This is a genomic window from Amnibacterium soli (genome assembly GCF_039544415.1).
Lineage (GTDB): Bacteria > Actinomycetota > Actinomycetes > Actinomycetales > Microbacteriaceae > Amnibacterium > Amnibacterium soli.
Map to the genome: position 1 here is coordinate 226,139 of NZ_BAABLP010000006.1, position 57,671 is coordinate 283,809.

Annotated in this window: 45 protein-coding genes (2 of these 45 running past the window's edge); 17 read left to right on the plus strand and 28 right to left on the minus strand. The window is 70.6% G+C overall.

From position 1 onward, the window contains the following. Window positions 1–1,180, plus strand: the 3' portion of a protein-coding gene (locus tag ABEA53_RS14255; protein WP_345481938.1) for a right-handed parallel beta-helix repeat-containing protein. Its footprint begins 224 nt before the window's first position; only the last 1,180 of its 1,404 coding nucleotides appear in the window; the start codon falls outside the window, past its left edge; it ends in the stop codon at window positions 1,178–1,180. Between the two features lie 7 nt (window positions 1,181–1,187). On the opposite strand, the gene ABEA53_RS14260 is transcribed toward ABEA53_RS14255, so the two are convergent. The 10 genes from ABEA53_RS14260 to manA form a co-directional block, all read right to left on the minus strand. Continuing rightward, window positions 1,188–2,099 (minus strand): glycosyltransferase, encoded by a 912-nt coding sequence (locus ABEA53_RS14260; protein ID WP_345481939.1) that lies wholly within the window; start codon window positions 2,097–2,099, stop codon window positions 1,188–1,190. Further along, a complete protein-coding gene (locus ABEA53_RS14265) occupies window positions 2,096–3,574 on the minus strand; it encodes a lipopolysaccharide biosynthesis protein (protein WP_345481941.1) in 1,479 nt (492 codons plus the stop codon). The genes ABEA53_RS14260 and ABEA53_RS14265 overlap by 4 nt, the downstream gene beginning before the upstream one ends. 8 nt (window positions 3,575–3,582) lie before the next feature. Beyond that, the gene (locus ABEA53_RS14270) at window positions 3,583–4,890 is read right to left on the minus strand and encodes a hypothetical protein (protein WP_345481942.1); all 1,308 of its coding nucleotides are present in this window, start codon (window positions 4,888–4,890) and stop codon (window positions 3,583–3,585) included. Further along, on the minus strand, window positions 4,887–6,272 hold the full coding sequence (locus tag ABEA53_RS14275; protein WP_345481943.1) for a tyrosine-protein kinase domain-containing protein: 1,386 nt from the start codon (window positions 6,270–6,272) through the stop codon (window positions 4,887–4,889). The genes ABEA53_RS14270 and ABEA53_RS14275 overlap by 4 nt, the downstream gene beginning before the upstream one ends. A 119-nt stretch (window positions 6,273–6,391) precedes the next feature. After that, window positions 6,392–10,282 carry a PKD domain-containing protein gene (locus ABEA53_RS14280; protein ID WP_345481944.1) on the minus strand — a complete coding sequence of 1,297 codons (3,891 nt, stop codon included), beginning with the start codon at window positions 10,280–10,282 and terminating at the stop codon, window positions 6,392–6,394. Next, window positions 10,237–11,064, minus strand: a complete 828-nt coding sequence (locus ABEA53_RS14285) for an NHL repeat-containing protein (protein ID WP_345481945.1) — start codon at window positions 11,062–11,064, stop codon at window positions 10,237–10,239. The genes ABEA53_RS14280 and ABEA53_RS14285 overlap by 46 nt, the downstream gene beginning before the upstream one ends. 103 nt (window positions 11,065–11,167) lie before the next feature. Further along, window positions 11,168–12,460, minus strand: coding sequence for a WD40 repeat domain-containing protein (locus tag ABEA53_RS14290; protein ID WP_345481946.1), 1,293 nt, complete (start codon window positions 12,458–12,460; stop codon window positions 11,168–11,170). A 70-nt stretch (window positions 12,461–12,530) separates the two neighbouring features. Next, window positions 12,531–13,214, minus strand: a complete 684-nt coding sequence (locus ABEA53_RS14295) for a hypothetical protein (protein ID WP_345481947.1) — start codon at window positions 13,212–13,214, stop codon at window positions 12,531–12,533. A gap of 24 nt (window positions 13,215–13,238) precedes the next feature. Further along, window positions 13,239–14,021, minus strand: a complete 783-nt coding sequence (locus ABEA53_RS14300) for a CDP-alcohol phosphatidyltransferase family protein (protein WP_345481948.1) — start codon at window positions 14,019–14,021, stop codon at window positions 13,239–13,241. A gap of 113 nt (window positions 14,022–14,134) precedes the next feature. Then, complete coding sequence (gene manA, locus ABEA53_RS14305) at window positions 14,135–15,466, minus strand: mannose-6-phosphate isomerase, class I (RefSeq protein ID WP_345481949.1); 1,332 nt, start codon at window positions 15,464–15,466, stop codon at window positions 14,135–14,137. 107 nt (window positions 15,467–15,573) lie between these two features. Here manA and ABEA53_RS14310 point away from each other — a divergent pair, with 107 nt between their 5' ends. From ABEA53_RS14310 to ABEA53_RS14325, 4 genes are all read left to right on the plus strand, one after another. Further along, window positions 15,574–16,878 (plus strand): O-antigen ligase family protein, encoded by a 1,305-nt coding sequence (locus tag ABEA53_RS14310; protein WP_345481950.1) that lies wholly within the window; start codon window positions 15,574–15,576, stop codon window positions 16,876–16,878. A gap of 219 nt (window positions 16,879–17,097) precedes the next feature. Beyond that, window positions 17,098–18,336 (plus strand): DUF1972 domain-containing protein, encoded by a 1,239-nt coding sequence (locus ABEA53_RS14315; protein WP_345481951.1) that lies wholly within the window; start codon window positions 17,098–17,100, stop codon window positions 18,334–18,336. Then, window positions 18,329–19,504, plus strand: a complete 1,176-nt coding sequence (locus ABEA53_RS14320) for a glycosyltransferase (RefSeq protein WP_345481952.1) — start codon at window positions 18,329–18,331, stop codon at window positions 19,502–19,504. The genes ABEA53_RS14315 and ABEA53_RS14320 overlap by 8 nt, the downstream gene beginning before the upstream one ends. 19 nt (window positions 19,505–19,523) lie before the next feature. After that, window positions 19,524–20,015, plus strand: a complete 492-nt coding sequence (locus ABEA53_RS14325; protein ID WP_345481953.1) for an FAD synthase family protein — start codon at window positions 19,524–19,526, stop codon at window positions 20,013–20,015. A gap of 6 nt (window positions 20,016–20,021) precedes the next feature. Here ABEA53_RS14325 and ABEA53_RS14330 read toward each other — a convergent pair whose 3' ends face one another. From ABEA53_RS14330 to ABEA53_RS14340, 3 genes are all read right to left on the minus strand, one after another. Further along, window positions 20,022–21,908, minus strand: a complete 1,887-nt coding sequence (locus ABEA53_RS14330) for a DUF4012 domain-containing protein (RefSeq protein ID WP_345481954.1) — start codon at window positions 21,906–21,908, stop codon at window positions 20,022–20,024. Window positions 21,909–22,011: 103 nt separating this feature from the next. After that, window positions 22,012–23,313: a lipopolysaccharide biosynthesis protein gene (locus ABEA53_RS14335; protein WP_345481955.1), complete on the minus strand. Its 1,302-nt coding sequence runs from the start codon at window positions 23,311–23,313 to the stop codon at window positions 22,012–22,014. Continuing rightward, window positions 23,310–24,359 (minus strand): hypothetical protein, encoded by a 1,050-nt coding sequence (locus tag ABEA53_RS14340; protein ID WP_345481956.1) that lies wholly within the window; start codon window positions 24,357–24,359, stop codon window positions 23,310–23,312. Before ABEA53_RS14340 ends, ABEA53_RS14335 begins: the two co-directional genes overlap by 4 nt. A gap of 82 nt (window positions 24,360–24,441) precedes the next feature. Here ABEA53_RS14340 and ABEA53_RS14345 point away from each other — a divergent pair, with 82 nt between their 5' ends. Further along, a complete protein-coding gene (locus ABEA53_RS14345; protein ID WP_345481957.1) occupies window positions 24,442–25,632 on the plus strand; it encodes a glycosyltransferase family 4 protein in 1,191 nt (396 codons plus the stop codon). Window positions 25,633–25,641: 9 nt separating this feature from the next. On the opposite strand, the gene ABEA53_RS14350 is transcribed toward ABEA53_RS14345, so the two are convergent. Beyond that, entirely contained in the window at window positions 25,642–26,901 is a 1,260-nt protein-coding gene (locus ABEA53_RS14350; protein WP_345481958.1) for a glycosyltransferase family 2 protein, read from the minus strand. On the opposite strand from ABEA53_RS14350, the gene ABEA53_RS14355 reads away from it, so the two are divergent. After that, a complete protein-coding gene (locus ABEA53_RS14355; RefSeq protein ID WP_345481959.1) occupies window positions 26,888–27,847 on the plus strand; it encodes a glycosyltransferase family 4 protein in 960 nt (319 codons plus the stop codon). The two genes, ABEA53_RS14350 and ABEA53_RS14355, sit on opposite strands and share 14 nt — an antisense overlap. Window positions 27,848–27,881: 34 nt before the next feature. Here the strand turns inward: ABEA53_RS14355 and ABEA53_RS14360 are convergent, their stop codons facing one another. The 4 genes from ABEA53_RS14360 to ABEA53_RS14375 all read right to left on the minus strand — a co-directional run bounded on the left by ABEA53_RS14360 (window position 27,882) and on the right by ABEA53_RS14375 (window position 33,180). After that, the gene (locus tag ABEA53_RS14360) at window positions 27,882–29,342 is read right to left on the minus strand and encodes an O-antigen ligase family protein (RefSeq protein ID WP_345481960.1); all 1,461 of its coding nucleotides are present in this window, start codon (window positions 29,340–29,342) and stop codon (window positions 27,882–27,884) included. Beyond that, window positions 29,339–30,484, minus strand: a complete 1,146-nt coding sequence (locus ABEA53_RS14365; RefSeq protein WP_345481961.1) for a glycosyltransferase — start codon at window positions 30,482–30,484, stop codon at window positions 29,339–29,341. Before ABEA53_RS14365 ends, ABEA53_RS14360 begins: the two co-directional genes overlap by 4 nt. Window positions 30,485–31,094: 610 nt before the next feature. Next, window positions 31,095–32,723, minus strand: a complete 1,629-nt coding sequence (locus ABEA53_RS14370) for a sugar transferase (protein ID WP_345481962.1) — start codon at window positions 32,721–32,723, stop codon at window positions 31,095–31,097. After that, window positions 32,674–33,180 carry a VanZ family protein gene (locus tag ABEA53_RS14375; protein ID WP_345481963.1) on the minus strand — a complete coding sequence of 169 codons (507 nt, stop codon included), beginning with the start codon at window positions 33,178–33,180 and terminating at the stop codon, window positions 32,674–32,676. The genes ABEA53_RS14370 and ABEA53_RS14375 overlap by 50 nt, the downstream gene beginning before the upstream one ends. 73 nt (window positions 33,181–33,253) lie before the next feature. On the opposite strand from ABEA53_RS14375, the gene rfbA reads away from it, so the two are divergent. The 5 genes from rfbA to ABEA53_RS14400 all read left to right on the plus strand — a co-directional run bounded on the left by rfbA (window position 33,254) and on the right by ABEA53_RS14400 (window position 39,808). After that, complete coding sequence (rfbA, locus tag ABEA53_RS14380) at window positions 33,254–34,129, plus strand: glucose-1-phosphate thymidylyltransferase RfbA (RefSeq protein WP_345481964.1); 876 nt, start codon at window positions 33,254–33,256, stop codon at window positions 34,127–34,129. After that, entirely contained in the window at window positions 34,126–35,124 is a 999-nt protein-coding gene (rfbB, locus tag ABEA53_RS14385; protein ID WP_345481965.1) for a dTDP-glucose 4,6-dehydratase, read from the plus strand. Before rfbA ends, rfbB begins: the two co-directional genes overlap by 4 nt. A 153-nt stretch (window positions 35,125–35,277) precedes the next feature. After that, complete coding sequence (locus tag ABEA53_RS14390; RefSeq protein WP_345481966.1) at window positions 35,278–36,441, plus strand: acyltransferase family protein; 1,164 nt, start codon at window positions 35,278–35,280, stop codon at window positions 36,439–36,441. 296 nt (window positions 36,442–36,737) lie between these two features. Then, window positions 36,738–38,147: a sugar nucleotide-binding protein gene (locus ABEA53_RS14395; protein ID WP_345481967.1), complete on the plus strand. Its 1,410-nt coding sequence runs from the start codon at window positions 36,738–36,740 to the stop codon at window positions 38,145–38,147. Window positions 38,148–38,275: 128 nt separating this feature from the next. Further along, a complete protein-coding gene (locus ABEA53_RS14400; RefSeq protein ID WP_345481968.1) occupies window positions 38,276–39,808 on the plus strand; it encodes a right-handed parallel beta-helix repeat-containing protein in 1,533 nt (510 codons plus the stop codon). Between the two features lie 61 nt (window positions 39,809–39,869). Here ABEA53_RS14400 and ABEA53_RS14405 read toward each other — a convergent pair whose 3' ends face one another. Beyond that, window positions 39,870–41,831, minus strand: coding sequence for a fibronectin type III domain-containing protein (locus tag ABEA53_RS14405; RefSeq protein ID WP_345481969.1), 1,962 nt, complete (start codon window positions 41,829–41,831; stop codon window positions 39,870–39,872). Between the two features lie 300 nt (window positions 41,832–42,131). On the opposite strand from ABEA53_RS14405, the gene ABEA53_RS14410 reads away from it, so the two are divergent. Next, complete coding sequence (locus tag ABEA53_RS14410; protein ID WP_345481970.1) at window positions 42,132–42,338, plus strand: CopG family transcriptional regulator; 207 nt, start codon at window positions 42,132–42,134, stop codon at window positions 42,336–42,338. A 4-nt stretch (window positions 42,339–42,342) separates the two neighbouring features. Here the strand turns inward: ABEA53_RS14410 and ABEA53_RS14415 are convergent, their stop codons facing one another. After that, window positions 42,343–42,771 (minus strand): DUF6630 family protein, encoded by a 429-nt coding sequence (locus tag ABEA53_RS14415; protein WP_345481971.1) that lies wholly within the window; start codon window positions 42,769–42,771, stop codon window positions 42,343–42,345. Between the two features lie 119 nt (window positions 42,772–42,890). Here ABEA53_RS14415 and ABEA53_RS14420 point away from each other — a divergent pair, with 119 nt between their 5' ends. Next, a complete protein-coding gene (locus ABEA53_RS14420) occupies window positions 42,891–43,283 on the plus strand; it encodes a type II toxin-antitoxin system death-on-curing family toxin (RefSeq protein WP_345481972.1) in 393 nt (130 codons plus the stop codon). Between the two features lie 13 nt (window positions 43,284–43,296). Here ABEA53_RS14420 and ABEA53_RS14425 read toward each other — a convergent pair whose 3' ends face one another. Then, a complete protein-coding gene (locus ABEA53_RS14425) occupies window positions 43,297–45,246 on the minus strand; it encodes a glycosyltransferase family 2 protein (protein WP_345481973.1) in 1,950 nt (649 codons plus the stop codon). A gap of 153 nt (window positions 45,247–45,399) precedes the next feature. Between ABEA53_RS14425 and ABEA53_RS14430 the strand changes: the two genes are divergently transcribed. Together ABEA53_RS14430 and ABEA53_RS14435 are read left to right on the plus strand one after the other, a co-directional pair. Continuing rightward, window positions 45,400–46,809 (plus strand): SDR family NAD(P)-dependent oxidoreductase, encoded by a 1,410-nt coding sequence (locus tag ABEA53_RS14430; RefSeq protein WP_345481974.1) that lies wholly within the window; start codon window positions 45,400–45,402, stop codon window positions 46,807–46,809. A gap of 162 nt (window positions 46,810–46,971) precedes the next feature. After that, window positions 46,972–47,967, plus strand: coding sequence for a hypothetical protein (locus ABEA53_RS14435; RefSeq protein WP_345481975.1), 996 nt, complete (start codon window positions 46,972–46,974; stop codon window positions 47,965–47,967). Between the two features lie 49 nt (window positions 47,968–48,016). Here ABEA53_RS14435 and ABEA53_RS14440 read toward each other — a convergent pair whose 3' ends face one another. The 7 genes from ABEA53_RS14440 to ABEA53_RS14470 all read right to left on the minus strand — a co-directional run bounded on the left by ABEA53_RS14440 (window position 48,017) and on the right by ABEA53_RS14470 (window position 57,314). Next, on the minus strand, window positions 48,017–49,735 hold the full coding sequence (locus ABEA53_RS14440; protein ID WP_345481976.1) for a hypothetical protein: 1,719 nt from the start codon (window positions 49,733–49,735) through the stop codon (window positions 48,017–48,019). Next, window positions 49,735–51,525, minus strand: a complete 1,791-nt coding sequence (locus tag ABEA53_RS14445) for a CDP-glycerol glycerophosphotransferase family protein (RefSeq protein ID WP_345481977.1) — start codon at window positions 51,523–51,525, stop codon at window positions 49,735–49,737. Before ABEA53_RS14445 ends, ABEA53_RS14440 begins: the two co-directional genes overlap by 1 nt. Continuing rightward, window positions 51,522–52,679 (minus strand): UDP-galactopyranose mutase, encoded by a 1,158-nt coding sequence (gene glf, locus ABEA53_RS14450; RefSeq protein WP_345481979.1) that lies wholly within the window; start codon window positions 52,677–52,679, stop codon window positions 51,522–51,524. The genes ABEA53_RS14445 and glf overlap by 4 nt, the downstream gene beginning before the upstream one ends. 183 nt (window positions 52,680–52,862) lie before the next feature. Beyond that, window positions 52,863–53,705 (minus strand): glycosyltransferase, encoded by an 843-nt coding sequence (locus ABEA53_RS14455; protein ID WP_345481981.1) that lies wholly within the window; start codon window positions 53,703–53,705, stop codon window positions 52,863–52,865. Further along, window positions 53,702–54,685 (minus strand): glycosyltransferase, encoded by a 984-nt coding sequence (locus ABEA53_RS14460; RefSeq protein ID WP_345481982.1) that lies wholly within the window; start codon window positions 54,683–54,685, stop codon window positions 53,702–53,704. The genes ABEA53_RS14455 and ABEA53_RS14460 overlap by 4 nt, the downstream gene beginning before the upstream one ends. Window positions 54,686–54,810: 125 nt before the next feature. Further along, on the minus strand, window positions 54,811–56,811 hold the full coding sequence (locus tag ABEA53_RS14465; protein ID WP_345481983.1) for an LGFP repeat-containing protein: 2,001 nt from the start codon (window positions 56,809–56,811) through the stop codon (window positions 54,811–54,813). Continuing rightward, window positions 56,808–57,314, minus strand: coding sequence for a hypothetical protein (locus ABEA53_RS14470; protein ID WP_345481985.1), 507 nt, complete (start codon window positions 57,312–57,314; stop codon window positions 56,808–56,810). Before ABEA53_RS14470 ends, ABEA53_RS14465 begins: the two co-directional genes overlap by 4 nt. Window positions 57,315–57,574: 260 nt before the next feature. Between ABEA53_RS14470 and ABEA53_RS14475 the strand changes: the two genes are divergently transcribed. Beyond that, window positions 57,575–57,671 carry the 5' end (the start) of a DUF6541 family protein gene (locus tag ABEA53_RS14475; protein WP_345481986.1) on the plus strand. 1,997 nt of this gene lie beyond the right edge of the window, so only the first 97 of its 2,094 coding nucleotides appear in the window; the start codon lies at window positions 57,575–57,577; its stop codon lies beyond the right edge, outside the window.

A 57,671-nucleotide genomic window follows, 5' to 3' on the forward strand; every position in this document is an offset into this window, starting at 1 on the left:
AGCCGCACGGCCGGGCGCGGACGCCGGCACACGCCCGGCCATCGCGAGCACGAGAGAGGCCGACGGGACGCCGACCGCGCGTGTCAGCGCGGCGGCCCAGGAGCGGAGCCGCGGCGCCGCCCGCCGTGCCCTGCACGCGGCTACGACGGCCGCCACCGCAGCAGCCTCCGCCTCCGCAGCTGCCTCTGCCTCTGCCTCTGCCTCTGCCTCACCCACCCGGTCCTCGCCCGTCCCGACTGCCTCTGCTCCGGACCGCCCGTCCTGGTCCCCCGGTGCGGGGCTGCGCGACCTCCGCGCGATCCTGGCCGACGCGCCCGCTGACCGCACGACGACTGTCGGCGCCGGCGCCTACGGCTTCTCGGACTTCAGCGGCTCCCTCATCGGCGTCGACCTCGGCGCCTCCGGCGGCCTGCGCGGCGCGGGCTCGAGCAGCACCACTGTCGCGATGGCCGCGCGGACGTCGTCGAAGGCCGGCGCCGTTCCGACCGCGGACTGGACGACGAATCAGCTCTACCTCATGTCGGTCACGGGCGCCTCGCCGGTGCTCTCCGGCTTCACGCTCCGCGGAACCGTGCAAGGCCACCTCTACAACGGGGTCCGCATCGGGCAGGCGACCAACGCGCGCGTGGACGACGTCACCGTGCAGGGGATCCCCGGGAACAAGGACATCCCGCCCGGGGAGACCTTCGGCATCAACGACTGGCGCACGAACGGGTCGGTGTACACGAACATCGAGGTCGACGGCAGCGGTCGCCTGGGAGCGTCGGGCTTCGCCACGAACAGCTCCACGAACGTGACGGTGCGCGGCGGGAACTTCCACGACATGCGCGCGAACGGCACCGCGTTCTGGCAGACGAGCGGCGTCACGCTGAACGACGTCACCGTTCGGAACAACGTGACCGGACTCAACTTCGAACGCACGACCGGCACCATCACCGTGAACCGTCCGGTGTTCGGCGGCAACAACCAGGACGTCTTCCTGGCGAGCGACCAGGGCGGCGGCACCCTGGTCATCACCGACCCGGAGTTCGGCAGCACCTACTCCGGCCACAAGATCAACATCCAGGTCCCGAAGACCTACCGCGGCACGGCGAACCGTTACGGACGCGGCAGCGTGAAGGTGATCATCGGCGGGGTGGACCGCACCGCCGAGGTCGTGCACTGGGTCGGGAACAGCTGACGCCGCGTCAGCGCCGCGACAGCAGCTCACGCGACAGCCGCCGGCCGTCGCGCAGGCCCCGGAGAGCGGGCAGCAGGCTCCGATGGGGGGCAGTGAGCAGCTGGCGCCGCCCGCCCTGCTTCACGACGGCCCAGAGCAGGCGGAGGTCGTGCCGCCGCCAGCGCTGCAGATCTTCCGGCGCCAGCAGCAGCGCCGCGTACACGAGCCGGTTGCGGACGTTGAAGTAGTAGTAGGTGACGGACTTCGCCGTCCCGGCTGAGCGCAGGCCCACGCCCTGCGTGCCTCCCTCCGCGTGCACGGCGACTGCGTCATCGAGCACTGCGAGCCGACCGCCGGCTGCGAGCACCCTCGCGGACAGGTCCACGTCCTCCCAGTAGAGGAAGTACTCATCGGCGAAGCCGTCGACCGCCTCCCAGAGCGTGCGCGAGACCATCAAGCAGGCGCCGGTCAGCCACTCCTGCACGGGGACGCCGACGATCCGGCGACGGCGTGCCCGCATGGAGCCGTCACGGAGGTCGAGGTCGTGTCCCGCGGACCACAGCGTGCCGTCGGGCCGGTCGATGCGCGGCGCCGCGAGCAGCATGGGGTCCGCCGCCACCGCCGCCGCGAGCGTGCGCACCGCGTCCGGCCCGATCGACGCGTCCGGGTTCAGGAGCAGCACGGCGTCCGCGCCGTCCTCGAAGGCAGCAGCCACGCCGAGATTCATCCCGGTGCCGAAGCCGAGGTTCTCGGCGGGCGTCAGCACGCGCCAGCCGTGCGCTGCACCGAGAGCGAGGACCTCTGCGCGCTCGGCGTCGGTCGTCCGGTTGTCGACGACGACGGCGGACAGGGCGGGGTCCGAGCGGATCAGCGGAAGGAGGCACTCCGCCAGCAGAGCGGAGGAGGCGTAGTTCACGACCACGACGGCGACCCCGCTCATGCCACCACCTCGAGCACCGCTCCGCTTCCGCGTTCCTCCCGCGACCGCTTGAAGGTGCGTACCACCTGCAGCACCACGAGCGCATCCCGGCGGAACGCCGGCCAGGCGACGAGCACCAGCGCGAGGGCGCCGAGCCAGGCCGCGGTGCCGGCCAGCAGGCTCCCCAGGCCGGCGTTCCCGGTGCCCCAGGCGGCGACCCATGCGGCGGCCGCGGGGAACGCGTAACCGAGCGTCGCCACGAGACCGTTGGTGAACATCCGCCGGGCAGGGGCGTCCGAGACCCTGGCGATCCAGATCAGGCCCAGCAGCCACATGCCGACGCTCACGGCAGAGTAGGCCGTCGCCACCCCGGTGACACCGCCGAGCACTCCGAGCACCACGGCGCCGATCACGATCGGGCGGGTGCTCAGCTGCCACAGCAGCAGCGATCGCGTGAGCCCCTTCGACATGAACACCCAGTAGGTGCTGTAGCCGGCGGTGGTGAACACGCCCGAGACGGCGAGGATCTGGAAGAGCGGCACTGAGTCGGCCCAGCGGGGGCCGAGCAGCAGCAGCAGCGGCGCGGCGAGCGCGGTCGACCAGGAGAACACCCCGAGCACGAGATGCATCATCACCGACTGACCGGCGAGCAGGTAGCGGCGGTACCGCACCGGGTCGTCCTGCAGCGACGACAGCACGGGCAGCGCGACCCGGGTGGAGGGGGCGTTGATCTGCGTGAGCGGCAGGGCCAGCAGCTGGAACGCCCTGTTGTAGACGCCGAGCGGTCCAGCGCCGATCAGGGTGCCGATGACGACGGTGTCCGTGTTCTTGCCGGCATAGCCCAGCAGCTGAGCCCCGACGACGTCGAGACCGAAGCCGACGAACCGGCGCATCGGTACGTCGCGCCGATAGCGCTGCGGCCGGAACCGGCCGAGCGCGGCGAGCAGGACGAGCGAGACGATCGCCTGCCCGACCTGCTGGCCCGCCAGCGACCAGTAGCCCGAACCGAGCAGCGCCATCGCGACGCCGACGGCGAGGCCGACGACCTGGCCGCCGATCTCCGCGAACGAGAGCCTGCCGAACTCCAGGGTCCTGTTGAGGTCCGCTCGCAGCTGCGTGCCGAGCCCGTTGAGGAGGAAGGTGACCGCGAGCACCGCTGTGAGCGCGGAGAGGCGCGGGTCGCCGTAGAAAGCGGCGACAGCAGGCGCGACCGCTACGGCCACACCCGTCAGGACGACGCCGATGAGGGAGTTGAGCCAGAAGAGGTTGCTGCGCTCGGCCGTGCTCAGCGTCTTCGCCTGCACAGCGGCGTTCGTGAGTCCGAAGTCCCGGAAGATCTCGCCGAGGCCGATGATCACGAGCACCTCGGCGATGAGGCCGTAGTCCGTCGGCGCGAGCAGCCGTGCCAGCACCACCACGCTCGCAGCCTGCACGACGACCCGGAGGCCCTGGGCCGCCACGGTGACCGCCGCACCGCGAGACGCTCGGCCTGCCAAGCGGTCGCTCATCGCACCTCGCCCTGCTCGAGGCGCTTGCGCCGTGCGGCGACGAGCAGCGACAACGTGAATGCGATCAGGAGCACCCATGCGGCGGAGACCGTGGGCCAGACCTCGATCGCCACGATCGCACCGCACCCGGTCATGACGGCGAGCGCACCGCCCCCCGCGCGGAGGCTGCTGCGGTCGAGCACCGCACGGGTGGAGATCCACGCGATCGCGAGGAAGACGAGCAGACCGATCAGCCCGAAGCGCAGCACCATGAGCACCGCCTCGGAGTCGACCGTCGCCGCGACGTCGAGCGGGTGACCGGGGCTCTCCACGACGAACAGCCCCCGAGGCGGGCCGGCGAGGCCGTAGCCGAACGGCTGCGCCGCGATGGCGACGGGGATGAAGGAGAACAGCGCGAACCGGTACAGGGTGCTCTGATCGAGCGCGCCGGGATCGATGACGGGGTGCCAGACGAATGCGGCCGCGAGCAGCAGCGCGGACACTCCCAGCGCGAACAGCACCCGTGCCGCCGGCAGTCCGATGCCGTGGTGCACTCCGGCGCGACGGAGGACCGGTGCAGCGCATCGCAGCACGACGGCGAGCAGCGCGACTGCGAGCGGCCCGCTGCTGTCGGTGGCCCAGATCCCGGCGAGGAGCACGCCGAGCTCGAGGAAGCGGGCCGGACGGAGCGGACCGGCGAGCACGATCGCGACCGTGGTCGCCAGCAGCAGGGCGAGCACCAGCGGATGGTCGGCCGCCACGATTCCGCGCAGGGCTCCGGAGTCGGTGAGGGCGGCGCCCTGGACCTGCTGCGTGTACCCGAAGTTCGTGTTCACCACGTTGCCCGGGAAGAACTGACGGCCGGTGCGGCGCTCGATCAGGGCAGCGAGAGCGCAGCCGGCGGCGACGACGCGGACGACGCGCGCCACGCCGCGTGTCCGGCCGCTGCCCACCAGGAGCGCGCCGGCGACCGCCGCGATCGGCAGCTCCACGCCGAACTGCCCGAAGGCTGCGGGCAGCTCGCCGGCTGCGGCCTTCGCCACGTCGGGCAGGGTGTTGAGCCCGTAGGCGATGCAGAGCAGGACCACGGGGACCGCGATCCAGACGGCGAAAGCCGCTGCGGCAGCCTGTCGCCGAACGAGCTCCGCAGCCACGAAGGCCCAGAGCACGACCGAGGCGAAGATCGCCGGCGAGGCGACCGAGCGGACGAGGTAGGGCGCGAAGCAGGCGACGACGAACGCCGCCAGCGCACCGTGCTGCACGGCCAGGACGCCGCGGATGGAGCGGGCACCGGCGACCGGGACCGCGATCGCCGGTGCGCTCATGCCTTGCCGAGGACGGCCGACGAACCCGGGGCTTCGCCGTAGCCGTACACGCTGCGGCTCGCCGAATCGGGGCCCCTCGTCGGAAGCATCGTCACGACCACGCCGAGCACCGCGGCGCCCGCCTGATCGAGGCTGTGCAGCGCCGCCTCGAGGTGCGGGCGTCGCGTGCGCTTCGCGGCGGTCACCACGATGGCGCCGCCGGTCCGCCGCGCGAGGACCGCCGCGTCCGACACCGGCAGGAGAGGCGGGCTGTCGATGACGACCAGGTCGAAGCGGGCACGGAGATCGTCGAGCAGATCGGTCATCGAACGCGACTGCAGCAGCTCGGCCGGGTTCGGAGGCACGCGTCCGGCGGGGAGCACCCGCAGACCGTTCTTCCCCCAGGCCTGCAGCACGCTGTCGAGCGAGGCCTTGCCGATCAGGACGTCGACGAGCCCGACGGCGCCGTCGATGCCGAGCACCGCATGCAGCCGCGGCTTCCGCAGGTCTCCGTCGACGAGCGCGACCTTGAGCCCGGCGTCCGCAGCCGCGAGGGCGAGGTTCGCCGTGGTCGTCGTCTTCCCCTCACCCGGGTGCGAGGACGTGACGACGAAGCTCTGGGTCGCGTTCTCGAAGTCGAGGAACTGGAGGTTCGTCCGCAGCCCGCGGAACGCCTCCGCCTGGATGCTGCCGGGCTGGCCCTGCACGACGAGAGGGTGGGAGGAGGAGCGCGGGTCGTCGAGGATCTCCCCCACGACGGGGACGCGCGTCACGAGCTCCACGTCCCGCGCGGAGCGGATCCTGGTGTCGATGGCGGACCGGAGATATGCCGCGCCGAGACCGAGGGCGAGACCCGCCACCAGCGCCAGCAGCAGGTTGCGCCCGACGGTGGGGCTCACCGGTGCCGAGGGCGCGACCGCACGCTCGATCGGGATCACCTTGACCGTCGCCTTGCCGTCGGAGTCGGACGGCACCAGCGTCGGCGACAGCTTGACGAGCACGTCGCTCGCGCTCTGCGCGATCCTCGCCGCTTGACGAGCGGACGAGTCGGCCGCAGTGATCTCGATGATGGTCGTGTTCAGCGGCGCGGATGCCACGACGCTGGCAGCGAGGCTCGACTCCGACTGCGGCAGGTCGAGGTCGCTCTTGACCCGGTCCAGAACGATGGGCTTGGTGACGACGTCGGACAGGGTCTTCACGATCTGCTGCACGTAGGTGCCGCCCTGGTTGAGGTCCGTGCCGCTCGTCGCGGTGGCGGCCGACACCGTGAGGCTCGTGGTCGACTGGTAGACCGGGGTCTGGGCGAGGCTCGTCGCGCCGGCGCCGACTGTGGTGAGGACGGGCAGCGCGATGATGAGCGGCAGTCCGTGCCGCAGCACGCGGAGGTGGTCTCGGAGGTTCACGGGCGAACCTTTCTTGGCATGACTCTGCAGAGCGGTGGGTGGCGCTCACGCCGTTGGGTGACGGTCGGAAGGCGAGTGTGGCACTCGGGGGACTCCGTCCGGAATCCCCCGAGCGAGTGTCAGCGCAGCTCGGTGACCACGAGGTCGTCGAACCAGGCCGCGAGCGGAGCGTTCGTGACGCCGGAGCCGGTGTACGTCCGGATCCCGACCGACCCGGCGGACTGCAGAGCCGCGGTGGTGTCGGTCGTCGACACGGCCCATCCGGTCGGCTCCGCGGTGCCGTCGAGCCAGGCACGGGCCTGGATCGTGGTGGTGCCGGTCCCCGTGACCTGAAGCCGCAGGTGGATCCCCGTGCCCGCCGTCGCGGTGACGCCCTTGAGCGTCGCGGACTTCAGCGAGACCCCGCTGCGCAGGATCTCGACCGTGATGGCGCCGGCCGGGCTCACGTTCACCCGACCGGAGTAGTCGTCGTTGCCGACGCGGCGTCCCGTGAGACCTGCGAAGAGGGTGCCTCCGGTCGGCAGGGAGGAGGGCGTGATGGTGGCGGTCGTGTCCGTGGACGAGGACGACAGGGCTCCGAGGTAGGCGTTCAGCGTGATCCCCGGCCGTCCTGAGAGCACGGCGTGTCCCTGCGAGACGGCGAAGCTCCCGGACTCGGACGGGACGGTCCAGGAACCGCCGATGTCCGCCGTGCCCAACGACTTCGCGGCGTCACGGCCGAACGCGTCCTTCGCGAGGACGGCGTCCGCGGGAGCGGGGGCTGCCACGACCACGGAGCGGGTCACCGAGTCCGTCGCACCGCCGTCGTCGGTGATGAGCAGCTTGACCGCGTAGCTGCCGGCCGCAGCGTAGGCATGGCTCGCTTTCGCGTCGGAGCTCGTCGCGCCGTCACCGAAGTCCCACGCGTACTTGGCGACCGTGCCGTCCGAGTCCGAGGAGCCGCTGCCGTCGACGGACACCGACAGTCCGTCGACGATCGACGTGAATGACGCCTTCGGTGCCGCATTCGTCGGCGCGGGTGCCTTCACGACGACCGCGGAGCTGGTGGAGTCGGTCGCACCTCCGTCGTCCGTCACTGCGAGCTTGACCGAGTAGGTGCCGGCCGCCGCGTATGTGTGGGTCGTCTTCGCGCCGGTGCCCGTCGCTCCGTCGCCGAAGTCCCATGCGTACTTGGCGACGGTGCCGTCCGAGTCGGTGGAGGCGCCGCCGTCGAGCGCGACGTCGAGACCGTCGACGTTCGACGTGAACGCCGCCTTGGGCGCAGCGTTGCCCGGGGCAGCGGGCGTGGACCCGATGGTGGTCGCGACGAGGTCGTCGACGTTCCAGACGACCGGGCCGTTGGAGACGGCCCCGCCCGTGTAGGTGCGGATGCCGACGCCGCCGGAGCTCTGGAGCGCGGCCGTCGAATCCGCCGCGGAGACCTGCCAGGAGGTGGGCTCGGACGAGCCGTCCTTCCAGACCTTCGCGCTCAGCTGCGTCGGGTTGGTGCCGGACGCCTGCACGCGGAGTCGGAGGGTTCCGCCCGCGACCTCCTTGAGCCCGGCGACGGTCACGCCCTTCAGCGCCGTACCGTCCTTCAGGACCTCGACGTTCACCGATCCGGTGCTGCCCACCACGAGTCGCGCGCCGTAGTCGTCGCCGCCCTGTCGGCGCACGAGGAGTCCGCCGTAGGCCGAACCGCCCGTCGGCAGGATCGACGGAGTGAGGGACGCGGTGAGGTCCGTGTCGGTGCTCGGGTTCCCGGTCAGGTACGCCGACAGGGTGGTGCCGGCGCGGTCGGAGACCCTCGCGGCGCCCGACACGACCGAGAACTGCGCGGTGTCCGCAGACGCGATGCTCCAAGCTCCCCCGAGGTCCGCCGTGCCCAGCCCGGCCGCGACGGACCGGCCGAAGGCGTCCCTCGCCAGCGGCGCGGCGACGGCAGGAACGGTCACCTGCACGGTCTTCGTGCTGCGATCGCTCGCCCCGGCATCGTCCGTGACGACGAGCGCGACGTCGTAGGAGCCGCTCTTGGCGTAGGTGTGCTTCGTGGACGCGCCCGTGGCGGTGCCCCCGTCACCGAAGTCCCACGCGTAGGAGGCGATCGTCCCGTCCGGGTCCTTGGACCCGGAGGCATCGACGCTCACGGTCGCCGCGTCCGCAGCCGCGGTGAAGGAGGCGCTGGGCGCCGCGTTCGGCGCCTTCACCGTCGTCGACCTGATCACCGAGTCCGTGAGCCCGCCATCGTCCGTCACCGTCAGCTTGACGGCGTAGGTGCCGGCGGCGTCGTAGGTGTGGGTCGCCGTCGCCGTGGCGGCGCTCGTCCCGTCGCCGAAGTCCCATCGGTACGCGGCGACCTTGCCGTCCGCGTCGGTCGAGGCGCTCCCGTCCACCGTGACGACGAGGCCGTCGGCCGCGACAGCGGCCTTCGCGGTAGGAGCGGTGTTGCTCGTTCCGACGGTCGCCGCGGCGTAGTGGTTCGCGACCTGCGCATCGGACAGCGCCGTGCCGTAGACGGACACGTCGTCGATGGTGCCGGTGAAGTACGGAGCACCCGACCAGGAGTTGTCGCCGCCGACGCGCCAGTAGCCGCGGTAGGACTGACCCTGCGTGACGTCGGCGCGCTTCGCGACGGACTTGCCGTCGATGAAGAGCTGCATGCCGGCCGAGGACAGGGTCGCGGCGACCTGGTGCCACTTCCCGTCGTTGTACCCCGCGGCGCTCTGGATCGTCTGGCTGGCGTTCGGGTAGACGCCGAACAGGACGCGTCCCGAGGAGTCCATGTACACGTGACGGTCGTAGGAGCTGGAGTCGCCCGTGTTCGCGGAGCCGAAGCCCATGATCTTGCCGCCGCTCGTGCTCGTGGTCTTGAACCACGATTCGAGGGAGAAGGTGTTCGGGGCGTCGATCTGGGTGGCGGTGGCAGCGAAGGCACCGGCAGCACCGGAGAAGCTCGCCGCGGTGTCGGTGTCGCCGGTGATCGCGCCGGCAGCGCCGAGCGTCACTCCCGCGCCCGCCGTCAGGTCGCTGCTGGCGCTGCGGTCGTAGACCGTGCTCCCGGAGCGCTCGTCGAACCGCCAGTAGTCCGCGGGTGCATCGGCGAGCACCGCGCGGGAGTAGGCGCCGGCGGTTCCGCCGATCGACGTCCCGGAGACCACGGTCGACACCGGAGCGCTCGTCGCCGTGTTGCCGTCGGAGTCGGTCGCGGTGACCGTGTAGGTCGCGGTGGACCCCGGCGTCAGGCCGGTGTCGGTGATCGAGAGCGACGGCCGGTACCACCATCCGCGGCTAATCGCGGTGGTGCGCCCCACCACGGTGCCGCCGCGCGAGACGGTGTAGGTCAGGGAGGCGTCGTCCCGGTCGTAGTCGGCGAGCCAGCCGACCCGGACGGAGCCCGAGCCGAGCGAGACCGCGGTCGGGGCCCACGCGGAGCCGCGCAGCCGCGGCCCTTCCGCGTTCGGCGCCTTCGACGAGACGGCGAAGCGCACGAGCCCGGTCTGGCGTGCACCGTTGACCGACGGGAACTCCCCGCCGAGCAGCACGTAGCCGCTGCCGGCGGCGACGCTCCACGCGGCCTGCGCCTGCCCCGTGAACGTGCCGGCGGTGAGGTCCGGGTACCAGGGCAGCATGGTCGGAGCCGGTGTGCCGCCGAAGTCCGCGTACCCGGACCCGCCGTAGGTGTTGTGCAGCAGGGTCCCGGTGGCGGGCAGGCTGAACGCGAGCGCCCGCTGCTTCGTCGTGGCCGAGTTGTCCGCGACCGCCTGGTCGAATCCGCCCGGCACGTTCGCGCAGTCGTGCGCGTGGGAGGCGGTGTACAGCACGCCGTCCATGGGCGCCGACGAGTAGGTGTCCCCGTGGCAGTCCTCGATCCAGTTGATCGAGCCGTCGGACCACTTCGCGTTGAAGGTGCCCTCGAGGTTGCCGTCGCTCAGTGCACCGAAGACGTACCCGGTGCCGTAGACGTTGTCGCCATCGGAGGTGAGGCTCATGATCGCGGCCTTCGTGCCGTGGTTCCAGATGCTGTTCGCCACCGCGAACGGCACGGTCGCGCCGGTGGTCGAGCTGACCGCGCCGAGGCCTGTCCGGAGGATGTGGAGCCGTTGAGGCTCGTGAAGCTGCCTCCGAGCACGACCTTCGACCCGTCCGGCGAGACGACGACGGCCCGGACGGTCTGGTCGGGGACGGCCGGAGCGAACGGCAGCAGTGTCCCGCTCGTCGACACGGAGGCGGCCCGGGTCCGCGTGGTGCTGTTGACGGCCGTGAAGTTGCCGCCGAAGAAGACCGTGGAGCCCGAGATCGCGATGCCGTAGACGGGCGCGTTCGGGACGATGCGGAAGGAGGTCGGCGCGCCCGTCGTCGGGTCGAGCGCCGCGACGAACGGCCGGGAGAGCCCGTTGACCTGGTTGAAGTCGCCGGCCACCCAGATCTGTGAGCCGTCGGGCGATGCCGTGATCGCGCGGACCTGCCCGTTCGTCACCGGCACGAACGCCGTCTTCAGAGCTCCGGTGTTCAGGTCGTAGGCGAGGAGGTTCGTGCGGGAGACCGTGCCGACGCCCGCAGCTGCACCGGCCGGCTGCGCGGTGGTGAAGGATCCGCCGACGTACACGGTGTCGCCGACGATCTTCTGGGCCCAGACGACGCCGTTGACCTGCACGGTGGGAAGCGCGTCAGCGGTGACGGCGCTCGCGGCGCTGACGTCGGCAGCGGTGAGGGCGTCGGCAGGCGCTGCAGGAGCGGCGACGAGCGCGAGGCCGAAGAGCGAAGCGCAGAGGGCGAGCGCGGGCAGGCGCAGCCGAGGGGTACGAGCAACCACGGGTGGGTCTCTTTCGGGGGAGAGATGCGGCACGTGGGTGCGTGCCAGGGGTGACCAGACCATATCCGGGCGCCGGAGGATCGTGCAGCCCCCTGTCGAGGGGTCAGCGGTGGAAGCGGACCAGGCCCTGCTGGTGGACGCCGTCGACCGTCCGGAACTCGCCGGCGATCAGCACCCACCGTCCCGATGTGACGACGCTCCACGGCCCCTGGTCCTGCCCGGTCGCCGTGCCGGTGTCGAAGTCGGGCATCCACGGGAGGAGGGTGGGCGCAGGGCGCCCACCGAAGTCCGAGTAGGGGCGCACCCGGTTCTTCTGGACGACACCCGTCGCTGCCTGGGTGAAGGCGAGCGCACGGTGGTGGACCCGCGGACGGCTCTCGCCGAACCCGCCGATGGTGCGGCAGTCGTGCGCATGGCCGACGACGTAGACCACGGGCCCGGACCGCGCGGCCGCGTAGGAGTCGCCGTGGCAGTCCTCGATCCAGTGCGGCTTCCCGGTGCTCCAGGAGGCGACGAAGGCCCCTTCCAGCCGGTGCGGCACGGCCGAGCCGTAGGCGTACCCGGTGCCGTAGACGTAGCCGCCCGAGCTGGAGAGGCTGAACACGGCGGACGCGTCCCCGTGGTTCCCGACGACGGTGTTGAGCCGCCACGTCAGATTCTTCCTGCCCGACCCCGTGCCGACGCGCTGCGAACCCGGTTCCGTCCGTCCGTTGACCGTGCGGAAGCGCCCTCCGAGGACCGCGCTTCGTCCGCTCGTCGACACGACGAGCGCGAGCACCTCGCCGTCGAGGAGGGGGCGCCAGGGCCGGAGCGCTCCGGTGCGCCGATCGAACGCCGCTGCGCGGGTCCTCGTCACGCCGCCCGCACTCGTGAAGGCTCCTCCGATGTACACCGTGGACCCGTGGACCGCGATCGCGGACGCCGGTCCGTTGAGACGTGGATGGAAGCCTGCGCGGACGCCTCCCGTCGAGGCCGCGAGCGCGACCACGCGCTCCCGGGTGCTGCCGTTCACCGTCGTGAACGATCCTGCGGCGTAGACGGTGCGGCCGTCGGGGGACGCCGCCAGCGCCCGGACGACACCGTTGGTGCGAGGCGCCCAGGAGCGGAGCAGGCCGGTGTCCAGGTCGTAGGCGAGGAGGTTGACCCGCCGCTCGACACGCCGCCCCGCCGGGCTGCCGGCCGGCCGCGCCTCTGTGAAGAGACCACCGACATACACGGTGTCGCCGATCACGACCTGCGCGAACGCGACACCGTTCAGCTGCGCCGTCGGCAGCATCCCGTCGGCCGTCGGCGCTGCGGTCGCGATCGCAGGAACGCGGCCGAACGGGATCAGGAGCACCACGGTGAGCGCAGCAGCGAGGGCGGCGCGGGAGAATCGAGGGCGGGATCGTGCCACGGGCACTTGCTTCCGATCGGGTACGGCCTGATCCGGCCTCGGACGACGAGACCGTACCCGATCTGAGGCGTCAGGACTTCGGCGCGGCCCCCTCGAAGGCGATGACCGGGTTGTTCACGGACGTGTCCACGGTCACCTGCACGCGGTCGCGCTCGGCCTTCGGGATGTTGAAGACGAACGCGCCTGTCGCCGAAGCGCCGTCGGCGACCGAGATCGGGAAGTTGCGCGCTCCCGGGGACTGCAGCTGCACGGCAGGGGATCTGTCCTCGCCCACGTATGCGTTGATCACGGTGTTCGACAGCTTCACGGGCGCGCCCGTGGTGTTCGTGATGCGGATCGTGAAGCGGACCGACGGGCCTGCGACCTCGCCCGGGCCCTGCGCCGTGCCGGTGACCGCTTCCATGTCGACGACGCGGACGCTCAGCTCCTTCTTGATGGCAGCGGGCGTGGACTGTGTGATCGCGGCGGTCTTTGTGGGCTGGGGCGTGGGCTTCGCCGCCGCCGCTCTCGACGGCTCTGTCGTCTTCGACGGCCGCGGCGCAGGCGTCGGGGTCCGCGTCGGCTCCGAGGTGACGGAGGGCGACCGGGACGCGGCGGGTGCGGGTGCGGTCGTGCTCGGACGCGCAGCGGGTGGTGCGGAGGCGGCATCGGTCACGCCGACCACGACGAGAACGGCGACCGCAGCGGCGAGCAGACCGAGGACGACCACGGTGGCGCTTCGGCGGGGGCGCTTGTGCGCGGGCTGGCTGGACATGAGTGGGTCCTTCGGGCGGGAGGGTCAGGCGGGGGTCTCGAGCGACCGCATGTCGCGGAACCACTTGGGCAGCGCGAGCACGAGATAACCGAGGTGGGCGAGGAAGAGCAGGGAGTACACCACCAGGAACGGGCCCGGCAGACCGAGGAGCAGGAAGACGTAGACCAGGACGCCGTAGTCGGTGGGCGCGCCGGCGAGGGACCGGAGCGGCGTGCTGCCGGTTCGTATGACGCTCGTCGTGTCGCGACGGGAACGGGCGGCCTTCAGCAGGTCGTTGAGGAGGAATACCGAGAACGACACGGCGGAGACGGCCATGAAGCCGAGCGGCACGAGCAGCCAGCCGCGCTGGTCGGCGGGCACCAGGAAGCGGTAGGCGGTGATCAGCACGGCGCCGTGCAGCGTGGACGACTTGATCGCGTCGACCACGTGGTCGAGCCACTCCCCTGCGGCCGAGCCGCCGCCGCGGAGCCGGGCGACCTGGCCGTCCGCGCTGTCGAATGCGTAGCCGGCGGCGAGCAGCGCCGTGACCGCGACGCCGAGCAGGAAGGTCGGCGGCACGAGGGCGAGCAGCAGGATCGCGGTGAAGGTCATCGCGGCGCTGATCGCCGTGACCTGGTTCGGCGTGAGCCCCGCGCGGAAGGCGGCGGCGGCGATGAACCGGCCGAGCCGCCGGTTGACGTAGATGGGGTACGCGGGGGCGCCGCGTCCGGCCGGCTTCTGCGCGGCGCGGAGGCGCGCGAGGGTCTGGCGGTAGGTGTCAGGGACGGGTGCGGCGGGCCGCTCGTCCACCGCGGGTTCGGCGGGCATGGGGATCCTCGTATCGGGCGCGCTGGGTGACGCGGTGGCCCGATGCTAGGACTCCGGACGCGGTCGGCGACTCCCCGTCTTCGAGGGACGTGGCCGATCGACGCCCGACGTCGCTACGGCGTCGTCGTGACGTAGGCGATGCCCGAGCCGGCGAAGGTCAGCGTCCGCTCGTCCGGCGAGACGTAGGCCGCGTCGCCGCGGGCGAGCGAGATCGTGTCGGTCGCCCCCGAGATCGTGATGCCCCCGGTGACGACCAGGACGACGGCCGGGCCGCTGAGGGCGAAGCTCGCGGACCCCGGGCCCGAGAGGGAGTAGCCGTGCACGCCGGCCGCGTCGCCGAGCGCCACCTGCGCGAGCACGAAGTCGTCGCCCTGCGGCTGCCACACCGTGACGCCCTCGACGGGAGCCATCGGGGCGACCATCGGCACGGGCTCCGCCTCGAACGTCGTGATCGACAGCAGCTCGTCGACGTCGACGCTCTTCGGCGTCAGCCCGCCGCGCAGCACGTTGTCGCTCGCCGTCATCACCTCGATGCCGAGGCCCTGCAGGTAGGCGTGCAGCGTGCCCGCCTCGAGGGCGAGGGCCTGCCCCTGCGCCAGCGAGATGCGGTTCATCAGCATGCTGATGACGATGCCCGGGTCGCCCGGGAACCGGTCCGCGAGCTCCCCCACCGTCGCGAACTCGCGCGCGAAGCTGGTCCCCTCCCCCACCCGCGGCGCGGCGCGCACCACCGCGGCGACGAGCCGGTCGACGTCGTCGCCGCCGCGCAGCAGCCGCGCGACGACCGTCTCCAGCGCGTTGCCCTCCGCGGAGTGCGCCGGCACCGTGTCGCCGGCGACCGGCATGCCGACCTTCGTCACGTCGGCGCTGCTGCCGAGCGACGCGGTCTGCGCCGGGTGGCCCGCGGACAGCTCCTCAGCGAACCGGGAGAGCACCTCGCGGTCCTCACCGCTCGCGCCGACCATGAGCTCCGACATCAGCAGCCGGGCCATGCTCACGTGCTGGAAGCCGGCGAGCGCCTCGAACGTGGGCGACAGGGCGAGGATCAGCTCGGGCTTCGCGGCGTCGTCCTTGTAGTTGCGCTCGGGGGCGTCGAGGGGGACCCCGGCGATGTTCTCCCGCTCGAATCCGGCCCGCGCCTGCTCGGGGTCCGGGTGGACCTGCAGCGACAGGGGGCCGTCGGCGGCGAGCACCTTCATCAGGAACGGCAGCCGGGAACGGCCCGAGCCCAGCAGCTTCTCGGGGTCCGCCGCGAGCACCGCGTCGAGCCGCTCGCCGGCGAGCGCCGGCGTGGCGGAGGTGACGACGCTGGGCGACCCCGGGTGCGCCCCCAGCCACAGCTCGGCCTCCGGGCCGCCTGAGGCGTCACGACCGAGCAGCTCGGCGATCCCGGAGCGCGATCCCCAGGCGTAGTCCCGCGGCGTGTTGGTGATCCCGACGAACATGCGTCATTCCTACCGCCCCGGCCTGCGGAGCTTCCGCGAGGGGCCGGGATGCGGCGCCGCGCAGGATCGGAGCACCGGATTCGCTCGCACCCTCGTAGGTTGAAGGGGTGCGGCGACGGGCGAGGGACGGGTACGTCCTCCTCGCCCTGTTCTCGCTCTGGAACGGCGACGGCATGCGCGACCTGCTGAGCTGGTGGGGGTTCGGCGCGGTGTCCGTGGCGCTGCTCGTCGGCGGCGTCGTCCTGCTGCTGCACGAGCGCGCGCGGACGAAGGCGCTGCTCCTGTCCTGGCGGTCGGTGCCGATCGCCCTCTTCATGGCGCTCTGCGTCGCCTCCGCCTCCTGGTCGGCGTACCCGCCGCTGACGCTCGTCGGCTGCTTCATCCAGATCGCCACCGCCGTGGTCGCGCTCGCGCTCTGCGTCGCGCTACCGCCCGTGCGGCTCGCCGCGCTCTTCGCCGTGATGCTGCAGGCCGACATGGTGCTGTCGCTGCTGTTCGAGGTGGGGGTCGCCCTCTCCCCCGCCGGCCGGATCCTGCCGTTCTGGACGGACTACAGCGCCAACGTGCCCGGCGCCTACTACTGGAGCAACGGCCTGATCTTCCAGGGCGGCCGCATCCAGGGGTTCACCGCGAACGCGAATCTGCTCTGCTTCCAGGCCCTGCTCGCCGCAGTGGTCACCGCCGCACTGGCCCAGGCCCGGGTGGTGTCCCGCCGGCTGCTCGTCCCGGCGCTGCTGATCGACCTGCTCGTGATCGGCCTCACCCGGTCCGCCACGGTGATCATCGCCGGCGGCGTCGTGATCGCGGGCGCACTGGTCGTCGCCGGGCTCCGCCGGTTCGGGCCGCGCGGCCGCATCGCGGTGCTCGGCGGGTCCCTGGTGTTCGTCGGCCTGGTCGGATTGAGCGCCTCCCGCCTCTCCGAGCCCTTCCTCCGCCTGCTCGGCAAGGGCGACGACTTCACCGGCCGCCTCGAGATCTGGCGCCTCGTCGGCGGTCTCGTGAAGGACCGACCCGTCCTCGGCTGGGGCTGGATCGGCTACTGGGCCCCATGGGTCGAGCCGTACAACCGCCTCGTGATCCGGGACGGCGTCCAGTACCTGCAGGCGCACAACGCCTACCTCGACATCCAGATGCAGCTCGGCGTGCCGGGCCTGCTGCTGCTCGTCGCCGTCGTCGGCTCGGCCGTCTACCGCGCGATCCGCCTGGCCCTCACGGACCGGCCGATCGCGGTCCTGCCGCTGCTGCTGCTCGCCGCGCTGCTCACGCAGGGCATGGCGGAGAGCCGGCTGCTGATCGAGGGCAACTGGGCCCTGCTCGTCGCGCTCTCCGTGGCGCTGCCGCTGCCGTCCCAGTCGGCCCCGGCGACACCCGCCCCTGCTGCCAGCGAGCAGGACGCCCTAGCCCGGAGCTGACTGCCCCCGGAACGTGGGGGTCTGCGCTGAGGCTCGACTCACTAGTGTCGTCGAGGAACACCCACTCCGCCGAGGTCACCGCCCAACAGTGACCGGAGCACGGCGAGCACCCCCTCGTCGAGCAGAACGAGCACCGCACCCTCGGTGCCCGCACTACCCGCTACCCGCCCCTGCGCCTGCGCCGGACGCGGTTCTCGACCCGAATCCGAGGACCACTTGATGACCACCCTGCAGTCCGCTGCCCCTCGGCACGCCCTCCGGACCGCTCCGCTCCGCATCGCGATGCTCGGCACTCGCGGCGTCCCTGCCGCATACGGCGGCTTCGAGACGGCGATCGAGGAGATCGGTCAGCGCCTTGTGCGACAGGGCCACGACATCACCGTGTACGGCCGCTCGACGGGCAAGGACGCGCCGGAGGAGCACCTCGGGATGCGACTGGTGAACCTGCCGGCGCTGCACGCCAAGACGCTCGAGACGCTGAGCCACACCGCGCTCTCCTCGGCCCACTTCTCCGCGAGCCGCCGCCATGACGTGGCGTTCGTCTTCAATGCGGCGAACTCGCCCTTCATCCCGCTGATCCGCAGTCGAGGTGCCGCCGTGGCCCTCCACGTGGACGGCCTGGAGTGGAAGCGCGACAAGTGGGGCAAGTGGGGACGCCGCTACTACCGCTTCGCCGAGCAGTTCGCGGTCCGCGAGGCGGACGCGCTCATCTCCGACGCCCAGGGGATCGCCGACTACTACGACGACGAGTTCGGCATCCCGACAGAGCTCATCAGCTACGGCGCCCCCATCCTGACGAACACCCCGTCCGACGCGATCGAGGAGCTCGGCCTCGTCCCCGGCCAGTTCCACCTCGTGGTCGCACGATTCGAGCCGGAGAACCACGTCGACGTCATCGTCGAGGGCTACCGCCGCTCGAACGCGAAGCTGCCGCTCGTGGTCGTCGGCTCGGCTCCGTACTCCAAGCACTACACGGACAGCATCGGCGAGATGGCGAACGGCGACCCGAGGATCCGGTTGCTCGGCGGAGTCTGGGACCAACGCCTCCTCGATCAGCTCTACGCCCATGCGCTCAGCTATGTGCACGGGCACTCGGTCGGCGGCACCAACCCCTCCCTGCTCCGCGCCATGGGCGCCGGCACTGCGATCGTCGGGTGGGACGTCGTCTTCAACCGGGACGTCGCCGGCACCGCGGGCTCCTACTTCTCTTCACCCACCGAGGCGACGCGGTGCATCGAGGAGGTCGAGCGCTATCCCGCCCGGTTCCGCGACATCGGCGAGCTCATGCAGGAGCGCGCTCGCAAGCGCTACAACTGGGACACGGTCACGGAGTCCTACGAGGCGCTCGCCGTGAAGCTCGCCCGGGGCTACAGCACCCGCGGCATGAGCTCCGGCAGGCGGACCGAGTCCGCGTGGTCGGTCGAGCAGCCCGTCGCCGTCGGCGCCGAGCGTGGTTGACGCGGAGCCGCCGGTCGCCCTCGTCGCGCACCCCGGAGCGGAGCTCTACGGCTCCGACCGGGTGATGCTCGAGACCGTCGCCGGCTTGATCGAACGCGGCTGGCGGGTCGTCCTCGCCGTGCCCTCGGACGGGCCCCTGCTCGACAGCGCCCGCGCACTCGGCGCCGAGATCGAGCTGCTCGAGGTCCCGGTCCTGCGCAAGAGCGTCCTGCGGCCGCGCGAGCTGCCGCGCTTCCTGACCCGCTCGGCGGCCGCCTGGCGGCAGGTCGGTGCGCTGCTCGGCCGCGTGCGCCCGGACGTCGTCTACGTCTCCACGCTCACCGTGCCGCTCTGGATCGCCCGTGCGCGCGCCGGCGGCGTACCCGTCGTCGCCCACGTGCACGAGAGCGAGCGGCAGGCGCCGAAGGCGCTGCGCGCGGCGATCGCGCTGCCGCTGCGCCTCGCCGACCGCGTGCTCGTCAACAGCGCGTTCAGCCGCGACTCCCTCACCGAGATCGTGCCGAGCCTCGGGCGCCGGTCCGTCGTCGTCTACAACGGCGTCGCGGGCCCGTCCCAGGTCCGGGAGGCCCGCGCGGACCTCGACGGCGGCCTCCGCATCGTCTACGTCGGCAGGCTGTCGCCCCGCAAGGGCGTGGACGTCGCCGTAGACGCGCTCGCAGCCCTCGCCGGAAGCGGCGTCGATGCACGCCTCGACCTGGTCGGCGCGGTCTTCACCGGCTACGAGTGGTACGAGCAGCAGCTGCGCAGCCAGGTCGCCGCGCTCGACCTCGATGACCGCGTGACGTTCCACGGGTTCCGGCCCGACGTGTGGGCAACCCTCGCCGGCGCGGACGTCGCGGTGGTGCCGTCCCGGCTCGAGGAGCCGTTCGGCAACACCGCCGTGGAGGCGGTGCTCGCCGGACGCCCGGTGGTCGTCAGCGCGATCGGCGGTCTGGCCGAAGCGATCGACGGCTTCGCGTCGGCCATCCCCGTCGCGCCCGACGACCCGCACGCGCTCGCGGATGCCCTGCACCGCATCGCCCGCGATTGGTCCGCCTTCCGCCGTGCGGCCGCCCGATTCGCTCCCATCGCCGCGGACCGGTACTCCACCGACGCCTACCGCCGGACGGTCACGGAGGAGATCACCCGGACTTCCTCCACCCACCCCCAGCACGCCCTCGCCTCCTGAACACCCACCAGAGGACCCAATGAGCGACTCCCCCACGCTGCGCATCGGCGCTGAGCCCGTCGACACGCCTCCGCTTCGCGTCGGCTACGCCGCAGGCGCCTTCGACCTCTTCCACATCGGCCACCTCAATCTGCTCCGCCACGCGAAGAGCGAGTGCGACGTGCTGATCGCCGGTGTCGTGTCCGACGAGATGCTGCAGCTGACGAAGGGCATCACGCCCGTGGTCCCGCTCGCCGAGCGCATGGAGATCGTCAGCCACATCTCCTACGTCGACCGCGTGCACGCCGAGGTCGTGCCCGACAAGCTGGACACCTGGCAGGAGCTGCGCTTCACGCACTTCTTCAAGGGGGACGACTGGCGCGGCACGGAGAAGGGCCTCCGCCTCGAGCGCGAGTTCGCCGAGGTCGGCGTGGAGGTCGTCTACTTCCCGTACACGATGTCGACCTCGTCCACGGTGCTCCGCCGCGCGCTCGCCGCCCTCAGCGGGGGCGGCGAGCGCGTCAGCCGCTGAGCGGGATCAGCCGCACTTCGCGGAGGTTATCTCGACCGGCACGGGCCGCACCTTCGGGGTGTGACTCACCTCCACCGTCTTGCTCGTGTCTGTGCCGCCAGTGAAGACGGCCTTGACCGTCTTCGAGCTGGCTGGGCCCATATTGATGCTGACCGAACCGACCGGCCGGTCGTACATCGTGCCCTTCACGGCCGGCCGATGGTCCAGTTGGCCGGTGGCGTCGTAATTGGTGTTGAACTTGAAGCTGAAGTTGGTGCCCCAGACCACCTTCTCGCCGTCGACGTAGACGGCCTTGAGCTTGGCGCCGACGGGACCGTAGACCTGTACCCACTGGCGATCGCCGCCGGGCACGATGCGCGGCTGGTGGGCCTTGACGTACTCGGGCAGCGAGTACGCCCTCGCAGCAGGCAGCGTGTTGATGACCTTTGCAGAGACCGTGTACTGCGGATCCGCCTTGCACGTGTTCGTCGTGACCTTGATCTGCTCGTCCATGAAGTAGCTCATCTTCGAGGTGGCGTCGTCGTTGTTGTACACGCCCAGCACCGTCTTCTCGGTGTTGTCCTCAGGCAGCATGTTGCCGAGCGGCGAGTCCATGAGGAGCTTCTCCTCGTCGTCGCGGACGCTCCACATCTTCAACCGCTGCTCGTCCATCATCGGCTGCAGCTGCGCCAGGTAGGATTTCGGGTCGCCCTGCCCCCCCGTCACTGCGGAGAACACCCCCTGTGCCGCTGAAGCGAACACGGCGTCCTGCACGTCGGGCAGCGGGTACTTCGCGTACACGTCGTAGAGCAGGAACGGCACCGCGTTCGTGGAATCGATCATGGTCCCATCGGCCAGCTTCACCGGACCCGTCGCCTTGAGCAGGTAGGAGAGCGCGACCGGATCGAACGATATGACGCCGTCGACCTTGCCCCCGTAGACGTTCTTCCACATCGCCCGCGCCATTTTCGCCGTCGAGGGGAAGTCGGGGGTCATGGTGATGTTCGTGACGTAGGTCGAGGCGTAGTCGGTGTAGATCTTCGGCCAGTCGCCGTTGCCGGCACCCTTCGGCGTGAAGGGCGGCACCGTGTAGGGGTGCGGGAAGTTCCCCGAGTCCCCCTGCTTGCCGAGCTTGATCTTGCCGTCGTTCACCACGAGCATCGCCATCGAAGCGGGGTTGCCGCCGCTCGCCCGCTCCTCCGCGTTGTTCTGGAAGATCAGGAGGTAGTGACGGGTGCCCTCGCCGCCGAGCGCCGGGTAGAGCACCGGCATCACCTTGCGCAGCTCGTGCGTCAGCGGCGCGGCCTCCTGCAGCATCGACTGCACCTGACCGATCGGCTCCTTGAGCTGTGGCACCACGTCCTTCGTGTCGATCGCGGCAGCGTGCTTGTCCGCAGCGGTGATGGCGTCGTCGATGTCCCCGATGGCAGGAGTCAGCTTCTTGAGCGGCTCGATGTCGATGCCGCCGTCGTGCGGCTTCAGGCTGTCGACGCTGACACCGTCCGCGGCCTTGGCGAGCGGCCCGACGCCGTCGTGCACCAGGTCGTTCACGAGGTCCGCAGTCTGCCGGAACGCCTTCAGATTCGGCCCGACGACCGGGATCTTCTCGTAGAGCGACCACACGGGATCGTCGACCTGCTGGGCGGCCCTCGAGGTGTTCGCCTGCAGCTTCGTGTACAGCGCGGCCGTGCTGGGAGCGTTCGGCTGGCCGAGCGCGGACTTGAAGGTGGTCAGCTGGCCCTGGGCGGCCTGCAGCTGGTCCTTCGCGATCAGGGCGCGGTTGCCCACGTACACGGTCAGGACCACGACCGCGACGACGCCGAGCAGCAGCGCGACGACACCGCCGATGGTGATGCGTCGGCGAGCGCGCTGCGCAGGAGTGCGCTGCTTCTTGGGCTTCGGAGCCTTCGGCACGGTGATACGGCGTCCTTCCGGGCGGCGGTCTCAGGGCGGGTGCACCCTATTCGAGGGACAGGGCGGGATCCGCGATCCCACGCCGATGGCTGCCGACCACGGCCTACCGTGCCGGGCCCGGGTACAGCGCGCTGCTGTCCGCCGACAGGCCTGTCTCGCCCTCGCCGCAGCCCGCCGAAGCAGTCACGCCTCCAGATGCGGCGCGCCGGACCTGGAGGTAGCCGACCAGCTGCACCAGACACACGACGACCTCCCCGATCGCCAGGCCGATCGCTCCCCCAGGTGCCCCGACCCTGGGGATCAGGGCCCCCATCGCGAGCAAGCCGGTCACCGCGCCGGCGATGGTGCTCGCGAGCACCATGCGGGCACGGCCGTGTGGAACGAGGATGTGCCCACCGATCGACGTGTTGATGGAGACCGCGCAGAACGCGACGCCGTAACCGATGGCAGTGGGCCAGGTCGCCGCCAGCTGCGCCCCGAAGAGCACCGTCGAGACGGCGGGGGTCAGACCGGCCAGAGCGGCACCGCCGGCGAGGCCGAGGGCCGTGTGCGCCTGCAGCGACCGGGCGCCGCGTCGCACCACCGACCCGCCTCGTTCAGCCACCCATCCCTGAAGCGCATTGCTGAGCGCGACGATCGCCAGCAGTCCGATCCTGTACAGCCGGTCACCCGAGGAGTACCGCGCGACATCGGCGACCGGTGCGAGCGCGCCGACCACCGCGACGGGGATCGTGCTGTAGACGCCGCCGGCGAGTACGGCGAACGCCGCGCTGCGGTCGCTCCACAGGCCGCGAGCGGCGTGCACGACGGACCTGAACCCGATCGGGCTCCGCACTTCGAAGCGTTGCATCGCAACGATGCCGCCGACGGTCCCCGCAGCGACCAGCACCGGATAGATCCACACACCACCGGTGAGGGCCACGAGACCAGCGGCGACGAGGGCGCTCACCGACTTGGGGCCGAGCTCGTACTTGGCGATCAATCCGGGTCGACCGACGCCTATCGCGTACCAGGCCGGGGACAGCCCTGCGAGCGCGAACGCCGCCGCCGTTCCGAAAGCGAGCATCACCTCCGGTGCCGGCACGATGAGCACAGAGACGAGGTACAGCAGCGGAACGGCGGCCAGGTACAGCAGTGCTCTGCCAGCGACGCTCGTCCGGTAGACCGCGCGCTGGTCCTCAGCCCGTCCTGACGCGACCCGCGCCGGACCGTAGAGACTCCAGCCCCCGATCGCGAACACCGCTGCGAAGGACCCGAGCGACTGGCCGACGCCGATCGCTGCCCAGCCGGTGGGTCCGCCGACCCGGGAGATCACCGGCAGCACGAGGAACGGTGTCAGCGCCGAGATGAACGGGAGGGCCCCGAATCCGAGAAGACGCCGCCCGAACGACGTGTTGCGGCTCAAGCGGCCACCGCTCCCTCACCCAGCCGACCTCGCAGGAAGACATCGAGCGCCTCGGCGTCGAATCGCTCTCGCTCCCCCCGGATGAACTCTCGGTACCCGTCCTGACGATGCCAGGCGCTGTCGGGGTCCGCGAGGACCCGCTGGACCAGTTCGACCGTCTCCTCGAGCATCGCCGGCCCGGGAGCGACTTTGAATCCACCGCTCAGCGGCACGTCCGCCCAGAACGCTCCCGCCCCGCGGCGAGCCACGGCGACGATCGCGTCGCAGAGGGCGGCCTCTCGCGGCAGCCGGTCCTTCCCGGGATGATGGCCGAGGTCCAGGTAGAGCGCGGAACTCTGCAATGTCGCCACGACCTCGTCGCGGGTGAGGTTCTCGAGCGGGATGAACCGGACGTCGGGCAGTCGTTCCGCTAGGCGGTCGATCAAGAAACCTGACTTGTAGGGGTTGTAGGTCACGGTGCGTCCGCGCTGCGACGGCGCGAGCGGGGCGTGGGCCGAGAACCCCTCGAGCGGGGTGTAGTCGGTGAGCAACGTGGGCAGGACGCCGAGCCGGCTGTGCAGGAAGCTCCAAGCGAACTGCGACTGCGCGAGATGGTGGATCTCGTTGAGCAACGTCGTCTCCCCGCGGAGGCGGCGCCGCACGCCGTGATACGGGACCCGGGCGTACATCTTGAGCCGGAGCAGCAGCCCGGGGTCCGGCTTGGACCACGCGTGCCGAAGCGCCTGGCTGTCGCGGAAGGGGGACGAGTTGTCGATGCTGAGCCACCAGCAGAACCGCACCGCGGAACGATAGGCGAGCAGTTCTCCTGGCTCGTCCTCAGGCGAGACCACAGCGCAGTCGGGCGCGTCCTCGACGGGCGCTTCAGGGGCGTCGTAGACGCTGTATGCACCGACTCTGTCGAGGTGCGCACTTGCGGCGCGAGGGGTCAGGTAGGCGTCCTGACCTTGGCGACGCAGGCTGTCGACGAGTTGATGCAGAGCCTCCGGACCGCCCGTGCGCAGCCCGCGCGGGTAGATGACGAACACCTTTCGGAACACGTCCGTCATCATGTGCTGTTCAGCGCTGGACGACCGGACCTTCGTCGGCGTGCCCCCTGTTCGGGGCACTGCGCCCGGTCATGATGGGCCAATGCGGATCGCGCAAGTCACCTCGTCGTTGGCAGAACCGCTCGGAGGGGCCGAGCAGTACTGCGTCGAGCTGAGCCTCTGGCTCGCGACCCACGGGCACGAGGTCACGCTGTACGGACACGGCGCCGATGACCAACTGCTCGCCCGCTGCGCGAGCGCTGACGTGAAGGTGATGGAGCTCGCGGTTCCGCGACCTTATGCACCGGGAGCTCGATCGTCCTCGGCTCTCGCCAAACTGCGGTTCCACGGGTTGGACCTCATCGAGTCGTTCTTCCCCCGGCGGGCGGTGCGAGCCGTCGCCGATGGGCCGTTCGACGTCATCCACGTGCATCGATGGTCCGGCTTGGGTGCAGCCCTGCTGCGGCGCGGGCGCTCTGCGACGGCGCACACCGTGCACGACTACGCGCTCGTGGACACCACGGCGACGAGCGTTCGCGAGGGGCAGCCGGTCGACAGGCTCCCCCTCCCCCAGCGTCTCCGAGCGCGTGCCCTGCGAGCCGTGACCGCGGAACTCGATCTCGCCGTCTTCCCGACTGCTCGAACCCGTGATCGGCACCTGGCACTCGGAGCGGAGTTCGACGCGGGGCGGACGGCGGTGCTCGGACACGGATGGCGCCTTCCGCCCGCGACCGCGGGCACTGCCGCTCGACGGCCCGGTTCGTTCTCTGTCCTCTACATGGGGAAGCTGACGGAGGCGAAGGGGGTCGACCGTCTGCTGACGGCCTGGAAGCAGGGGGTTCCCGGGGCACGACTCTCCCTCGCTGGAGCGGGCGAGCTGGAAACCGCCGCGCGATCCGCGGCGGCGGACCGAGACGACGTCGACTACCTCGGATGGTTGTCCAAGGAGGACCAGGCGTCGGTGATGACGTCGACCGATCTGCTCGTCCTCCCCTCCCGCTGGCCCGAGAACTTCCCCCTCGTGATGGCCGAGGCGCTGGTCGCCGGGGTGCCAGTCCTGGCGACGCGACTGAACGCACCGGATCTCCTGCGCGACGGCGTCAACGCGCTCGTCGTGGAGGACAGCGAGCAGGGGATCCGCGATGGCCTGCGGCGGCTTGCGGCCTCTCCGGAGCTGCAGGCGCGGCTGCGAGCAGGCGCCCGCACGAGCGCGGAGGAGTTGGACTTCGACCGGCACGGGGAGAAGGTGGCCGCGCTGCTGTCACAGATCGCCACGCGGTACTCGGATCGCTGATCCGACTTCTCAGCCCGCGGCGATGCCTCCGGGCATCCCGTACGGGCTGGCGCCGAGCGGTGCACGCGAGTCGCGCCAGGCCCGCAGATACAGGCGGAGGAAGCCTGCCCGCCCCATCCGGAACGAGCTCGCCGCCAACCACAGGCTCACGAGCACCCCGTTGCCGAGGAACCTCATCCGGCTGCCTGCACTGGTGGCGCAGGCGCGGCTGAAGTGGATCGAGTTCCGGAGGGCGAAGTACGCACGAGCACGATCTCGGGATCTGATCATCCTGGTGAAGTAACCGCCACCGTCGTCATCGTCCCCCCAGCGGTCGACGGCGTCACGGACGACCGCCCCCGTGTCCATCACGAGGCGGACGCCCGCGCGGTGAAGCCGTCGTGTCCAGTCGAAGTCGTCCGAGTACAGGACGAAGCGGGTGTCCGGCGGTTCGGTGCGGTCGATGTCCTCCACCTGGACCAACATCCCTCCGTACGGGTTGTACTCGATCTCCAGCACCGCCCCCTCGGCCACGGGCGACGACCTGCGAAGGCGCCGCGCCAACCGCTCGAAGGCGTCGACGCCGCAGAAGTGCCCGTCCCGGGGACGGATCGCCTCCAATGGCGCCCCCGCCTCCAGAGCAGCGAGGTCGGCTTCACGGACGCAACACACCGCGAGGGCTGCCTCGGTCTCGCTGCCCGCACGGAAGGTCTCCAGCGCCCTGCTCAGACACCCCGCATCGGGGCGGTTGTCGTCGTCGAGGATCCACGCGAAGTCCGCGTCCGAGGCTCGTGCGGCCTCGAGTCCAGCGGCGAAACCCGCAGCCGATCCGTGATTGATCCCGAGGTCGAGCACGCGGAGCGGCAGCCCCTCGTCGAGGCGCATGCGCTCGAGCGCGGCGAGCGACGCGAGGGACGCGCCGTTCGCGATCACGATCGCCTCCGCGGCGCCCTGCTGGAGCCCGCTCCGGACGGTCCCGGAGACAAGCTGGGCCCGGTCGCCGTACGTGACCGTCACCAGCGCGACCTTGGAGGTACGGCCATCGCGCCGGTCCGTGCTGAGCCTCACGATGCGTACGGTATCGCGGTGGCCGTCCGAGTGGCGACGGCGCTCACTCCCGCCGGAAGCCGGCTCCCAGTGGACGGCCGTGCCTCCCGAACGCGCGGGCCCGCCGCCGCAGAATGAATGCATGCCGCCCATTCGCCGATACATCGAGATCAACGGCCGCTGGCTGAGCAAACCCATGACGGGCACCGGCCGGTACTCGGAGGAGGTCGTGAAGGCACTCATCGCCGCAGGGCACCAGGTGCTGCTGTGGGTGCCTCGGAACGCGCGGCTCCCCGAATGGACTTCGGAGGTCAGCATCCAAATGCTGGCCTCCAAGGGGCAGGTATTCGAGCAGGTGCACCTCCCCCTCAGAACCCTCGGACGGCCGCTGCTCTCAATGGGCGGTCCTGCGCCGGCCTTCAAGCGGAGGCAGGTCGCCGTGCTCCACGACGCGACGCCGTTCCGCCTCCCCGAGACCTACAGCCGCGCTTTCGCCTCCTGGTACCGGTGGCTCTACCGACGCATCGCGCGGTCGAAGGCGACGATCGCGACGGTCTCGACATTCAGCGCTCGCGAGCTCGGCGAGTTCCTCCACCTCGACGTCGGGTCGATCGTGCTCGCGGCCCCGGCAGGTACGAGCAGTCCCGGCTCAACCGTGCCCTCCGACCGCCTGCCGGAGAAATTCTTCCTGACGGTCGGCACGCCGGCCCGCCACAAGAACCTCCTGCCGGTCATCGAAGCCGTCGCCGGCCAGGGCATGAACGTCGTCTGCGTCGGGTTGTCCGGTTCCTCCCAGGTCTTCGCATCGTCCGCGCTGCCTCATGACGAACGCGTGGCCCGACTCGGCCGGGTCTCCGACGAGGAACTCCAGTGGCTGTACCGCAACGCCCAGGCGCTGCTGTTCCCGTCTCTGTACGAGGGCTTCGGTCTTCCCGCGCTCGAGGCACAGCTCGCAGGATGTCCCGTCATCGCGTCTCAGGCAGGCCCGATGCCCGAGGTCCTCGGCGACTCCGCACTCCTGGTCGATCCGCAGCGACCTGAGTTGTTCGCCGCGGCGGCGCGATCGCTGCTCGAAGAACCCGCACTTCGTGAGGACCTCCGACAGAAGGGCCTGGTCAACGCCGCTCGGTTCGCATGGTCGAGAACGGCGACGATCCTGGCGTCCGCGATGTCGGCACGCGTGCACTAAGACCGAGGCGGTTAGCCGTCGTTCTGGAATAGGGTCAGCGCTGCGCGTTGACCCTATGACGGCCGGCTGATCGAGCTCGACCGAGGCTTCCCCGCTTCGCCTGCAGCGACTCCGCCGCACCTACGACGATCCCGAGGTTGATCCAGAAGAAGACGTGCAGCATCTCGTAGCCGATGATCATGTTGAAGGCGATCAGCACGCCGCCGACGCCGGTGGCGAACAGCAAGCCGGCCCGGTTCGCCGCCTCGGTCGACGAGGCACCGTCGCCGATGCCCTGTGAGCGAGCGCCGCGCACGAGTGCCCAGACGAACACCCCGAGGATCGCGGCGAACATCGCCAGCGCCGGGATCCCGGTCTCAGCGAGCACCTTGAGGTAGTCGTTGTTCGGGTAGTACCCGTTGTCGACTGGGATGCCGAGCTGCTGCGATCGGAACGCCCCGTACTGGCCCGGGCCGATGCCGAACACGGGGTGCGTCTGGAAGGCGTGGACCAGCAATGTGGCGTTGTCGGCCCGTTCGGTGAACGCTCCCGCGGAGAGCCCGGCCTTCAGCGCCTCCTGGAACGTCGGGAGCAGCGAGGCCACCACCCCCAGCAGCACGAGCAGGAGTGCAGCGCATGCGCCGAGCACCGTCCACCCTCTTCGTCGAAGACCCCATCGCTGACCGAGCCGCAGCAGCCAGACCGCGAGTACCACGAGGATCGACAGCAGCGCGAACTTCGATTGGGATAGGACGAGGACGACGAGGCCGGCCGCGCTCAGCAGGATGTAGCCGTACCCGCGCCGCCCCACAGCGAGCAGGAGGCCGGTGACGAAGAGCACGGAGAGCTGCTGCGGTTCGGTGGCCGGTCCGACGACGCGCGGAATCGGTCCGGACGTGGGCCAGACGCCCCAGGCAGCACCGAACGTCTTCAGCACCGAGTCGTCCTGCAGGCGGAATCCCACCCAGTACAGCACCAGGCAGAGCACGCAGATCACGACCGTGACCGCGCAGGACACGATGAGCATGGTCGCGATGGTGCGCGGACCGACTACGGCTGCAGCGACCGCGTAAGCGAAGACGATCGCGATGCCGAGAGCCACTGCGTACTTGGAAAGGTCCATCACCGCCGGGTTCAGCTGGAAGTCCGGCGTCGCGCTCCGGACGACCAGGCTCACGACGAGCCACCCCAACCACAGGACGCTCAGGCCGGCGAGCACCAGAACGCGGCGCGGCGGCCTGCCGCGGGTGCAGATCGCGTCGGCGATGCCTGCGACCACGGTAACGGCCACGAGCACGCGTTGCGCCGGGATCGCCACGCCGCCCACCACGACCCGCGCCCAGACCAGGGAGTACGTGATGAGGCAAGCGCACAGCAGGACGGCGAAGACCGACCTCGCGATCCGCGACGGACGACTGCGCGCAGCATCCAGCGAGCCGACGTGATCCGATCGCACGGGTATCGCTGCCGTCGCTCGCCGCGCGGGAGCACGCGGATCGAAGTCGGTGTCGGTCATGCGCGCGTAGCCGATGCCTGCGGAACGATGGAGTCGACCCACCCGCCGAGGGCGCTCCGGAACGCGGCGTCGGAGAAACGATCCGCCGAAGCGGAGATCACGTCGCGCGGAAGCTCTCGTACAGCCCTGACAGCCCGCTGCAGCCCCTCGCGATCGAACTCTTCGAGGAGGTAGCCGGTCTCCTCGTGGCTCACTGTCTCGAGCAACCCGCCCGCCCCGACCCCGATCACGGGGGTCCCGACCGCCATCGCTTCGACTGGCACGATGCCAAAGTCCTCGACAGCGGGGAAGACCAGAGCCGTCGCTCGCTTGTACAGCGCGTGAAGAACGGCGCTGCTAGGACGCTGCACGATGCGCACGTCGACGCTCGCCCCGTCGGCCAGCGAGCGAATGGCGTCCTCCTCCGGCCCACCGCCCGCGATGACGACGGGCAGTCCAGTCGCCACTCCGGCCTCGATCACGAGGTCGAGCCGCTTGTAGGACACGAACCGCGACACGCCGAGGAGGAACTCCTCGGGAAGACCGGCCACCACATCTCCGTCGGCCGCATGCTGCCACGCCTCCTCATCGGCGGAGCGCCGCACGTCGAGCACAGCGACAGGCGGATAGATGACCTCGGCGTCGCGCTGCCAGTGCCTCCGCACCCGGTCGCGCACAAACCGGCTGTTGGCGGCGATGCTCGATGCCTCGCGCGCTCGCTTCCGATCGATCCACTTCAGCGGAGCCGCTGCGGCGCGAGCACTGAGGGCGGCGCCGCGCGGGTCGAGCTCGGGACTCCAGATGTACCGAGCAGGAGTGTGCACGTAGACCAGCTTCGTCGCATCGGGAGCCACCCGGAGATGATGCGCGAAGAGGTGGCTGCTGATAAGTGCCCACTCCGCCGAGGCCGCGAGCGCTTTCGATCGCCAGACGAAGGGCAGTGCGAGCGCCGCCGCGGGCTTCGAGTGGCGCAGGGGCGTCTGCGCGAGCGAGGTCTCGCGAACACGCGCGGGCGAGAAGCGCCCCGGCGCGTTGTTCCAGGGCGTCACGATCGGCGTCTCGGGGAAGACGCTCGCCATCACCTCGAAGACGTTCTCGGAGCCGCCCGTCGGCTCCAGCCACTCGTGCACCAGCACGCCCTTGCGCGAGAGATCGTCGTTCATGTCGGATCGAAGGTAAGCGACAACCACCCGAACGGGGGGTAGCGCCCGGCGAGTCGGACTTCAGCCGCTCCGCCACGCCCGACCTCAGCCGGCCAGGACCCGGTCTGATTAGGAGCGGGCGGACTGACCGAGCAGCTCCGCCCACGGGAAAGGGGCCGATGTCGCACCCCGGCTCCTCGAGGTGCAACGCCGTCGAACGCCTCACGGCGCGCTAAAAGTCGACCCGCTCGACGCCCAAGGCGCCCGTGCGGACCTCGGCGACGGCGCGGCCGAGGCGGGATGGACGCAATCCGTCAGGGTCCTCGACGGTGCGATCCTCGCCTCGATCGCGCCCCGCAGACGAACAGGAGCATCCGATGCGGCGCGGAGAGACCCGCGCGCAGTGGACAAACGTTCGATGCTTGGTGCTGCACCTCTGGGCCGCGCGCCGCTCGCGGTACCTCCCTGTTGCTTCAGTGGAGCGGGGACCGCTCGTTCGTCGAACATCCGACCCCAAGCCTGACAGCAAGGGCCAGCGCGCTCCCGCCGCCGGTCGGATCGACCGAACCGGCTGACTCGAAAGCCCCTGCGATTGCGGACATGCGGTCACCAGTGGGCCCGGGTCGTTAACTCACCGCGCGCCCCTGGACTGGAGGACGGTCTTCACCGTCCACAGCAGGATCACGAAGTCATCGAGCAGCGACCAGTTCTCGGCGTAGTACAGGTCGAGCCGGATGGTGTCCTCCCATGAGAGGTCACTGCGGCCACTGACCTGCCAGAGGCCTGTGATCCCGGGCTTCACGAGAAGTCGTCGCCCCGCCGCGTTGTCGTACAGGGCGACCTCCTCCGCTCGCTGCGGGCGGGGGCCGACGATGCTCATCTCGCCGCGCACGACGTTGAAGAACTGCGGCAACTCATCGAGCGAGTACTTGCGGATGAAGGCGCCGAACCGAGTGATCCGCGGGTCGTTCTCCACCTTGAACAACGGCTTGTCGTCGGTGCCCTGCTGACGGAGCAGGTCGGCGAGCTCCGCGTCCGCACCGATGCGCATGGAGCGGAACTTGAAGACGCTGAACGCCTTGCCGTTCAACCCGATCCTCTGCTGCCGGAACAGCACCGGGCCGGGCGAGGTCAGCTTCACACCGATGGCGGTCGCGAGCATCAACGGTGCGGTCAAGATGATGGCGATCCACGCGAGCCCGAAGTCGAGGACGGTCTTCGCGGTCTTCTTGCCCCCCTCATAGGACGGGGAGTCGACGTACATGAGCGGAAGGCCGCCAACGGGCCGAGTATGGATGCGGGTCCCGGCCACCTCGGTGATCGCTGGGGCGACCATCAGGTCGACCCCCGTGGACTCCAGGCGCCAGCCGATGCGGCGCACCGCTTCCGGCGGCAGGTCCTCCGAGCCGGCGAGCGCGACAGCGTGCACGCGCTGGCGGCGCGCGACCGTACCGACGTCCTCGAACGCCCCGAGGCGCTCGACGGGCAGGTCGGAGGTAACCGCCGCGGACGAGTGCTTGGGCACGCAAGCACCCACGATCTCGAAGCCGAGGTACTTCCTACGCGCGAACTCCTCATGAAGGTGCGCGACTGAACTCGGGGCTCCGACCAGCAGGACGCGGATGAGGTACCGCCCACTGCGCCGCTCGCGCCGCAGCCACTGCCGCCAGGCCCATCTCGAGGCAATGAGGAACAGCACGCCGACAGGGAACGCCGTCACGATGTAGCCGCGCGCCGGCAGGAACTGCAGGAGCAGCGCGACGATCGCCACGAGTCCGAAGAGTCGGAAGCTCGCCCCGGCGACGCGGCTGTACTCGGTGAAGCCGGAGCCGATCACTCTCGGGTTCCTCGTTCCCAGAACCTTGAGGAACACGAGCCAGAGGACGAAGGTCGCAGCGGTCGCCGCGGAGTACGGCACACCCAACGGCAGCACGGTCGAGACGATCGTCTCCGAGCTGTCGATGCCGATCCAGATCGCCTGGGTACCGAGCAGCGTGGCCGCGAGGATCAGCGCGTCCGACACCACGAGTCGCCGCTGGAACGCTTTCTCCCAGGTGGGGTTCGTGCGGCGGATCGGCAGGCCGATGGGTTGCTCGTCGCGCAGACGGCGCACGCTTCGAGCCCGGGGCGCATCGCCCGCGAGCCGTGGTCGTTCCGTGGTCACAGCCACCATTTCCCCCAGCCGGTCAGTCTCCTGGTCGACATAGGTTCTATTTGGAAACGGGTAACCCGTTCGAGGCACGCCGACCTTCGAGCACATCGCGGATGACCAATGTGTCCCGGTGGAGGATCAGCATCCGCACAGCGACGGCGACCAGATACCCGATCACGGCTCCGGACGAGTTGGCGACGACGTCCGCGAGGCTGGACACCCGGCCGGGCAGGAACAGGCCCTGAGCGATCTCGACCGCTGCGGAGAGCGCCGCTCCACAGACCACGGCCAGGAACGAGAGCCGGTAGGGGAAGAGGATCCCGAGCAGGAACCCGACCGGTACGAAGAACACGATGTTCGCGGAGAACTCGATGAAGCCGTAGTCGACGAAGGTCGGCATCCCCCGCTCGTGCAGCTCCTGCAGGACGCGGTCGAGGTAAGGGTCGATGCTCCGGTCGACGGTGGTGGGCCACAGCGTGACGAGCAGCACGACGGCGACGTACATGATCGTGAGCACGGCGACGAACCGCACCCGGAACGCGCCGGCGTGCGTCGCGCGGCTCATGGCGGTCGAGGATACGGCCGAGCCCCGCTCGGGGTCGGGCGCCCGCCCGTCGGCGTGCGGAATAGTTGGGCAGATGCGCGGAATCATCCTGGCCGGCGGCTCCGGCACGCGGCTGCACCCCATCACGATGGGCATCTCGAAGCAGCTCGTGCCCGTGTACGACAAGCCGATGATCTACTACCCGCTGTCGACGCTGATGCTCGCCGGCATCGACGACGTGCTCGTCATCACGACCCCCCACGACGCCGAGCAGTTCCAGCGCCTGCTGGGCGACGGCAGCCAGTTCGGCATCTCCATCAGCTGGGCCGTGCAGGCCGAGCCGAACGGGCTCGCGCAGGCGTTCGTGATCGGTGCGGACTTCATCGGCGACGAGTCGGTCGCGCTCGTGCTCGGCGACAACATCTTCTACGGCGACGGCCTCGGCACCCAGCTGCGCCGCTACTCCGACCTCGACGGCGGCGCGATCTTCGCGTACTGGGTCGCCGATCCCACCGCTTACGGCGTCGTGGAGTTCGACGCGGCCGGGAAGGCGATCTCCCTCGAGGAGAAGCCGAAGGCCCCGAAGAGCAACTACGCGGTCCCCGGCCTCTACTTCTACGACAACGACGTGAAGGCCATCGCCCGCGACCTCGCCCCCTCCCCCCGCGGCGAGTACGAGATCACCGACGTCAACTCCGCCTACCTCGCCGCCGGCAAGCTGCAGGTGGAGGTCCTCCGCCGCGGCACCGCCTGGCTCGACACCGGCACCCACGACTCGCTGCACGACGCCGGCGAGTACGTCCGCACCATCGAGCACCGGCAGGGACTCAAGATCGGCTCCCCCGAGGAGGTGGCCTGGCGGCTCGGCTTCCTCGACGACGACGGCCTCCGCACCCGCGCGGAGAAGCTCACCAAATCCGGGTACGGCCAGTACCTCCTCGCACTCCTCGAAAGGGGCAAGCAGGCATGAAGCTGCTCGTCACCGGCGGCGCCGGGTTCATCGGCTCCAACTTCGTCCACACGACACTCGACAGCACCGATCACTCGATCGTCGTGCTCGACGCGCTCACCTACGCGGGTAACCGCGCCTCGCTCGAGGGCCTGCCGACCGACCGGTTCGAGCTCGTCGTCGGCGACATCGCGGATGCGGCCCTGGTCGACCGCCTCACCGGGGAGGCCGACTCCGTCGTGCACTTCGCCGCGGAGAGCCACAACGACAACTCGCTGCACGACCCGCGTCCGTTCCTCGACACGAACATCATCGGCACCTACACGCTGATCGAGGCCGCGCGGCGCCACGGGACCCGCTTCCACCACATCTCCACCGACGAGGTCTACGGCGACCTCGAGCTCGACGACCCGAACCGGTTCACGGAGCAGACGCCGTACAACCCGTCCAGCCCCTACTCGTCGACGAAGGCGGGCAGCGACCTGCTCGTGCGGGCCTGGGTGCGCTCCTTCGGGCTGCAGGCGACCATCTCGAACTGCTCGAACAACTACGGGCCGTACCAGCACGTCGAGAAGTTCATCCCGAGGCAGATCACCAACGTGCTCGACGGCGTCCGACCCAAGCTGTACGGCGCCGGCCTCAACGTCCGCGACTGGATCCACGCGACCGATCACTCCCGCGCCGTGCTCACGATCCTCGAGAAGGGCGCGATCGGCGATACGTACCTCATCGGCGCGGACGGCGAGGAGGACAACAAGACCGTCGTGGAGACGATCCTCGAGCTGATGGGCCAGCCCGCCGACGCCTACGACCACGTCACGGACCGCGCCGGCCACGACCTGCGGTACGCGATCGACTCGACGAAGCTGCGCACCGAGCTCGGCTGGCAGCCCGCCTACGGCGACTTCCGCACCGGCCTCGAGAACACCATCGCCTGGTACCGCGACCACCAGGACTGGTGGCGTCCGCAGAAGGCTGCGACCGAGGCCCGCTACCAGGAGCAGGGCCAGGCCTGACTCCGGGCCGGCGCCCTGCAGGCGAGTCGGTCGTCCGTCCCTTCCGAACACGCCGCGTGAGTGGCCGCGTCCGAGCGATCGGTCGCGTTCACTGGCCGAGTGTCCCTCACCTCGCACCAGTACGCTCCACGGACCCTGGTCCGGCGAACCCGGGTGACGACACTCGAACGGCGCGCAGGCCGCACGCCCCGCTTGAACACGTTGACGGGGCTCCGATTCGGGGCAGCTGCCCTTGTCCTTCTCCACCACGTCTCGTACTTCCTGGTTCCAAACGGCCCGTTCGGTAACCTGTTTGGAAGCGGTTACGTCGGGGTCGCCTTCTTCTTCGTGCTCTCGGGGTTCGTGCTGGGTTGGGTCCACGACGGCCGCGTGTCACTCCGTGACTTCTATGCGCGTCGGTTCGCACGGATCTACCCGCTTCAACTCGTCACCGCTGCAGCCGCGGTACCGGTTGTCCTCATCCTCGGTGTGTCCTTGAGCTGGCCGCGCGTGATCGCGAACCTCCTGCTGGTGCACTCCTGGGTGCCACTCGAGAGCTGGGGCTCTTCACTCAACGGAGCCAGTTGGTCGCTCGCTTGCGAGGCGTTCTTCTACGCGATGTTCCCGGTCGTCATCGCCGTGGTCACTCGGGTCCGCTTCCGAACCCTCGCAATGACGACATTCCTCGCACTCGTGGTCGTCGCGATCGCCGTCAGGTCGAGTACGTCCGCCGAAATCGCATCTGGCTTGCTGTACAAGGGTCCGTGGTACCGGCTCGGCGAGTTCGTCCTCGGGGTCGCCCTGGCCGTCGCCGTACGACGTGGCTACCGGTCACGGGTCAGCCTCAACTGGGCCATGGCCGTCGCGGCTACGACCTACGGGCTGATCGTCGGAGCCCTCCCGCTGCTCTCCGTGAGCACGACGCGAGTCGTCGCCGATCTCTTGATCCTCCCTGCCACCTGCCTGCTGATTGTCGCGGCAGCCACCTCCGACCTCGACGGTCGGAGGAACGGCTTCGCCTCCAATGTCGTCGTCAAGCTGGGCGAGGCGTCCTTCGCCCTGTACATGTGCCATTTCCTCGTTCTTCAGATGTGGACGCGCTTCGTGGCGGCGCTGATGCCCGTGTGGCTGTCGTGCGTCGTCGTCATCGCACTGTCGATCGCGCTCAGCATCGTCCTGCATCAGTTCGTCGAGCGGCCGGCCGAACGCGTCCTGCGGTTTCTGCTCAGTAGCAGAGCTCAGCCGAAGCGTGCCGTCTCGATCGGCGCCGACAGGTACACGGACAGCGGCGATGGGACAAATCGGGCGTCGGCGGAGATGAGTCCCGGCACGCGATGAGGTGGGCCAATCCCGGTCAAGCAAGGCAGCGTAAGGACCGTCGACCTCGAGCTGACACGCAGTACGGCGCGCCATGCCCGCGCCGCCGCTGGAGCCCCGGACTTGAGTCGTTCCCAGACTGAGGGGTAGCACCGAAGAACCGTCGGGTGCCGGACGCCCGCCGGGCACTCCGACGCTGCGGGCGATTTCTTCGAGCCCTGGTGAAGATCACCGGCGCTTCTCACGGTGCCTCGGCGTCAGAAGCCAGGCTCGAGTGCCCTGAACGTCCGCCGTAGGCTTCCCTTCCGGCGTGACCGATGCGCCGGAACGGAGAGACCGTGGAGCACGTCAAGAAGCTGATGCGGACCGAGACTGCGATCCCCGGGCTGGTGCTCTTGGACCTTCCGGTCCCGGGCGACAACCGAGGATGGTTCAAGGAGAACTGGCAGCGCGAGAAGCTGCTCTCCCTCGGTCTGCCTGACCTCGACCCGGTGCAGAACAACATCTCCTTCAACGATGCCGTCGGCACCACCCGCGGCATCCACGCGGAGCCTTGGGACAAGTACGTCTCGGTCGCTACCGGGCGCATCTTCGGCGCGTGGGTGGACCTGCGAGATGGTCCGACCTTCGGCGCGGTGTTCACCGCCGAACTCGACCCGAGCCGGGCGATCCTGGTGCCGCGAGGCGTCGGCAACAGCTATCAGACCCTCGAGCCGGGCACCGCGTACACGTACCTTGTCAACGACCACTGGTCCCAAAACGCCGAGTACACCTTCCTCAACCTGGCCGACGAGACGGTTGCCATCGAGTGGCCGATCCCGCTCGAGTCGGTCGAGATCTCTGTGAAGGACCAGGCGCACCCGCGCCTCGCCGAGGTCGAGCCGATGAAGCCGCGGAAAATGCTCGTGCTCGGCGGCAACGGACAGCTCGGCCGAGCGCTTCGAAGGACGTTTCCGGACGCCGAGTTCACCACGCGCGCAGAGTTCGACGTCACCGACCCCGCAGCCTGGACGTCGAAGCACTGGAAGGACTACGGAGTCATCATCAACGCGGCCGCGTACACATCCGTCGATGCAGCGGAGAGCCCCGAGGGCCGCAGGGAGGCGTGGGCGGTTAATGTCACCGCGGTCGGGGCGATGGCGAGGGTCGCTGCGGCGAACCGCATCACGCTCGTGCACGTCTCCAGCGACTACGTCTTCGACGGCAGCGTCGAAGTGCACTCTGAGGACGAGCTCTTGTCCCCACTCGGCGTGTACGGCCAGACGAAGGCCGCTGGCGACGCGCTCGTCCGGACGGTGCCGAGCCATTACATCATCAGGACGAGTTGGGTGATCGGTGACGGGAACAACTTCGTCCGGACGATGGCCTCTCTCGCGGAGCGCGGCATCGACCCGTCCGTCGTGGACGATCAAGTCGGGAGGCTGACCTTCGCGGAGGAGATCGCACGCGGCATCGCCCACCTGCTGTCCGCCGCCGCCAGCGGCACCTACAACCTGTCAAACGCCGGCTCGCCGATGTCGTGGGCGGAGGTCGCGCAAGTGGTGTTCGAGGTGACGGGGCACGAGCCGGGTCGGGGCACCCCCGTCTCCACGTCCGAATACTTCGCTGGCAGGAGAGGCATCGCGCCTCGGCCGCTGCACTCCACACTCGACCTCGCTCGACTCGTCGAGACCGGTTTCGAGCCCGTCGACCAGGTGACTGCACTTCGCGAGTACTTAACGACTTAACGTGCACCCGAACAGTTACCCCCCGTCTTGGAGACACGCGCTCGGGACGTCCCTGCTGCGACGATCTTCGGGAAGCATGACCGACCGGCGCGTCATTGAGCGCCGATCCGTCTTCCGGAAGGACCTGCATGCGGCGCCTCCTCGCCACACTGACGCTCACGGCGGTCGCCGTCGCGGGCGTCGCTCTGACGTCAATTGCCGAATCGGCTTCGGCCAGCACCGGGCAGAAGTATTACGTGAACTGCAACGCGAAGGTCGCGGGCTCCGGGTCCGAAGCCTCTCCGTGGACCTCACTCTCGAGCATCTCCAGTCACGGCGACTTCCACCCCGGTGACCAGGTCCTTCTGAAGCGCGGAAGCTCGTGCCACGGTCGTCTCAGTACGACTGGAAGCGGTGCAGCCGGCTCTCCCATCGTGCTCGGCGCCTACGGCAAGGGGAGCCGTCCGCTCGTGGCGGGCAGCGGTACGGTCGATTCCACCGGAGCGGTCGAGCTGCGGAACCAGCAGTACTGGACGATCCAGGACCTCCGCATCACCAACACGGTGGGTGGGCGCTCCTCGAAGCTGTACCGCGCGGGCGTCCTGATCAGGAACGACAGCGCCGGCAAGCTCTCCGGGATCACAGTGCAGCGCGTCGACGTCCGATCGGTCGCGAGCAGCATGAACAAGAACTACGGCGATCCTCGAGAGTGGGGCGGCATCATCGCGGTCACCTCGACTCAGCGCAGCGCGAACTGGTTCAGCGGTCTCACGATCCGCAACAACACGATCGCGGGCGTCGGCCGCACCGGCGTCATGGTCTCGAATCACAACTACCCGAGGTCGGCGGACACGGGCGTTCGGGTCTCCTACAACCGCATCGACAAGCCGCGCGGTGATGGAATCGTCGTACGGGGCACGTTGAGCGCTCGCGTCGATCACAACCGCGTCTCGAATGCCAACAGCGCCTGGCCCTGCGCCGAGTGCGGCAAGATCTCGCCGAAGACCGCCAACGCAGGCATCTGGACCGCGACATCGAAGAACACTCGCATCGATCACAACGAGGCGTGGGGAACCAAGGCCAAGGGCGGCGACGGCGAAGGATTCGACGTCGACGTATCTGCTGTAGGCACCGTCGTCGAGTACAACTACGCGCACGACAACGAAGCCGGCGGCGTGCTCCTCTGCGGATCGCGGAACGCGGTCGTGCGCTTCAACATTCTGCAGAACAACGGTCGGTCTGCGATCGCATTCATCGGCTCGCGGCCGGCGCGGAACACCTCGATCTACAACAACACCATCTACAACTCGTCGAAAGCCGGCGCGCGCGTCGTGCGGTACTTCAACGGCGCGCACGGGTCCGGCATCACGTTCAAGAACAACCTCGTCTACAACTACAGCTGGAACAACTACTTCTGGCCGACGAAGAAGGTCACGACCGCAGCCAATACGCTGATCGGGAACCAGGGCGCGGGCCGTCCCCGCGACGCGAAGACCTCGTGGGTGAACCCCGGCCTGAAGAAGGCGGGCTCGGGCCGGACAGGAATGGGCACGCTCAAGGGCTACAAGCCGAAGCATCCGTCCAGCTTCAAGCGCGGTGTCGCCATTCCCAAGACGGTGAAGGTCGACTTGTTCGGGAAGCGGATCAATCCCAGCAAGCCCCCTCGCGGCGCCGCGGGATAGCGAAGGGACGAGGAAGACGAGAGCGCCGGGCGGTTCGACCGCCCGGCGCTCTCGTGTCATCTCACTTCGTGCGGGCGCCCTTCGCCAGCGACCACGCGCCCCACCCGACCCAGTTCCGCGCTCTGACGGACACCGTGTACGAGGCATGGTGCTTGAGGCCGCTCACCAGCTTCGCTCGGAGCCGGTCGTCGACCTGGGCGGTCCTGACCGTCTTGCCGTGCAGCGCGATCCGCACCTGGTACGTCGCCACTGGCAGTGCTCCCGAGACCGAAGCGCCCCTCCAGCGAACGCGGATGCCCGCCACCCTGGTCGTCACGCTTGGCTTCGCGACCTTGCCCGGCTTCTTCGTCGCCGAGACGTTCGCGCCGCTCGCCTTGGTCTTTACCGAATCGCGGAGGGAGCTCGCGCCGGTGCCGTGGCTGTTCTTCGCGGCGACCCCGATCTTGTAGGTCGTCGACTTGGCCAGATGGGAGAGCGTCGCAACACGTGCGTTCTTCCCGACCGTGGTGCGCTGCACCGCCTTGGACCCCTTGTACGCGGTCACCACGTACCCGGAGACCTTGTCCGCGACCGCACCCTTCGGCGCACTCCACCTCACGGCCGCCTTCGTGGGACCTAGCGCGATCGCATCCGGCGTGCTGACGCGGCTGGGACGCGAACCCGGAGCAGGTGACGGAGAGGGAGAGGGCGCGGTAGTCGGCGTCGATGTCGGAGTCGGAGTCGGAGTCGGAGCCTCGACGACGCCCGTGGAGGTGTCGGGATACCCCTTGAAGCGCACGAGGCCCGTCTGGCGCTCGCCGTTCACCTGCTGGAACTCGCCGCCGTAGAGGAGGTACCCGGCGCCCTGAGTCACACTCCACGCGGCCTGGTACGCGCCCGTGTAAGTGCCGACGAGGAACGTCGGGTAGAAGTCGACCAGGCTGGGCGCGGGCATGCCCGCGAAATCCTGGTAGCTGCCCGGACCCTGCTGCGTGTTGTGCTGCAGGGTCTGGGTCGGGGACTGGCTGAAGCCGATCGCTCGATGCGCGTCCGGGCTCATCTCGCCGAAACCACCCAGGGTCGAGCAGTTGTGCGAGTGACTGGCGACGTACACGGCGTCGTCGAACGGCACGCTCGAGTAGGTGTCACCGTGGCAGTCCTCCAGCCACTGGATCGAGCCGTCAGCCCAGCGCATGGCGACCATGCCTTCGAGGTTCGCATCTTGCCAGGTCGTTCCAGTCGCCTGACCCGTGGCGTAGACGATGTTGCCGAGGGTGGACAAGCTGTAGATCGACGAGCTCGCCGTGGAAGGCGCGATCGGATCATCGACGACACCACCGTTGTGGATGACCTTCCCGGCCGCCCAGGGCAGCGAGCGGCCACTCGTCGAGTCGACTGCGGCCATACCGCGGCCCGGCGCTGACTGGCCGTTCGTACTGGTGAAGCTGCCGCCGATCAGCGCCTTGCTGCTGTCCGGGGACAGGACGACGGCCCGCACGACGCCGCCTGCGGGCTGCGGAGCCCACGGGAGCAGGTTCCCGCTCTGATCGAATGCCGCCGCACGGCTCCTCGTGGTTCCGGATGCCGCGGTGAAGCCTCCACCCACGAACACGCGGGACCCGACGGCGGTGACTGCCATGGCGGTCGTGTTCAGCACGGGCGCGAAGCCTGGAAGGACGGCTCCACTGTTGGGGTCCAGCGCGGCGATGCGACTCCTGGTCACCCCGTTGATGCTCGTGAAGTCGCCGACGACGTACAGGCGGGTACCGTCGGGCGACGACGCCAATCCGAGGACCTGACCGTTCACCTGCGGCGCGAAATCCGCGATCAGCTCGCCCGTGTCGACGTTGTAGGCGAGCAGGTTCGCCCTGGGCGTCTTCGGCCAGCTCGGCCTCGCACCGGCCACCTGCGTCTGCGCGAAGGAGCCGCCGGCGAACACCGTGTGCCCGATCACCGTCTGCGCCCACACGACGCCGTCCACCTGCACCGTCGGGAGCGCCTCGCCGGAAACAGGAGTCGGCGCCTTGGTATCAGCCGTCGCCACGACCGGAGTGAGGGCGATCAGCGCCGCGGCCGAGAGGACGCCCGCCAGGGAGAGCGCGAGGGCGCGCCGGAAGAAGGGTTGGGTAGACCCCATGGATGTACCTCGATGGGTCGAGAGATCGGCTCGGGTAAGCCGGTTCGGGTGGCGCCACTGTAACCACCCGACCCGTGATCATGGAAGAAGACGTACCCCGCCTCCATGTCTTGTCCCCCGAAGCCCCTGGCACGTCAGGCGCAGGTAATTCCTGAATCGCCCGCCGCGCCTCCCGTCGACCCTCACCTTCGACCGTACGTTGAACCCATGGCCATGACGCTCCGCCTCAGCCCCGCCGAGGACGAGACCCTCGCCCGGCTCGCTCGGCAGTTCCGGATGAGCAAGAACCAGGCGGCTGCGCAGGCGATCGACATCGTCGCCCCGAAGCGCGACCACGCGGAGTTCGTCGAGCGCTCCACGAAGCGCCTGCTCACGCGGTACAGCGGCCTCTTCGAGCGCCTCGCGGACGCCTGAGACCTCAGCCGCCGACGACCGCCTGGTGACCGAGCGCGCCGATCAGACCTTGGATCTGCTCCACCGCTGACGCCGGCACGACAACGACCGGCCATGCGTCGTCCTCCTCGACGAGTCGGAGCGTGCGCAGGCCCCCTGCGGACAGGATCCGATCCGCAGCGGCGGTCGCGTCATCGAGCTCGTCCGTGTCCGTGACCTCGCCCAGGTCGGGCTGGAGCTTGAAGACGCGCGGCAGCTGCACCAGTGCGTCCGAAAGCTCCATCCCGGTGTCCTCGGTCTGCAGGTAGGCGAGCGCGCCGGCCTCGTCGAGCCCGTCGAGCAGCGCCTCCCACGGGTCGTCGCCCGCCTCCAGCGCCTCCTCGACGGCCTCCCGCACGGACTCGTCGTCATCGAGCAGCGCGCACAGCCGCTGCCACTCCCCCGCGTCGGTCATCGTGCGATCCTGCCGCACCCCGCTGCTGGGTAGCCTGGTCCCGCGCGTCCTCGACGGCGCGCCCGTCCACCCGCCCGCGCCGGTCCTTCTGGAGTCGTGTGTCCGACCCGTCCCGAACCGTGACGACGGAGTACCTGTCGATCGACGACGTGGTGCAGATCGTCGAGATGTTCAGCGAGTCGCCGCTGCGCGAGGCCGTGCGGGACCTGGGCCTGCTGATCGGCGCGGTCGACCGGCCGGCGCTGAAGTACCGCGGGATGGACGTCTACACGCCGCTGGCGATGAAGGCCGCCGCGTTCATGGAGAGCCTGGCCCGCAGCAACGCGCTCTTCGACGGCAACAAACGCCTGGCCTGGCTCGCGACGAACGTGTTCCTCGAGCTGAACGGCAAGACGGTGCAGTTCACCGACAACGAGATCTTCTCGCTGCTGCGGGAGGTGCAGCAGGGCTACCTCGCGACGAACGAGCTCGCGCACCGGCTCCACACCCGCATCGGACCCGCCTCCGCCTGAGCGGGCGCCGCGGTCAGCGCCCGAGCCACCGCAGCACGCGCCGGCGCACGCCGCCAGCGATGCGGCGGGCCTCCGCCTGCAGGCCGGGGATCGTCGACCGCCTCGGCCGGAGGTGGGTGTCGTGCAGCACGACCGCGCCGCGGCGGGTGACGTGCGCGGACCAGCGACCGAGCCGCTCCACGCCGCCCTCGGCGCGGAACGAGAGGAGGTAGCGGCCGGGAGGCACGGCGCCGCCGGCCTCGAGCCGCGGGTGGTTCGGGTCGGTGACGAGCGTGCCGGCGACGAGGTGGGCGTCGCCGCGGCGGGGCTCGAACCGGATCTCGACGGGGAGCCGCACGGAGCCCCAGGTCTGCACCTTCGGCACCGGCAGCACGAAGGCGTCGATCGTGCCCTGCGCCCGACCGCCGTGCAGGCCGCCGTCGCCGACGACGTTGCGGGAGGCCCCGTTCAGGTCGATCCCGAGCGTGCCCGCCTTGTTCGTGTAGGCGACCGCCGCACGACGTGCCGGCAGGGCGGGCATCGCGGGGATCTTCACCTTCACGCCCTGGCTCCGCGCGGTGTCGGACCAGTGGACGATCCCCGACAGCTCCCACACCGACTCGACCAGCGGGCGGCCGCCGGCGAGGCGCTCGGGGTCCGCGCGGAACGTGCCGCGGGAGACGGGGGTGACGACCCCCGGCGCGAGCCGCTCCCACACGGTCGTGCCGTCGACCTCCGCGTCCCAGGTGACGTACTCGGTGCGGGAGTGCGCGCCGACGCGCAGCACGAACGAGTCGAGGGTGTCCGTCACGTCGAGCGACCGGGGCGGGAGCGGCGCCGCGATGTCCGCCGGCAGGTCGCGGTAGATGCGGCCGTCCCGTTCGATGAGCCGCAGCGGACGGCCGTCGGCGCCCACCCAGCGCGCTTCGACCCGCCCCTCCAGCACGCCGCCGTCCCAGCGCACGTCGGAGCCGGTGAACCGCGCCTGCACCTTCTGCTCGTGGCGCCAGAGGTCGCCGAGCTGGTCGACGCGTCCGGCCCGCACGAGCACCGTGTGCGGCCAGGCGATCACGCCGAGCAGCGGGTCCTGCTCCTCGGGCACGTAGCGCTCGAGCACCGACTGCGCCCGCGGGAGCGAGCGGGTGGGCCGCTCGTCGTCCGCGGTGCCGCACAGCTTCGAGAAGCGCTTCAGCGCCCGGCCGCGCCACTGGTGCAGGAACTCGTCCTGCCGCGCGCGGGCGAAGTCCTCGCCGTCGAGCGTCCGGTCGATGAACTCGAGCAGCACGTCGAGGCGGTTCCAGAACTCCTTGCCGCCGGGGCCGTAGCTGCTCGAGTTGTTCTTGTCGGTGAGCACCCAGAGGTAGACCGGGGTGTCGGCGAGCAGCGAGACGACCTTCGCGTGCCGCCACGCGGCGACGTTGAAGAAGATGTCCTCCCACAGCTGCCGCTTCCCCTCGGGGAACCGGATGCCGTGCTCAGCGAGGAACGCCCGCCGGTACAGCTTGTGCGGGATCATCGGCATCAGCTGGTGGATGTCGCCGCCGGGCACCGCGTTCGCCACGTTGCCGTTGCGGAACGGCATCGTGCCCCACCACACGCTGCGGGTCTGCTGCTCCTTCGCGCTGACGACGTCGGCGCCGGTCTCGTCCGCGTACTCGGCGAGGCGACGCAGCGCGTCCGGGTAGAGCTTGTCGTCGTGGTCGACGTAGAGCACGTAGGGGGCGCGGGCGAGGTCGGTGCCGACGTTGCGGGGGCGGCTCGGCCAGCCGGAGTTCTCGATCCGCTCGACGCGCATGTTCGGCCGGGACGCGGCGAGCGCGGAGAGCCGGTCGAACGTGTCGTCGGGCGAGCCGTCGTCGACGACGATCGTCTCGAACTCGTCCTGCGGCAGCGTCTGGGAGTCGAGCGAGGCCATCACCCGGTCGAAGCCGTCACCCGGTGAGTAGGCCGCGATCACCACGGAGATTCGGGGATTCCCGGACACCACCACACACCTTCTGTTTCGACGCCGCCGCGGAGGGGCTGACCGGGCACTGTATCGAGTCCTCCTCTCACCCGGCGCAGGGCGGCGCCCTCCGCCTCCTCCCGCGGACGGTGATCGGCCGCCCGCCGGGCCCCGCCGGTTAGGCTTCGGTCCATGTCGACGGGGCAACGCTTGAGGACGGTCGCGGTCATCCTGGCGGGCGGCGTCGGGGTACGAGCCGGGCTGGGGATGCCCAAGCAGCTCGCCCGCATCGCCGGGAAGCCGATCATCGAGCACACGATCGCCGCGGTCGACGCGGCGGACTGCATCGACGAGATCTTCGTGATGATGGAGCCGAACCACATGGGCGCCGTCGAGGAGCTCATCGCCTCCGGCCGCTACCCGAAGCTGACCGGCGTGCACCCCGGCGGCGCGACCCGCAACGACACGACGCGCCTCGCGCTCGAGCAGCTCGGCGAGGACGAGTGCAAGGTCCTGTTCCACGACGCCGTGCGCCCGTTCGTCGACGAGCGGATCCTGCAGGACTGCGTCGACGCGCTCGACCACTACGGGGCGGTCGACGTCGCGATCCCGTCCGCGGACACGATCATCCAGATCAACACCGAGACGAACGTGCTGGTCGACGTGCCGCCGCGCGCGCTCCTCCGCCGCGGGCAGACGCCCCAGGCGTTCCTGAACTCCGCGATCCGCCGCGCCTACGAGCGCGCCGGCCGCGACAAGAACTTCGTCGCCACCGACGACTGCACCGTGGTGCTGAAGTACACGCCCGACGTGCCCATCGCGGTGGTCGCGGGCTCCGACGAGAACATGAAGATCACCGAGTCGATCGACGTCTTCATCGCGGACAAGCTGTTCCAGCTGAAGACGGCGGAGGCGGAGGGGCTGTCGTCCTCCGAGCGCGAGGCGGCGCTCTCCGGCAAGACGGTCGTCGTGTTCGGCGGCAGCGAGGGCATCGGCGCGGCGATCGCGGACGCGGCGCAGCGCTTCGGCGCGAGCGTGTTCTCCTTCTCCCGCTCCTCCACCGGCACCGACATCCGCAAGCGCAAGCGCGTGAAGGCGGCGCTGGAGGAGGCGAAGCGGCAGAGCGGCCGCATCGACTACGTCGTGAACTCCGCCGGCATCCTCGAGATGGGCGGTCTGGAGACCTTCAGCCACGAGGCCGTGAAGAAGACGATCCAGGTGAACCTGCTCGGGCCGATCATCATCGCCCAGGAGGCGCTGCCCTACCTCAAGGAGACGAAGGGGCAGCTGCTCTACTTCACGTCGAGCAGCTACACCCGCGGCCGCGCGAACTACGGCATGTACTCCGCGACGAAGGCCGCGACGGTGAACCTGACGCAGTCCCTGTCCGAGGAGTGGGTGGAGGCCGGAGTGCGGGTGAACTGCATCAACCCCGAGCGCACGAGCACGCCGATGCGCACGAAGGCGTTCGGCGAGGAGCCCGAGGGCACGCTGCTCGCTGCGGAGACGGTCGCCATCGCGTCGCTCGACACGCTGCTCTCCCCCGTCACCGGCCAGATCGTCGACGTGCGTCGGCGCGACAAGGCCCCGCAGCCCGCGTAGACCGCCTCCCCCGCCGCTGAGCGGCAGCCCCGCCCGCCGGGGCAGACGGAGCTGCCTCTGCGGGGCGGGGGTGCGGCTCGACTCGTCCGATGCGGCCCGAGGGGTGCTCCTCCCCAGAAGGCGACGCCTCGCGACGGCGCGATCAGCACCAGGGTGCTGCGCGTGGATCCCTTCGCAGTCGAGCTCACCGTCGTCCGTCGCGGCTCGTACGACGCCGGTGAACGGCGATCACTCTCGCGGGACGTCGAGCGCGGGTTGCGCACGCGTCTGCGGCAGGGGGTGACGGTCCGGACCGAGGACTGGGATGCCGGCGACGGCTGGCAGCGGGAGCGACAGCGGCACGTCCTGCTCGCTCGGGCCCTCGACGCCGTCTCCGACGAACCGCCCGTGTTCTCCTCCTGGTCCGCGGCGGTGCTGCACGACCTCCCGGTCGTCGACGCCCGGCTGGACCGGGTGCACGTGCTCGGCGGCGTCCGCGACGAGCGGCGCGGGCTCGACGGCGTGCTCACGCACGCCTTCACGATCGTCCCGCGCGAGCTCGTCAGCGTCGGCGGGCTCCTGGTGACTGACGTCGGGCGCACGGTGATCGACCTCGCAGGCGGGAGCGCCTTCGAAGCGGGCGTCGCGGTCGCGGACGCGGTGCTGCTCCGCGGACTGCCGCGGAGCCTCCTCGAGCAGGCCGTCGACCTCGCCGGACCGAGGCGGGCGAGCAGGCGGATCCAGGACGTCGTCGCGTTCGCTCACCCGGGCGGCGAGTCCGTCGCCGAATCGTGCGGCCGGGTGGGCATGTTCCGCCTGGGCCTGGCGCCGCAGGAGCTGCAGCACGAGGTGCGCGACCGCCAGGGGCTCGCCGGCGTGCTCGACACCTTCGACCGACGTCGACGGATCGGCACGGAGATCGATGGTCTCGAGAAGTACCTGAACCCGGCGCTGGCGCCGCAGGGCGCGGGCGCGGCGGTGGTCCGCGAGAAGTGGCGGGAGGACCGGCTTCGCCGCAGCATCGCCGGGCTCGCCCGGTTCGGGTACCGCGAGGCGCGGAACCCGGCACTGCTGCGGCCGGTCCTCGCCGCCGTCGGCCTCCGGCCGGAGCAGCACCGGCCCGCGCTGAGCGACTGGGCGGCGGAGGCGGCGCTCGCGCATCCACGAGTCCGCCGCTGAGCGGCAGCCCCGCCCGCGCGGGCGGGCGGGACTGCCGCTCGGTGGCGGGCTAGGCGGCGGGGCGGGCGAAGGCGCGGCGGCGGCGCTGCACCGCGATCGCCTGGTCGACCGCGGCGCGGAAGCGGCCGGTGAACTCGTCGGAGGCGTCGAGCCGGCGACCGAGCGCGAGCCGGGCAGCGGCGTGCTCGTCGGCGCCGAGCGCGTCGTCGAGCGCCGCGAACACGTCCTGCGGGTAGCCGCCGAGGACGAAGCCGGCCTGCGTGGTCGGGAACTCGGCGTGCATCGCCGCGGCGTCGAGCCCGCGCACGGCGGGCACCGCGAAGGGCACGTCGGCGCGCACGGCCTCTGCCAGCGCCGGCGAGACGTCGACGACCGCGAAGGACGCGGCGGCGAGCGCCTCCGGGAGGCGCTCCGGCGGCCAGGTCGCGGAGTCGTCGCCGGCTGCGGCGACGCGGCGGCGCAGGCGTTCCGCCAGCTCCTGCATCGCGGGCACGCGCGAGCCCGTGGGGGCCGCGGGCACGAACAGGGTGCGCACGTCCTGGCGGGCCAGCAGGGCCTCGATGATCTGCTCGCCGTGCGTCAGCAGGGAGTCGAGATCGGCGGCGTCCGCGACCTGCTCCCACGAGGGCGCGTAGACGACGGTCGGCCGAGGCCCCGAAGGACGCGGCTCGGGTGTCGGCGGACGGACGGGGCCGATCTCCTTCACCTTCGCCGCGGGCACGCCGCTGACCGGGTAGGCGTACCGCTCGCGCCCGAGCGCTCCGGCGACCCAGACCTCGTCGTACATGCGCGCGAGGGGGCTGCCCGACTCCGGCTCGTCCGCGTCCCCGTGGCCCACGAGGACGTCGTAGATGCCCGGCACGCGCAGCAGGTGGTTGTTGATGTTCGTGGAGTTCGACGGATAGAGCGCGAGGTCCACGGAGGCGACCATGAACAGCTCGACGTCCTGGCTGCGCGGCGCCCACACGACCGGGACGCCGCACCCGTCGAGGGCGTCGAGGTGGGTGGGCTCGCGCACGACGATCAGGCACGGCCGCTCGAGCGCGAGGAGCGCGGGCACCCAGAGCAGCACCTGCTCGACGGTGCCCCGGCGCCCGGCGTGGTGCAGGACGACCTCGGGAGCCGCCTGCTCGATCGCCGCGCGGACCGCCTCCCGGACGTCGGCGTCGGGCCGGTTCAGCACGAGGTACTGGACGAACCTGCCGGCGAGGAACAGCACGACGACCGCGATCACGATCCACTGCGCGGCGATCGCGGCGCCGTACTTGTCGGTGACCGAGCCGATCGCGTAGCCGAGCGGGATCAGCAGCGTCAGCAGCGTGAACGGCAGGTCGAGCTGCGGCACCGGCGGGGTGGACCGCGGTGCGGGCAGACCCGGCACGTCCAGGTTGCGCCAGCTCACGGGGCCGCCGTTCAGGCGCCAGCGGAGCCGGCGCCCGAACACCAGGGCGACGTCGCGGCCCGCCGCGAGCAGCAGCACGGCGACGATCGCCAGCGCCACGATGCGGCCGGCGTCGGGCAGCAGCCGCGCCGCGAGGAGGGCGGTGAGCACGTCGAGCGACAGCAGGCGGAAGCGCACGCCGAGGCCGGTGTTCAACGCCTCCGGGAGCAGGTAGGGCGCCCGCCGGGACAGCACGAGCTCCATGCCGACCGCCACGACCGCGGCGACGAGGAACAGGATCGGCAGCGGCACCACCGCGGAGACGAGCAGGACGAGGTAGGCGAGGCCGAGGCCCCCGGTGATCCCCGCCCGCAGCACGGGCCGCATCAGGCGCCCGCCATCCGCGCGATGCGCGCGTCCGCCCGCTCGACGAAGCCGTCGATCTCCCGCAGGAACACGACCATCGGGTCGCCCTCCGGCCCGAGCAGGTACTCGGCGAGCGTCTCGCGCTGCGCCCGGCGCGGATCCGCGCCCGCCGCGTCGGCGAGCGCGGTCGGCAGGGTCGACAGGTCGCTGCCGAGCAGCTCGGCGGCGGAGGAGGAGGGGAACATCGCGCGGAACTCCGCATCGGGCACGTCGCGCCGGTTGCTCACCGCGTAGGGCTTGCGGGAGGCGAGGAAGTCGGTGATCACGCTGGAGATGTCGCTGATGAGCAGATCCGCGCGGTTGAACGCCTCGTAGAGCGAGTTCGGCGTGGGCGCCACGACCTCGCTGCCGCCGCCGGCGCGGCGCACCATGTCGTCGATCGCCTCGCGCGCGCGGCCCGCCTCCGGCAGCCGGTGACCGGTCAGCGGATGGGGCTTGAACAGCACGTCGGCGCCTGCGGCGAGGCAGCCGGCGACGATGCGCTCCCCCATGGCGGCCACCGAGGAGTAGTCGGCCTCGTCGAAGAAGCCCTCCCACGTCGGCGCGTAGAGCACGGTGAGCCGCTTGTCCGCCACGACCGCCGCGGGCTCGGCGCGGCGGATGTCCGCGAGCTGCGGCCGGCCGACGGCCCGGAGCACGCCGAGGTCGATGCCCTCGTCGACCGCCGCGTAGCGGTCGATCGCCGCGCGACCGGCGACCCAGATCTCGTCGTACATCCGGTTCAGTGGGCTGAAGCTGCCCACCTTGTCGCTGTCGCCGTGGCCGATGAAGCAGTGCATGGGGCCCGGGATGCGGATCATCTCGTCGTTGCGCACGACGTTCGTCGGGTAGAGCACCACGCGCACGGACGGCGGCGTCACCGCGAGCAGGTGCGCCACGGTGGGCGCGACGACCGTGGGCTTGAGGATCGTCTCGACGCCGTTCAGGTGACCGGCCTCGCGCAGCACGACCAGCACGGGCCGCTCGAGCGCGTTGATGACGCTCGCCCAGACGCCGAGGGCGTAGGTGCCGTCGGCGGGCGACGAGAAGTAGAAGACGACCTCGGGCGCGAGGTCGGCGACCGCCTGCGTCACCGACACGTCGGAGTCGCGGACGCGGTGCCCCTCGTGCGGCCCCCAGGCGCGCCACGCGGTCCACAGCACCGCGAGCGCGACGGCCAGCACCAGCAGGGCGAGCACCCACGGCACGACTCGCACGCCTCCGGCGGCGAGCGCGAAGCCCGCGAGCACCAGCACCTCGGAGGCGGTGAGCAGCCGCAGGCCGTCGATCGGCAGCCGGTCCTGCACCGGGTCCGGCAGCGGACCGGGTCCCTCCTGGACCCCTGCGACGTCGAGGTGGCGCCACGTCATTCCGGCCTGCTCGCGCTGCGTGCGCCGCACGCCGAGCACCGTGTAGGCCGTCAGGGCCAGGTGCACGGCCATCACCGTCACGAGCAGGAAGGCGAGGTTCGTGAACTCCGTCATCGGCGGGGTCGCCGCCACGGCTGCGGCGGCCGACCCGTTGCGCACGAGCGACCGCTCGGGCCGGTCGAGCAGCACGCGCCGGAGGCGCCGGAGACGCGCGGGCCGCTCGCCCCGCAGGACGTCGGCCGCGAGGCTCGGCACCGCGGCGAGCAGCGCGACGGCCCACGAGCCGAGCAGCAGCCCGACGACGGCCCCGAGTACCGCGAGGGCGACGAGCGCCAGGTCGACGACGTCGCTGGAGTCCTGCCCGAAGCGGACCGCGGCGATCGCCGGTCTGCCGCGCCTCACGCCGTGGCGGTCTCGAACCGAGGCGCCAGGCGGTTCTCGACCATGGAGATGGCGGAGCCGATCGCCATGTGCATGTCCAGGTACTGGTAGGTGCCGAGCCGGCCGCCGAAGTACACGTCGGGCTCGTCCTGCATGAACTCGCGGTAGCGCAGCAGGCGGTCGCGGTCCGCCGGGCGGTTCACCGGGTAGTACGGCTCGTCGCCGGTCTCCGCGAACCGCGAGAACTCGCGCATGATCACGGTCGCGTCCGCCGGGCTCTCGCGCTCCGGGTGGAAGTGCTTGAACTCGTGGATGCGCGTGTACGGCACGTCGAGGTCCGAGTAGTTCATGACCGAGGTGCCCTGGAAGTCGCCGACCGGCAGGACCTCGCGCTCGAAGTCGAGCGTGCGCCAGGCGAGGTCGCCGAGGCTCGAGTCGAAGTAGCGGTCGACCGGGCCCGTGTAGACGATCGGCACGTTGCCGACGGTCTTGGCCTTGCCGTACGCCTCCGAGGTGAAGAAGTCCGTGTCGAGCTCGACCGTGATCCGCGGGTGGTCGGCCATGCGCTCGAGCAGCGCCGTGTAGCCGTCGACCGGCAGGCCCTCGTGCGTGTCGTTGAAGTACCGGTTGTCGTAGTTGTACCGGACCGGGAGGCGGGAGATCACGTCGGCGGGCAGCAGCTTCGGGTCCGTCTGCCACTGCTTCGCCGTGTAGTCGCGGATGAACGCCTCGTAGAGCGGCCGCCCGATCAGGCTGATCGCCTTCTCCTCGAGGTTGCGCGGGGCGGCGCCGCCCAGCTCGGCCGCCTGCTCGACGACCAGCGCGCGCGCCTCCTCCGGCCCCAGGGCGCCGCGGAAGAACTGGTTGATGGTGCCGAGGTTGATCGGCAGCGGGAAGACCTCGCCGCGGTGCTTCGCGTACACGCGGTGCACGTAGGAGGTGAAGGCGCTGAAGCGGTTGACGTACGCCCACACCCGCTCGTTCGAGGTGTGGAACAGGTGCGCCCCGTACCGGTGGATCTCGATCCCCGTGTCCGGGTCGCGCTCGCTGTACGCGTTGCCGCCGATGTGGTCGCGCCGGTCGATGACCGTCACGTCCAGCCCGTAGGCGTCCGCCATCCGCTCCGCGACCGTCAGCCCGAAGAATCCCGATCCGACAACCAGAAGGTCCGTCATGCCCACCCGTCTCTCATGCCGCGGCCACTGTAGTCATCGGGGTACAGGACGGCGCCCCCGAACGGGGGTGTCGCGAAAGTCGGCCGATCCGGGCAATCGGCACGACACCCCGGGCGCAGCGCACACCGCACGGCGTGTCGAGCGCTGGGTCCGGATCCGCGGAGGTTCTCCGGATCGGCGCGGTCAGGAGGAGGCGCCGCGCTTGAAGCCGCGCTGCAGCAGGGTCCGGTAGGCGACCTTGCGCAGCCCCTCCGGGACGAGGCGGTAGCCGCCGCGCACGACGACGTTGCGCAGCATCTCGCCCGTGCTGGTGATGCCGGCCCTGCGCATCATGCGCTGCAGGCGCAGCTCCGCCCGCAGCTGCGCGACCCCGCCGCGGCGGCGGTAGGCGCCGGCACCGACGCGGTACTTCACGAGCGGCTCGGGGATGTTCTCGGCCCGGGCCCCGCTCGCGAGCATCCGGGCGAAGAGCCAGTAGTCCTCCATGAGCCCGACCGGGACGTAGCCACCGGCGGCCTGCACGGCCGCCCGCCGGTAGACGACGGTCGGGTGGTTGAAGGGGTCGTGGAAGCGCGCGTAGCGCTTGATGTGCTCGACGCCCGTCGGCGGGGTGCGCACGCCGATGGTGACCGACTCGTCGTCGACGAACTCGTACAGCCCGGCCCCGACGAGGTCGTAGCCCGTGTCGAGCAGGGCGAGCTGCTTGGCGAACCGCTCGGGCAGCGCGACGTCGTCGGCGTCCATGCGCGCGACGACGTCGTGGGCGCAGGCCGCGAGGCCGGCCGTCAACGCGTCCGCGAGTCCGACGTTCTCGGGCAGGGCCAGCACCCGGGCGGGCACCGGCGAGGACGCGACCAGCTCGTCGAGGACCGCCTGCAGCGCCGCGCCCACCGGGCCGTCGCGCACGATCAGCGCCTCCGTCGGGCGCAGCGTCTGCTCGTCGACGGCGGAGCGGAACGCGCGCTCGAGCTGCGCGGGATCGTCCCTCGCGTAGACGGGCAGCAGGAGGGAGAAGGCCGAGGTCACGCCGCCCGCCGGGCGGGTGCCTCCACCTTCACGACCGCCTCCGTGACGGGGCCGAGGTCGCAGAGGACGTCCGCGTTCAGCCGCGGGCGGCTGCCGAAGCCGGCGACGAGCCCGCGGCGCAGCTGCGTGAGGAGGAACCGGCGCTGCCGGGAGGCGCGGAACGTGCGGAACCAGCGCAGCAGCGTGGAGCCCATGTAGACGGTCTTCTCGAACGGGTTGAGCCCGTGGCTGAAGACCATCAGCCAGATCTTGTTGCGGACCTCGAAGAAGAACCGGGGGCCGGGATCGGCATCCGTGTTCGCCCGGGCCTTCGTCTTGTGCACGACGACGCTGGCCGGCACGTACAGGCCGTGGCCGCCGCGGAGCATGCGGGTGGAGAACTCGAAGTCGTCGTTCCAGATGAAGTAGTCCGCGATCGGCAGGCCGGCGGCCTTCACGCGGTCCGCGGAGACGAGCATCGAGACGAAGGAGAGGGAGCGGACGGGCGTGACGCCGCGCTCCGCGGCCTCCCGCAGCTCCTCCTTGCGGGCGAAGGGATTCGCGCGCGGCGTGTTCATCGGGTGGTCGGAGCCGTCGGTCCAGACGACGCGGCTGCCCGCGAGCACCACGTCGGGCCGGTCGACCGCACCGAGCAGCTCGGCGAGCGCGGTGTCCGTGGGGATCGTGTCGTCGTCCATGACCCAGATCCAGTCCGGCTCGTGGCGGGCGATGGCGACCGCCATGCCGGTCGCGAAGCCGCCCGCTCCCCCGGTGTTGCGGGTGAGGCGGATCAGCTCGACCTCGGGCCAGAACTCGCTGGCGACCTCGGCGGAGTCGTCGTCGGAGTGGTTGTCGACCACGACGACGGCCGTGAGGGGCGCGGTCTGGGCGCGCAGCGCGGCCAGCGCCTCCAGCAGCAGCTCGCGCCGGTTGTAGGCGACGACGACGGCGACGACGGAGGGGACGGCCGCGCGCGGCTCGTCGCTCTCAGTGGGGGTCATCACCTGGCCCTCGCATCCGGGTCCTGCATCACCGTGGGGGACGGCTGCACGAGTGTAACCATGCCCTGGAACCCCCGGGCTCGCCGGTATCACGCCGGGCGAGTCCCCACGGACCGTCTCCACGGTCACGACCGGGTCGCCTTCGCGCCGCCGGCCTTCGTCCAGGTGATCCTCCCGTGCTGGAAGTCCTGCACGGTGGCGCCGCCCTTGCCGTAGGCGTTCGAGGTCGGCCAGCCGAGCACGCTCTTCGTGCCGCCCTTCGCGAGGTAGCGGGCGAGGATGTCCCCGAGCACCGCCTTCGTGCCGGCCTTCGAGGAGTAGATCCGGCCGTTCTGGAACACCGCGACCGCGCCGCCGATGCCGCCCTTGTCCTTGCCGCTCGATCGCAGCCATCCGAGCGTGCCGGAGGCGCCGCCTCGAGCGTCGAAGAGCTTCAGCATCGAGCCGGTGTAGAGCGCGTGGGAGCCCGTCTTCGCGTTCCAGAAGACGTCGCCGCCCTGGAAGTGCTGGTACCAGCCGCCGCCGTTCGCGCTCGCGTGCAGCGACGAGCCGGTCGGCCACCCGAGCGTCCCGGTCGGCCCGCCGTGGAAGACGTAGTTCGAGCCCGTCGCGCCCGTCACCGTGCGGACCTTGCCCTGCACGGTGATGGTGCCGCTCTGGAACGTCTGGACGACGCCCTTCCTGCCGTGCGCGGTGATCGTCGACGCGTCGGTCACGGGCCAGCCGAGCGTGCCCCGCTCCGCCTTGCGCGCGATCCACATGGACAGCACGCTGCCCGTGAGCACGGTGCTCTTCGAGCCCGCGACCACGATCCTGCCGCCCTGGAACGACTGCCAGGTCGCGCCGCCCGAGGCGGAGCTCTTCACCGCGTCGGCGGTGGGCCAGCCGAGCGCGCCGCCCTCGTAGCCCGTCGACCCGTACTTCGCGTAGACGGGGGCGAGGACCGCGGCGGTGCCGGCGGAGGACACGTAGATCGTCCCCTTCTGGAACGACTGCGCGGTGCCGCCCTGCACGCCCTTGCGGACGATCAGCGCCTTCCTCGGCCAGCCGAGCGCGCCCGACGGGCCGCCCGTCGCCGTGTACTTCGAGGCGGTCGAGCCGGTGAGGCCGAAGGTGCCGGCGTCGGAGGTGTAGATCGTGCCCTTGGCGAAGCGCTGGTACGAGCCGCCGCCGTTCGCGGAGACCTTGACGGCGTTGCCCGCCGGATCGCCGTAGGCGCTCTTGTTCTTCGACCAGTACGTGTTGATCGCGCCGGTGACGACGTAGTGCGTCGAGCCGAACCAGGTCGTGAAGTACAGGTAGAAGTTGCGGTTGCCGTACGCGGAGCAGGAGTTGCCGATGCCCCAGCCGGCGGACAGCGCCGACGTGTTGGGCACGTAGGGCGTGTAGTAGTACAGGCTCGCGGTCGCCTTGTTCTTGATGGTGACCGTCTTCGCGCCGCACGTCGCGTTCGGGTTGTAGAGGATCCCGGCCGGACGGCCGACGGGGAACCAGCTGTAGCTCGTCCAGCCGGCACCGGTCGTGCCGGGCGGCGTCGTGTAGCGGACGAGCCAGTAGGCGACGCCGTACAGCTGGTTGAACAGGCCGTACTTGTTCGGGTCGCAGGCGGCGGTGTCGGGGCAGCCGAGGCCGGTCGCCTTGCGGTAGATCAGCGAGACGGACTCGCCGGAGTACGGCATGCGCCCGGTGACGAGCGTCTGCTCCTTCTGCAGCATGACGAGGATGACCTGCGGGCTCACGTTGCACGCCTTGCCGACGGCGGCGATGACCTGGGCGGCGGTCGCGCTCGCCTGCGCGGGCATCGCCTTGCACATCAGGTTCGCCGTCATCCGCGGCATGTCGACCTGCACCGACTTGAGGCAGGTGGCGCCCGAGGCGCACGACGGCTGCTTCGCGTTCAGGAAGGACTGGATCTGCGCCGCGGTCATCGTGGCGCCGTTGAACATGACGGCGTCATCGATGATGTTCGCGGGGTCGAAGCCGTCGAGCACGGACGCGGCCTGCGCGGCCTTCGCCGACTGCTCGTTCACGGCGGCGATGCCGACGCCCGCGACGACCAGGCCGACGCCGACCACGACGGCGATCGCCCGGCGGATCCGGGTGCGGGTCCTCCTCGTGGCGCTCATCCGGCCTGCGCCGAACGGATCTTGGACGTGCCGACGGCCTTCGCGGAGGAGTAGCGGACCTGGACCTGCCAGGTGCCCGCGGCGAGGTCCTTCACCGCGACGGCCTCGCAGCCGGTGTACGAGGCGGCGGCGACGCCGCCGCTCTCCGCCGTGCGGGTCGTGGAGCCGTTCGTGAGCGTCACCGTGCAGGTGCCGCCGCCCTCGACGATGCCGGGCACGATCGCGGACACGTCGAGCGCCGCGGCCGACGCGTCCCAGTCGGCGGTGGTGATGAACGGCACGACGGCGGTGCGGGCGTCCGAGCTCGCGGTCGGCGCGCTGGAGGCGACGGGCGTGACGACGGGGGCCGGGATGTCGGAGGCGACCGTCTCCGTCGGGGTCGGCGCGACCGTCGCCGGCGACGCAGCCGGGCTCGCGGTCGACGTGCCCTCGTCGCCGGGCACGACGCCGGACTGCGAGCAGGACGAGAGCACGGTCGCGGCGGCGACGATCAAGGTCGCCACGCCGACGGCGCGCAGGATTCGGTTCGGTCTGTGTTCCCCCACACCTCGAAGCTACGTAGTCGGCGCGCGGTTGCGGAGGGCCTCGTCGGCGTGTCCTGAGCCCCAGTCCTGGTGGCCCCCGTCGATCCGTGCAATGGTTCCGCCCCGTTCACGTGCCGGACGCCGCCCGGCCCGCGAGCGCGCGCACGCTGGATCGGCGGTGGTCGCGACCGGCGGTGTGCACCCGGTTCGGGGGTCGTCTCCACTAGCGTCCTTCCGTCATGACCTGGAGCGCGGTGGCCCCGCCCGTCGCCGTCGTCCTCGCGGCCGTGCTGCTCCCGGGCCTCGCGCTCGCCGTCGCCGCGCGCCTCCGGGGCG

Coding starts and splice junctions, on each gene's coding strand:
- rfbA (WP_345481964.1), top strand. CDS start 33,254: ATGCGCGGAATCATCCTGGCCGGCGGCTCCGGCACGCGGCTGCACCCC.
- ABEA53_RS14260 (WP_345481939.1), bottom strand. CDS start 2,099: ATGAGCGGGGTCGCCGTCGTGGTCGTGAACTACGCCTCCTCCGCTCTG.
- ABEA53_RS14315 (WP_345481951.1), top strand. CDS start 17,098: ATGACCACCCTGCAGTCCGCTGCCCCTCGGCACGCCCTCCGGACCGCT.
- manA (WP_345481949.1), bottom strand. CDS start 15,466: ATGTTCGTCGGGATCACCAACACGCCGCGGGACTACGCCTGGGGATCG.
- ABEA53_RS14350 (WP_345481958.1), bottom strand. CDS start 26,901: ATGAGTGCCTTCACGACCTCCTCCGAGTACCGGCCGGTGCCCGTCATG.
- ABEA53_RS14345 (WP_345481957.1), top strand. CDS start 24,442: ATGCGGATCGCGCAAGTCACCTCGTCGTTGGCAGAACCGCTCGGAGGG.
- rfbB (WP_345481965.1), top strand. CDS start 34,126: ATGAAGCTGCTCGTCACCGGCGGCGCCGGGTTCATCGGCTCCAACTTC.
- ABEA53_RS14460 (WP_345481982.1), bottom strand. CDS start 54,685: ATGACCCCCACTGAGAGCGACGAGCCGCGCGCGGCCGTCCCCTCCGTC.
- ABEA53_RS14365 (WP_345481961.1), bottom strand. CDS start 30,484: ATGAACGACGATCTCTCGCGCAAGGGCGTGCTGGTGCACGAGTGGCTG.
- ABEA53_RS14430 (WP_345481974.1), top strand. CDS start 45,400: ATGTCGACGGGGCAACGCTTGAGGACGGTCGCGGTCATCCTGGCGGGC.
- ABEA53_RS14325 (WP_345481953.1), top strand. CDS start 19,524: ATGAGCGACTCCCCCACGCTGCGCATCGGCGCTGAGCCCGTCGACACG.
- ABEA53_RS14300 (WP_345481948.1), bottom strand. CDS start 14,021: ATGCCCGCCGAACCCGCGGTGGACGAGCGGCCCGCCGCACCCGTCCCT.
- ABEA53_RS14270 (WP_345481942.1), bottom strand. CDS start 4,890: ATGAGCGCACCGGCGATCGCGGTCCCGGTCGCCGGTGCCCGCTCCATC.
- ABEA53_RS14440 (WP_345481976.1), bottom strand. CDS start 49,735: ATGCGGCCCGTGCTGCGGGCGGGGATCACCGGGGGCCTCGGCCTCGCC.
- ABEA53_RS14360 (WP_345481960.1), bottom strand. CDS start 29,342: ATGACCGACACCGACTTCGATCCGCGTGCTCCCGCGCGGCGAGCGACG.
- ABEA53_RS14400 (WP_345481968.1), top strand. CDS start 38,276: ATGCGGCGCCTCCTCGCCACACTGACGCTCACGGCGGTCGCCGTCGCG.
- glf (WP_345481979.1), bottom strand. CDS start 52,679: ATGACGGACCTTCTGGTTGTCGGATCGGGATTCTTCGGGCTGACGGTC.
- ABEA53_RS14340 (WP_345481956.1), bottom strand. CDS start 24,359: ATGACGGACGTGTTCCGAAAGGTGTTCGTCATCTACCCGCGCGGGCTG.
- ABEA53_RS14410 (WP_345481970.1), top strand. CDS start 42,132: ATGGCCATGACGCTCCGCCTCAGCCCCGCCGAGGACGAGACCCTCGCC.
- ABEA53_RS14295 (WP_345481947.1), bottom strand. CDS start 13,214: ATGTCCAGCCAGCCCGCGCACAAGCGCCCCCGCCGAAGCGCCACCGTG.
- ABEA53_RS14465 (WP_345481983.1), bottom strand. CDS start 56,811: ATGAGCGCCACGAGGAGGACCCGCACCCGGATCCGCCGGGCGATCGCC.
- ABEA53_RS14375 (WP_345481963.1), bottom strand. CDS start 33,180: ATGAGCCGCGCGACGCACGCCGGCGCGTTCCGGGTGCGGTTCGTCGCC.
- ABEA53_RS14415 (WP_345481971.1), bottom strand. CDS start 42,771: ATGACCGACGCGGGGGAGTGGCAGCGGCTGTGCGCGCTGCTCGATGAC.
- ABEA53_RS14395 (WP_345481967.1), top strand. CDS start 36,738: ATGCGCCGGAACGGAGAGACCGTGGAGCACGTCAAGAAGCTGATGCGG.
- ABEA53_RS14370 (WP_345481962.1), bottom strand. CDS start 32,723: ATGTGCTCGAAGGTCGGCGTGCCTCGAACGGGTTACCCGTTTCCAAAT.